Annotated in this window: 44 protein-coding genes and 3 tRNA genes; 7 read left to right on the forward strand and 40 right to left on the reverse strand. The window is 64.1% G+C overall.

Translation table 11 applies throughout. The annotated features are described in order from the left end of the window. The 3 genes from Q0G75_RS09340 to Q0G75_RS02720 form a co-directional block, all read right to left on the reverse strand. On the reverse strand, window positions 1–153 hold a 153-nt coding region (locus tag Q0G75_RS09340; RefSeq protein WP_365910603.1), incomplete at its 3' end, for a twin-arginine translocation signal domain-containing protein. Continuing rightward, window positions 153–845, reverse strand: coding sequence for a molecular chaperone TorD family protein (locus Q0G75_RS02715; protein WP_294416625.1), 693 nt, complete (start codon window positions 843–845; stop codon window positions 153–155). The genes Q0G75_RS02715 and Q0G75_RS09340, both read right to left, overlap by 1 nt. A gap of 109 nt (window positions 846–954) precedes the next feature. Beyond that, on the reverse strand, window positions 955–1,647 hold the full coding sequence (locus tag Q0G75_RS02720) for a ferredoxin-like protein (RefSeq protein ID WP_294381414.1): 693 nt from the start codon (window positions 1,645–1,647) through the stop codon (window positions 955–957). 385 nt (window positions 1,648–2,032) lie between these two features. Between Q0G75_RS02720 and Q0G75_RS02725 the strand changes: the two genes are divergently transcribed. Next, complete coding sequence (locus Q0G75_RS02725; RefSeq protein ID WP_294416626.1) at window positions 2,033–4,171, forward strand: aldehyde ferredoxin oxidoreductase; 2,139 nt, start codon at window positions 2,033–2,035, stop codon at window positions 4,169–4,171. A gap of 364 nt (window positions 4,172–4,535) precedes the next feature. Here Q0G75_RS02725 and Q0G75_RS02730 read toward each other — a convergent pair whose 3' ends face one another. Beyond that, window positions 4,536–5,789 carry a hypothetical protein gene (locus Q0G75_RS02730; protein WP_294416628.1) on the reverse strand — a complete coding sequence of 418 codons (1,254 nt, stop codon included), beginning with the start codon at window positions 5,787–5,789 and terminating at the stop codon, window positions 4,536–4,538. Continuing rightward, complete coding sequence (locus Q0G75_RS02735; protein WP_294416630.1) at window positions 5,786–6,445, reverse strand: iron-sulfur cluster assembly scaffold protein; 660 nt, start codon at window positions 6,443–6,445, stop codon at window positions 5,786–5,788. The genes Q0G75_RS02730 and Q0G75_RS02735 overlap by 4 nt, the downstream gene beginning before the upstream one ends. A gap of 177 nt (window positions 6,446–6,622) precedes the next feature. Between Q0G75_RS02735 and Q0G75_RS02740 the strand changes: the two genes are divergently transcribed. Further along, window positions 6,623–8,530: a LuxR C-terminal-related transcriptional regulator gene (locus Q0G75_RS02740; RefSeq protein WP_294416632.1), complete on the forward strand. Its 1,908-nt coding sequence runs from the start codon at window positions 6,623–6,625 to the stop codon at window positions 8,528–8,530. Between the two features lie 177 nt (window positions 8,531–8,707). On the opposite strand, the gene Q0G75_RS02745 is transcribed toward Q0G75_RS02740, so the two are convergent. From Q0G75_RS02745 to Q0G75_RS02775, 7 genes are all read right to left on the reverse strand, one after another. After that, window positions 8,708–9,343 carry a YigZ family protein gene (locus tag Q0G75_RS02745; RefSeq protein ID WP_294161577.1) on the reverse strand — a complete coding sequence of 212 codons (636 nt, stop codon included), beginning with the start codon at window positions 9,341–9,343 and terminating at the stop codon, window positions 8,708–8,710. Between the two features lie 7 nt (window positions 9,344–9,350). After that, entirely contained in the window at window positions 9,351–11,447 is a 2,097-nt protein-coding gene (locus Q0G75_RS02750; RefSeq protein ID WP_294416634.1) for a Na+/H+ antiporter, read from the reverse strand. Window positions 11,448–11,660: 213 nt separating this feature from the next. Beyond that, window positions 11,661–11,747 (reverse strand) — tRNA-Leu (locus tag Q0G75_RS02755). A gap of 344 nt (window positions 11,748–12,091) precedes the next feature. Then, window positions 12,092–12,178, reverse strand: a tRNA-Leu gene (locus tag Q0G75_RS02760). 65 nt (window positions 12,179–12,243) lie between these two features. Beyond that, complete coding sequence (locus Q0G75_RS02765; RefSeq protein ID WP_294416636.1) at window positions 12,244–13,152, reverse strand: CPBP family intramembrane glutamic endopeptidase; 909 nt, start codon at window positions 13,150–13,152, stop codon at window positions 12,244–12,246. Between the two features lie 194 nt (window positions 13,153–13,346). Next, window positions 13,347–14,060, reverse strand: a complete 714-nt coding sequence (locus Q0G75_RS02770) for a LytTR family DNA-binding domain-containing protein (RefSeq protein WP_294164949.1) — start codon at window positions 14,058–14,060, stop codon at window positions 13,347–13,349. Between the two features lie 220 nt (window positions 14,061–14,280). Further along, window positions 14,281–15,792: a Sapep family Mn(2+)-dependent dipeptidase gene (locus Q0G75_RS02775; protein ID WP_294416638.1), complete on the reverse strand. Its 1,512-nt coding sequence runs from the start codon at window positions 15,790–15,792 to the stop codon at window positions 14,281–14,283. A 62-nt stretch (window positions 15,793–15,854) separates the two neighbouring features. Between Q0G75_RS02775 and Q0G75_RS02780 the strand changes: the two genes are divergently transcribed. After that, window positions 15,855–15,938: transfer RNA gene (locus tag Q0G75_RS02780), tRNA-Leu, on the forward strand. Window positions 15,939–15,982: 44 nt separating this feature from the next. On the opposite strand, the gene Q0G75_RS02785 is transcribed toward Q0G75_RS02780, so the two are convergent. The 10 genes from Q0G75_RS02785 to Q0G75_RS02830 all read right to left on the reverse strand — a co-directional run bounded on the left by Q0G75_RS02785 (window position 15,983) and on the right by Q0G75_RS02830 (window position 26,601). Further along, on the reverse strand, window positions 15,983–17,299 hold the full coding sequence (locus Q0G75_RS02785; protein WP_294416639.1) for a histidine kinase: 1,317 nt from the start codon (window positions 17,297–17,299) through the stop codon (window positions 15,983–15,985). 58 nt (window positions 17,300–17,357) lie between these two features. Next, window positions 17,358–18,344 (reverse strand): sulfite exporter TauE/SafE family protein, encoded by a 987-nt coding sequence (locus tag Q0G75_RS02790; RefSeq protein WP_294416641.1) that lies wholly within the window; start codon window positions 18,342–18,344, stop codon window positions 17,358–17,360. 18 nt (window positions 18,345–18,362) lie between these two features. Further along, window positions 18,363–19,658: a hypothetical protein gene (locus Q0G75_RS02795; protein WP_294381382.1), complete on the reverse strand. Its 1,296-nt coding sequence runs from the start codon at window positions 19,656–19,658 to the stop codon at window positions 18,363–18,365. 317 nt (window positions 19,659–19,975) lie between these two features. Continuing rightward, window positions 19,976–20,986, reverse strand: coding sequence for a ribosome small subunit-dependent GTPase A (gene rsgA, locus Q0G75_RS02800; RefSeq protein ID WP_294381378.1), 1,011 nt, complete (start codon window positions 20,984–20,986; stop codon window positions 19,976–19,978). A gap of 18 nt (window positions 20,987–21,004) precedes the next feature. Then, window positions 21,005–21,586: a hypothetical protein gene (locus tag Q0G75_RS02805; protein ID WP_294416643.1), complete on the reverse strand. Its 582-nt coding sequence runs from the start codon at window positions 21,584–21,586 to the stop codon at window positions 21,005–21,007. Continuing rightward, on the reverse strand, window positions 21,583–23,118 hold the full coding sequence (locus tag Q0G75_RS02810) for a potassium transporter TrkG (RefSeq protein WP_294416645.1): 1,536 nt from the start codon (window positions 23,116–23,118) through the stop codon (window positions 21,583–21,585). The genes Q0G75_RS02805 and Q0G75_RS02810 overlap by 4 nt, the downstream gene beginning before the upstream one ends. Before the next feature lie 49 nt (window positions 23,119–23,167). Next, window positions 23,168–23,305, reverse strand: a complete 138-nt coding sequence (locus Q0G75_RS02815) for a hypothetical protein (RefSeq protein ID WP_199669273.1) — start codon at window positions 23,303–23,305, stop codon at window positions 23,168–23,170. Between the two features lie 245 nt (window positions 23,306–23,550). Continuing rightward, the gene (htpG, locus tag Q0G75_RS02820; protein ID WP_294416650.1) at window positions 23,551–25,506 is read right to left on the reverse strand and encodes a molecular chaperone HtpG; all 1,956 of its coding nucleotides are present in this window, start codon (window positions 25,504–25,506) and stop codon (window positions 23,551–23,553) included. Between the two features lie 260 nt (window positions 25,507–25,766). Then, entirely contained in the window at window positions 25,767–26,231 is a 465-nt protein-coding gene (locus Q0G75_RS02825; protein ID WP_294416651.1) for a PIN domain-containing protein, read from the reverse strand. A gap of 1 nt (window position 26,232) precedes the next feature. After that, on the reverse strand, window positions 26,233–26,601 hold the full coding sequence (locus Q0G75_RS02830) for a hypothetical protein (RefSeq protein WP_294416653.1): 369 nt from the start codon (window positions 26,599–26,601) through the stop codon (window positions 26,233–26,235). 405 nt (window positions 26,602–27,006) lie between these two features. Between Q0G75_RS02830 and Q0G75_RS02835 the strand changes: the two genes are divergently transcribed. Then, on the forward strand, window positions 27,007–27,960 hold the full coding sequence (locus Q0G75_RS02835; protein ID WP_294416655.1) for an SGNH/GDSL hydrolase family protein: 954 nt from the start codon (window positions 27,007–27,009) through the stop codon (window positions 27,958–27,960). 102 nt (window positions 27,961–28,062) lie between these two features. On the opposite strand, the gene yhbY is transcribed toward Q0G75_RS02835, so the two are convergent. The 7 genes from yhbY to Q0G75_RS02870 form a co-directional block, all read right to left on the reverse strand. Further along, a complete protein-coding gene (gene yhbY, locus Q0G75_RS02840; RefSeq protein ID WP_042432390.1) occupies window positions 28,063–28,365 on the reverse strand; it encodes a ribosome assembly RNA-binding protein YhbY in 303 nt (100 codons plus the stop codon). 82 nt (window positions 28,366–28,447) lie between these two features. After that, window positions 28,448–29,848 (reverse strand): MFS transporter, encoded by a 1,401-nt coding sequence (locus Q0G75_RS02845; RefSeq protein WP_294416656.1) that lies wholly within the window; start codon window positions 29,846–29,848, stop codon window positions 28,448–28,450. 603 nt (window positions 29,849–30,451) lie between these two features. Beyond that, window positions 30,452–31,381, reverse strand: coding sequence for a 4Fe-4S binding protein (locus Q0G75_RS02850; protein WP_294416658.1), 930 nt, complete (start codon window positions 31,379–31,381; stop codon window positions 30,452–30,454). A gap of 10 nt (window positions 31,382–31,391) precedes the next feature. Continuing rightward, a complete protein-coding gene (locus Q0G75_RS02855; protein ID WP_294416659.1) occupies window positions 31,392–32,153 on the reverse strand; it encodes a 4Fe-4S dicluster domain-containing protein in 762 nt (253 codons plus the stop codon). Between the two features lie 217 nt (window positions 32,154–32,370). Next, window positions 32,371–33,288 (reverse strand): DmsC/YnfH family molybdoenzyme membrane anchor subunit, encoded by a 918-nt coding sequence (locus tag Q0G75_RS02860; protein WP_294416661.1) that lies wholly within the window; start codon window positions 33,286–33,288, stop codon window positions 32,371–32,373. Between the two features lie 4 nt (window positions 33,289–33,292). Next, the gene (locus Q0G75_RS02865) at window positions 33,293–33,952 is read right to left on the reverse strand and encodes a 4Fe-4S dicluster domain-containing protein (RefSeq protein WP_294381341.1); all 660 of its coding nucleotides are present in this window, start codon (window positions 33,950–33,952) and stop codon (window positions 33,293–33,295) included. Between the two features lie 19 nt (window positions 33,953–33,971). Continuing rightward, on the reverse strand, window positions 33,972–37,616 hold the full coding sequence (locus Q0G75_RS02870; protein ID WP_294416663.1) for a molybdopterin dinucleotide binding domain-containing protein: 3,645 nt from the start codon (window positions 37,614–37,616) through the stop codon (window positions 33,972–33,974). A gap of 385 nt (window positions 37,617–38,001) precedes the next feature. Between Q0G75_RS02870 and Q0G75_RS02875 the strand changes: the two genes are divergently transcribed. The 3 genes from Q0G75_RS02875 (at window position 38,002) to Q0G75_RS02885 (ending at window position 42,174) form a co-directional block, all read left to right on the forward strand. Then, window positions 38,002–38,823 carry a hypothetical protein gene (locus tag Q0G75_RS02875; protein ID WP_294416245.1) on the forward strand — a complete coding sequence of 274 codons (822 nt, stop codon included), beginning with the start codon at window positions 38,002–38,004 and terminating at the stop codon, window positions 38,821–38,823. 163 nt (window positions 38,824–38,986) lie between these two features. Next, entirely contained in the window at window positions 38,987–40,951 is a 1,965-nt protein-coding gene (locus tag Q0G75_RS02880; RefSeq protein WP_294416243.1) for a UvrD-helicase domain-containing protein, read from the forward strand. A 416-nt stretch (window positions 40,952–41,367) separates the two neighbouring features. Beyond that, on the forward strand, window positions 41,368–42,174 hold the full coding sequence (locus tag Q0G75_RS02885) for an amidohydrolase family protein (protein ID WP_294416242.1): 807 nt from the start codon (window positions 41,368–41,370) through the stop codon (window positions 42,172–42,174). Window positions 42,175–42,344: 170 nt separating this feature from the next. Here Q0G75_RS02885 and Q0G75_RS02890 read toward each other — a convergent pair whose 3' ends face one another. The 11 genes from Q0G75_RS02890 to Q0G75_RS02940 all read right to left on the reverse strand — a co-directional run bounded on the left by Q0G75_RS02890 (window position 42,345) and on the right by Q0G75_RS02940 (window position 57,493). Then, complete coding sequence (locus Q0G75_RS02890) at window positions 42,345–43,667, reverse strand: hemolysin family protein (RefSeq protein WP_294416238.1); 1,323 nt, start codon at window positions 43,665–43,667, stop codon at window positions 42,345–42,347. A 180-nt stretch (window positions 43,668–43,847) separates the two neighbouring features. Continuing rightward, the gene (locus Q0G75_RS02895) at window positions 43,848–44,006 is read right to left on the reverse strand and encodes a hypothetical protein (protein ID WP_294416236.1); all 159 of its coding nucleotides are present in this window, start codon (window positions 44,004–44,006) and stop codon (window positions 43,848–43,850) included. Continuing rightward, window positions 44,003–44,581 carry a xanthine phosphoribosyltransferase gene (locus tag Q0G75_RS02900; RefSeq protein ID WP_294416234.1) on the reverse strand — a complete coding sequence of 193 codons (579 nt, stop codon included), beginning with the start codon at window positions 44,579–44,581 and terminating at the stop codon, window positions 44,003–44,005. The genes Q0G75_RS02895 and Q0G75_RS02900 overlap by 4 nt, the downstream gene beginning before the upstream one ends. A 45-nt stretch (window positions 44,582–44,626) precedes the next feature. Continuing rightward, window positions 44,627–46,147: a basic amino acid/polyamine antiporter gene (locus tag Q0G75_RS02905; RefSeq protein ID WP_294416232.1), complete on the reverse strand. Its 1,521-nt coding sequence runs from the start codon at window positions 46,145–46,147 to the stop codon at window positions 44,627–44,629. Between the two features lie 328 nt (window positions 46,148–46,475). Beyond that, window positions 46,476–49,325 carry an o-succinylbenzoate synthase gene (gene menC, locus Q0G75_RS02910; protein WP_294416230.1) on the reverse strand — a complete coding sequence of 950 codons (2,850 nt, stop codon included), beginning with the start codon at window positions 49,323–49,325 and terminating at the stop codon, window positions 46,476–46,478. 42 nt (window positions 49,326–49,367) lie between these two features. Continuing rightward, on the reverse strand, window positions 49,368–50,207 hold the full coding sequence (gene menB, locus Q0G75_RS02915) for a 1,4-dihydroxy-2-naphthoyl-CoA synthase (RefSeq protein WP_294416228.1): 840 nt from the start codon (window positions 50,205–50,207) through the stop codon (window positions 49,368–49,370). Window positions 50,208–50,378: 171 nt separating this feature from the next. Continuing rightward, window positions 50,379–50,735: an Hpt domain-containing protein gene (locus Q0G75_RS02920; RefSeq protein ID WP_294416226.1), complete on the reverse strand. Its 357-nt coding sequence runs from the start codon at window positions 50,733–50,735 to the stop codon at window positions 50,379–50,381. Between the two features lie 85 nt (window positions 50,736–50,820). Beyond that, the gene (locus Q0G75_RS02925) at window positions 50,821–52,728 is read right to left on the reverse strand and encodes a diguanylate cyclase (protein WP_294417711.1); all 1,908 of its coding nucleotides are present in this window, start codon (window positions 52,726–52,728) and stop codon (window positions 50,821–50,823) included. 233 nt (window positions 52,729–52,961) lie between these two features. Then, complete coding sequence (locus Q0G75_RS02930; protein WP_294416223.1) at window positions 52,962–53,846, reverse strand: alpha/beta fold hydrolase; 885 nt, start codon at window positions 53,844–53,846, stop codon at window positions 52,962–52,964. Window positions 53,847–53,993: 147 nt separating this feature from the next. Next, a complete protein-coding gene (locus Q0G75_RS02935; protein WP_294416221.1) occupies window positions 53,994–56,030 on the reverse strand; it encodes a thiamine pyrophosphate-binding protein in 2,037 nt (678 codons plus the stop codon). Beyond that, window positions 56,027–57,493: an isochorismate synthase MenF gene (locus Q0G75_RS02940; protein WP_294416220.1), complete on the reverse strand. Its 1,467-nt coding sequence runs from the start codon at window positions 57,491–57,493 to the stop codon at window positions 56,027–56,029. Before Q0G75_RS02940 ends, Q0G75_RS02935 begins: the two co-directional genes overlap by 4 nt. Window positions 57,494–57,671: the final 178 nt, after the last annotated feature.

Below are 57,671 nucleotides of genomic sequence, written 5' to 3' on the forward strand. Positions count from 1 at the left end.
GCCGAAGCTCATGAAGCCCGCGCCGGCCGCTACTGCTGCGACCCCGGCGCTGCCGGCCAGAAAGCTTCGCCTGGTAATAGCGTTTTCTGACATTGCTGATTCCTCTCTATATGCATCCTGCGTCATCGTTTCATCCATGATGCGAACCGCCATCAAGCCATCTGGGCCGACTCGGACTCCGCGCGCTGTTCCGCGCAGATGCCCAAGATCACGTCGACCAGGCTGATGTAGAACCGCGCGTCATCGTCAAGCTTGAGCAGCTTCAACCGGTAGTCGGTCAGCCAATCGAAGCGCTCGGCCACGAACCGTCGAGCTTCGGCGTCCATGCCGCTTCGCAGCAGAACTGCCACCAGATCGAGCTCCAACGCCAGGTGATCGGGGCAGTCGGCGTATTCCGCCGGCACCTCAAGGCCCAGCTGTTCGATCAACGCCCGCATGTAGCGCGCCGAAGCGCCCAGATACAGGCCCTTCTGCTTGCCGATAAGCGGATTCACGTTGCCGGGGGTGTTCCAATCCGTGTACAGCGACTCCACGGGAATCGCCGACTGGGGAAGCCCGCCGGTGAAGTGACGCGCCGCAAAACCCTGCTTCTCCTCGAAAAGCGGAGGGCAGAACAGCTCGTCCACCTCGTTGCTGGAAAGGAATTCCTGCATGGGCACGCGCACATGCATACGCTCGATGGGGCTTGCCTGCTTGCCGAAACGCGTATCGTCTTGCAGAAGACGGCGAACGCCGTCCGTGAACTCGGCCCAGGTCGCGCTGCGCGTCAGGCGCCTCCATTCGTCCTTCTCAACGGAACCGAAGCACTTCGAAAGCACCGAGAACACCGCTGCGTCGTCCATCATCTCGCGCTCACTCCTTTCCTTGGTCGCGGTTATAAGGTATGCAACCTTGCACATCCTGCGCTTGCCGCGCGGGCGTTCGCATCATGCGGGGTGTATCGCCCCGAAACGATTACGCGGTGACCGCGGTCGTCGTGCGAACGATGCCCTCGTCGATGATCTTCTGCGCGATATCCTGCCAATCGATGAACTGGATGGCGCCGTTGGGGCACTGCTCGGCGCAGCGGCCGCAGGAGATGCACTTCGTGGACACGCCGGTCTCGGTGTCGACGCGGGGCATGTTCCAGGGGCACGCCTGGCTGCACATGCCGCAGCCGATGCACTTCTTGGTGTCGACCGTGCGGGCGCCGGTCTTCTCGTCGGCGTAGATGGCGTGGACCGGGCAGTACTTCACGCACTGCGGGTCGGCGCACTGCTTGCAGTGCTCGACGGTGAACTCGCAAGCGCCGTGCTTGCCCTCACCGAAGGAGCCCTCGCCGGTGTCGGCGGAAGTGCCCCAATAATAGTTATCCCACACACGCACGCGGGCGATGTGCTGGCACACGCGACCGTCGTTCTTCAGCGTGCACATCATCTCGCAGCGCTGGCAGCCCGAGCAGCGGGCGCGGTCGGTGACGATCATCTTGGTGGGCGTGGTGCGCAGCTCGATGCGGCCGGACGCGATGGACTCCTGGGTGACGCCCCAGCTGGCCAGCGCGCCGCCGACGACCAGGCCTGCAACGCCGCAGCCGGCCATGGCCAGCACGTCGCGGCGGGTGATGTTCTTCTTGACCGGGGCGCTGCCGCTTGTATTCGTATCTGACATTCTCAGTACTCCCCCTCACATATATTGGTGAGTCGCTACCTTGCGCCGGTTCCTCCCTCAGCCGAGGCCTCGTCCGCCTCGTCCCTTCTGATTTCCGGCGCACACTCTTCGCCCTTTCCGGGTCACGCAACAGTAAGTAGTATGCGGCTCATCAGTTTTTCGGTATCCCCTCTTTGGGGGTCAATGCCGCCGCTTTTATCCCCTCATTCGCCGAAAATTCGCTTCCGTTCGCCGTTTACCAGGCCATTTCCATAAATTACCCTCAAAGAGGGGATGCCCGTTTCACAAGGTGCGCAACACTGCCCAGTGACGAATTGTCGTCTGCACCCGAATCGCCCGACATGTCACGCAACGCATGTATCGAGAAGAGATTTGGAGATGCAACATGGCTGACGAGAAGTCATACGGCTGGGCCGGCAAGATCCTGCGCGTCAATCTGACGACGGGCAGCATCACCACCGAGTCCACCGCACCTTATAAGGAATACATCGGCGGCATGGGCCTTGCTAACAAGATCATGTACGACGAGGTGCCCGCTGGCACCGATCCTCTGTCCGAGGAATCCAAGATCGTCTACGCCGTCGGCCCGCTGACCGCCTCCGGCGTGCCGCTGGCTGGCCGTACTACCATCAGCTTCCTGTCCACGTTCAGCAAGGACCATCTGGTCGTCGACGCCCACTGCGGCGGCATGATCGGCGCCCGCATCAAGCTGGCCGGCTACGACGCCATCATCGTCGAGGGCAAGTCCGACAAGCCGGTGTACCTGCATATCAAGGATGATCAGGTCGAGATCAAGGACGCATCCTTCGTCTGGGGCATGGGCACCCGTTCCACCACCGAGGCCCTGAACCGCCTCGAGGGCAACCGCGCCTGCGTGGCCACCATCGGCCCTGCTGGCGAGAACCTGCTGCCCTACGCCGTCATGATGAACTCCCGTAACCACTCCGCCGGCGCCGGCCTGGGCTGTGTCATGGGCTCCAAGAAGCTCAAGGCCCTGGTCGTCGAGGGCAACGGCAGCGTGAACGTCAAGGACCCGAAGGCCCTGGCCGAGCTGTCCGACTACATGCTGCGCGAGATCGTCGGCTCCAACAACAACCATGTCGTGCCGTCCACCCAGCAGGAATGGGCCGAGTACTACGACAAGGGCACCCGTTGGACCGCCAAGAAGGGCCTGTACTGGGCCGACGCCGAGGGCGAGCCGATCGAGACCGGCGAGCCGAAGCCTGGCGAGATCAACACCGTCGGCTACCGCTGCATGAAGACCACCAAGGACGAGGGTCCCGAGGCCGAGAAGTACACCATCAAGATGAACGGCTGCCACAGCTGCCCGATCCACTGCTACTCCGACATGCGCGTGCCGAACGCCAAGAAGAACGGCGGCTTCGAGATCACCGGCAACACCTGCGTGCCGAACTTCCCGTTCTCCATCTACATGGTGAAGATCCTGGGCGACCACACCCCTGTCAAGGCTTCCACCGAGGACGGCCTGATCTGGGACCAGGTCGTCGGCGGCACGATGGACGACCTGGGCATGTGGTGCAACTACGCTCAGATCTACCGCGACATCGCCCACTGCGTGTCCAAGGGCATCTTCAAGAAGGTGCTGCCCGAGGCCGAGTACAACATGTTCGACTGGGAGAAGTTCGAGAAGAACGACCCGACCATCATGGTCGAGCTGCTCAAGCACATCGCCCAGAACGATAACGAGATGTCCTACCTTGGCCACGGCCCGCTCGTGTGGTGCCCGCGCTGGGACGACATGGAGTGGTTCGACACCACCGCTAGCTGCCTGATCAACTACCGCGGCTGGCCGGTGCACCACGCAATCGAGTCCTATGGCCAGGTCGGCGGCCTGCTGAACATGGTGTTCAACCGCGACCCCATGATCCACTCGCATCAGAACATGCTGCAGTGCGGCCTTCCGCACGAGCTGAAGCAGCAGATCGCTGCCGAGCTGTGGGGCGGCGAGGATGCTCTGGACGACGCCAAGGATTACAAGCCGATGAACGAGCACAAGGCCAACTTCTGCTGGTGGTCCATCGTCACCGACGTGCTGCATGACTCGCTGACGCTGTGCAACTGGGTGTGGCCGATGGCCCAGTCCCCGTCGAAAAGCCGCAACTACCGCGGCGACCTCGACCTGGAGGCCAAGTTCTACAAGGCCGTCACCGGCGAGGATGTCACCACCGACGAGCTGTACAAGCGCGCCGCCAAGATCATGACGCTGCAGCGCGCCAACACCGTGCGCGGCATGACCGACAAGGACGGCAAGATCGGCTGCAACGACTGCCGCACCATCCACGACGTCATCACCCAGTGGCCGTTCACGAAGGATCCGGACAAGGAGCCGTTCACCAAGGGCACCGACAAGATGGAGAAGGAAGACTTCCAGAAGGGCCTGACCATGCTGTACGAGAAGTTTGGTTGGGATTCCGAGAAGGGCTGCCCGACGGCCGACTGCCTGGACTACTACGGCATGGACGACGTCAAGGCCGAGCTGCAGGGCCTGAACCTGCTGCCGTAAACGCTAAGCTGGCAAGCTAGACCGGCAAAGCAAGCCTGAATCGCAAACGCCCCCCGTTGCGCAGACAGCGGGGGGCGTTTTTTGCGCTCTAGGGATAAGCCGAACACGCAGAGTTCCGCGGTTACAGGACAGAGAGCGCGTCCGCATCCCATTGTTTTCCAAGGTCGATTGCTATGAGCCAGAAGAAGCGGCGATCGTCCCAAAGGCTGGCATGAACTCCAAGGGACGCCTTGCGGGGTTGCAAGAAAAGGTGGAACGAGACGGGCGCCAGCACCCCTTCGCGAAAAAAAATGCGCCCCGAGCGGTTTCGCTCGGGGCGCATTGCGTTATGTATGGCTGCTGCGCGTTAGGCCCTCATCGGGCGTTACACGTCGGCGGGACGCTCCACCGCGTCGTATTCGGCCAACGATGCCGCATAGCCGGACTCGAGGTACTGCGTGGAATAGTAGTACACATCACCGTTAGAAGCCTCGGTGCGCTCGATGTCCGGATAGTTGCCGGAATCGCGAACCGCCTGCCACGTTTCCTCGATCTGCTCGTCGGTCATACGGAACGGCGGGTTCTTCAGGCACTCAGCGGCATAAGGGCGCGGGTACACGCGCGAATCCTCGCGCACGCACTCGACGAACGTGACCACCGGGTTGTCTTCGGCGGCCAGGAACGCCCAACGCGCATAGCTGGCGGTCATGAGCGTTTCGTCGTACAGATAGTAACTGTGCATGCCCATGAGCACCTTGATGCGGTTGCACTTGATCTCCTTGCGCACGGGTACCGCGTTCTCTTCCTCCACGAGCACCCATTCGCCTTCGATCTGCTCGAGGCGATAGCCTTCGGGAATGCGCAGGCCGGCGAAGGGGCTCCTATCGTCCTCGACGGGTTGCTCGTCGTTGGCTTCTGCTTCGTCGGGAGAAGCTGGGGCGGGCTCGGAGGCTGCGGGCGCTGCGGCGACGGCGGTTTCGGCAGCCTGCGCGGCGTTGCCGGCATCGACGACCTGCGTAGAGGCATCGGCTGCGGCGGTTTCGGCCTCAGCGGAGCCCTGGTCAGCAGCAGCCGAAGCCTTATCGGCGGTTTCGCCAGCTCCAGCGACATCAGCCGCTTTCTCCTCGTTGTCGGCCTCGATCTGCGCCAAGCGGCGGTTCGGGATCTTCGGGGGCACGCCCACCGCTCGGGTGGCCGAACGCACCGCGGCGGCCTTCTCGCGCTCGGCGGCACGCTCCGCTTCGATCTCGTCCTTGTGCTCCGCCTGGTAATCCTCGAGCCATTCGTACACGAACATCTCGAAGTCCTCGGCCGTCATATGGTCAGGCACCAGGCCGATCTCGGGCCAGCGCTCGGGCGTGACCAGATGGCTGTCGGCCGACTGCTTGCGCACGTCGTCGAACACGTCGGCGAGCGCGTTGTTCTCGGCCAACTCGCGTGCTGCCGCAAGCTCCTCCTCCGTGGGCTCGTCGGCCGCTTCCCCCTCGGGCGCCTCGTCAGCACCAGCGGCGGCGGCTTCCGCATCAGCGGTGTTTGCGGCGCCTTGCTCGGCAGCCGTCTCCCCCGCATCCGATTCCACGGCTTCTGAAACGACTTCCTGGCCCACTGCCTCCTCGACGGTATTCATCTGCTCGCTCATTTCGCCTCGCCGGCCTTCTGCTTCGCGATGGCCTCGTTGACCCTCATCTCGACGCGCGTGTCGCGCAGGCTGCAGTGCTCGCACATTAGGCATGCCACCGACATCTCGTCGCACGGCAGCTTCTCGTCCATCTCCGCAAGCGACATGCCGCAACGATACATCCAGTCGCCCACCAAACCACGCACGGCCTCGATTGCGAACAGGGTGGTGTGCCCCTTGCCCTTCGGCACGCCGTCGACCGCGGCTTCCACGTCCTTAGGCGTCAGCTCGAGCGCCTGCGAGAACGTCTTGCCCTCGATCATGGAGCAGATGGCGCTTGCGCAGCCGGTCATGGCCAGGCATCCGCGGCTTTTGAAGCCCACCTTCACGAACACCGGGTCGGCAACGGAGTCGTCGACCACCGCGAACAGGCGCAACGCCACTTCGCCGCGCTTGGACTTGCCCACCATGCTCTGCACGTTGAAGCCTTCGGGCTTACCCGCGTTCTTGAAGTTCGCCACGATGGCGAGCATCGTTTCCGAGTAGCCTTCCACGCCGTTGTCCAGCTCGGTCTGATACACGTCCTTCGTGCGGATGAGCGCACGATCGTCCGGCTCGTGATAGATGTCACGACCCTCATCCGGCTCATCGAACGTGATTTCGTGCTCGTTCGCCATTTCGATACCCCCTACTGTTAACGATGCTGTTACGATGCATTATTTCCCATATGGTATGATGGCGAACATGGCGTTTCGCGCATACCCTCTTTGAGGGAATTTGCGGACAAGTAAGCCGGCTTTTTGGGGAAAGGGCCGGTCACCTGGCAAAACGCGCCGCATACACCAGGAGGATCAGTGAGGACCAACGAAGCGGGCGATTCCATCGCCCAGCGCTCACAAAGGCAGGAAGGGATATCGGCCTCAGGACAACCGGCAAGCGCTTCAAGCGCCGCCGGTGCGAAGCCGAGCGCTCGAACGCGCACGAACCACCTTGCGCCCGATGACGCCGCCCATCCCATGCCAACCGGCACGAAGCTGCTTAGCCTGTACATCCCGCTCATCCCCTCCATCTTGGGCCTGTGCTTCGCGCGTGCGGGGCTTATCGTTGCCGGCTACGGCAGCTATACCCACACCGATGAGGGCATATTCACCGATGGCGCCATGCTCGTGGCGCTTTCTATCATGGCCGTTATCCTGCTGGTCATCGGAACGCGAAAGATCCGCCTGAAGAAACGCACCACCAACCGCATCATGCGCACGTGCATCGTGCTGGAAGCGGCATGCGTCCTCGCCTTGCCCCTGGTCCACCTTGCAGGAGTCTTCTCGCCGAACGCGCACTACTGGCTTTGCGTTGCCGTCACGCTCTTCGGATCGTTCGCCATCTTCTACTGGCTGCGCCGCGCCCGCGGATGCGGCAGCACCACCGCCGTGCTGTACGTGTTCAGCGCCCTTGCCATCAGCGAGGTCGAAATCTACATCTGCTCGCTCATCGGCACGTACGGCTTCTACGTTGCCGCCGCGCTTACGCTTTTGCAGTTCCCCTGTATGCTGGGTGCGCGCAAAAACAAGCTGGCGAACGATATCGAATCGTTCACGCCCAACGACGACTTCTTCGGATTCGCCACCACGCTGCTGTCGAGCAAGCGCTTCCTCACGGCAACGGCCACGAGCATCGGCGTGCTCTCAATCGTGGACGGCTTTTTGCGGGGCTACCCCGACGGCATGCCAATCGCGTTCCAACCCGCCACCCGAGTTGCGTACGGCCTGCTCACCATAGCCATCTGCATCATCACCATCGCCCTGATGATGCGCAAGCGCAGACGCGTGATGACCGTTGACATGTTCATCCTCATGGAATTGCTGGCATGCATCGCGCTGGTGATGTACGCAGCCTTCCCCGGCATGCCGGATATCGGCGCCGTGTTCACCACAACGCTCAACGCGCTGCTGGTGGCGTTCGCCTGGTACATCATCATCGCGTTCATGAGCTTCGGCTGGCGCGACCCGTACTACTACGCGCTGGGCGGCTGGATCGTATGGCTCGGCTGCCGCGCCATCGCACGCGTCACGCTGATCAACGTGCAATCGCTTTCCACAAACGACCTGCTCATCAACGCCGTCATGGGCACCTGCGTGGTTATCTCCACACAGGTTGCGCTCGGACAGTTCCTTAAGGTTTCCCAGATGGAGGCAGAGGAGCGTCATGACTTGCACGTACGCCGCATGGAGCGCCTGGAGAAGCAGCTCACGCGGGCGCAGGCGAATGTGGAAGCGCTCACGATCTTGAAAAACAACGCTGGCGAATACAGCGAGTGCGCCGCTTGCGCAAATGCGGCGTCTATGGGCGCGGGTGCCGCCGGTACAGTCGGTGCCCCGAACCCCTTGCAATGCGCAGGGATAACGCCCGTTGAAAGCGTCGACCAAGACGATGCCGCGGACGAGAGCCGCGACGTGCAGCCCGGTTCCACGCATGGGATGCGACTGGTGCGCCTGATGGGCCTTGATGAGGGCGATTCCATAGCCGACATCCGCAAGGCCACCATGCGGAACAATGCCGAGCAGATGGGCAAGCAGTTCCTGCTCTCCGACCGCGAGATCGAGGTGCTTGCGCTGTACGCGCTAGGTTGGACGCAGAAGCGCGTCGCCGAGGAGCTTTACATCAGCCCCAGCACCGCGCACGCCCACATCAAGCGAATCTACGCGAAAACGGGTCTGCATTCCCGTCAAGAGATTCTGGACTTCATGGACCAGTACACATCTTAAAGAACCGCAATGCCCGCCTGATGGCGGGCATTGCGCTGACAGGGACTGCAACGCCCGCCCTACTGGGAAGCGTTGCGCCAAAAGACGGCATGCCAAATGACCTCATCAGGAGCCCCATGCTGAAAAGCATCACATCTAAAGGAACGCGCCGAAAGCGCCGCACCTGAAGGCGACAAACTAGAACGCGGCGTCGATGGGGTCGCTGACCTCCACATCCTCCTGACCTCGCTCTAGCGCCGTCAGCGCATCAAGCAGGGGCTGCTGCGTGCCGTCGAGCATGCGCAGGTTCATGGTGACCGCATCGGCGAAATCGGTGGACAGCACCTTGGCGCCGTGGTCTTCCGCCAGGCGCATCAGCTGCTCGTAACGCGGATACGCTATGCGGATGCGCAGATCCACGCAACGCGACACCACCACCAGCTGCGCGGCGTCGATACCCGCCTGGGTTGACTGCGTATATGCGCGCACCAAGCCGCCCGTGCCCAGCAGCACGCCGCCGAAATAGCGCGTGACCACGCACACCACATCGGTCAGGCCCGCATGCTGCAGCACCTCGAGGGTAGGCAGGCCCGCGGTCTTCTGAGGTTCGCCATCGTCGGAATAGCGAACGCGCCCCGCGGCGCCCGCTCCGCCCTGGCGCAGGATGTACGCATACACGTTATGGCGTGCCATGCGGTTCGCCGCACGGATCTCCTCGAGGAACGCCAGCGCCTCTTCCTCGGTCTCCACATGGGCCAAGCTGGCGATGAAGCGGCTTTTCTTCTCCTCGATCTCGGCGACGGCACGCCCCTCGATGGTGGTGTACGAGCTCATTCGATTCCTATTCTCCGATGGCCATTTGAAGCAAGTATACTTCTTCGCGTAGATTGCGCGCAGTCTCGCGGCTGATGGCGCCTTCGTCGCGCATCGCCTGGATCTCCTCGAGCTCGATGCGCAGGGCCTCGGCCTCAACGTCGGACACACGCGCCTTGATCACCTGGATCTTCTGCGTGTCCATGCCCTCAAGCGCGCCGCGCATGCCGCCGGCGTCCACGCCCACCACGCTGCCCGCCACGTTGGCGCTCGCCAGCTTCTCCGGCTCGTTTACCGCACGCAGGAACGCCAGCGTGGAGCGACACTCAGCCGCAAGCACGCCTGCGCCGTCAGCGATCTCGAGGTTCTCGTCTTTCATGCGAAGCTCGTAATACGCAAGCGCGCACTCCTCCAGCTCGATGCGCAGCCGACGATGCTGCTCGATCTGGGCTTCATCGTCCACCACATGACGAACCGCGCGATCGATGCGGCGCGCCGTGTGCACAGTGCCCACCTTTAAGCGACTCCACACCTCGCCCAGAGCCTGTCGACGCGTATGCGCACGCAGAAGCGTGCGGCGAGAGCTCTCCAAGCGTTCGATTTCGCGCTCACCCTCGGCACGGGAAATGCGCCCTTCGCGGATATAGTTGTCGACCTGGGCCTTCTGTTGCTCAATCGCCGTTGCGCGCAGCTCGAGCAAGCACGGAGCCGAGGTGTTCTTGCGGCGCAACCGCTTGATGCGCTCGCTGTACTGCCGGACAACGATCTGCGTGGAGGCCTCGTTGGTCGGCGTCTTCTGCTCGCGCATTTGGCGGATGACGCGCTTGAGGATCTCGATGTGGGCCGCATTCACCGCTTGCTCGTCCTGCTCGTCAGCCTGCTCCTTCGGCGCAAGCAGCGGCACCACGAAGTTCGCCAACAGCAGCGTGCATAGGATGACGCCCGATGCCAGGAAGATCAGGTTGTCGCGCTGGGGAAACACCTCGCCCGTTGAGAGGGTGAACGGAATGGTCATGATAATGGACAGCGTGATGGCGCCCTTCGGACCCGAAAGCGTGGTAACCAGGGCGTCGCGCACCAACTGCCCGCCGGTGCGCGGCTTGGAGCTGCGGTGCACGCGCTCCATGATAAGCACCCACAGGAAGCGCACGCCTACCACCAGCGCCGTGACGAGCAGCACCAAAGCGCACAGCAGAAGCGAGCTGGTTTCGCTGCTGTGCCACGACGGCATAACGGCCCTTGGCAGCTGCATGCCAAGCATGACGAACACCACGCCGTTGATGACGAACACGAGCGCTTCCCACACGCTATTGGAGGCGATTTTCAGACGCGCGGCGGCGGGCGTGGGCTTGTGCGGCATCAGCGCGATGAGCAGGCCGGCGGCTACCACGGCCAGGATGCCGCTTGTGCCGAAATGCTCGGCCGTCAGGAACGTGATGAAGGGCGTGAACACCTCGAACACCACGTGCACCGTGATGCTCTCGTAGCCGTAGCTACGGATGGCACCGAGTGCAAGCACTGCCAGCAGGCCCACCACCAAGCCGACCGCAATACCCCCGAAGAAGCTGATAGCGAAGCTTTGCGCGGCGTTTACCAGGGAGAACGAGCCCGTGATAGCCGCGGCTATGGCGAACTGAAACGACACGACGCCCGATGCGTCGTTGATGAGCGCCTCGCCGGAGAGCAGGGATTTTTGACGGCCGGACAGATGGATGTCCTTGCCAAGGGCCGAGACAGCCACGGCATCGGTGGGCCCCAACGCCGCGCCCAGGGCGAACGCCGCCGCAAGCGGGATGGAGGGCTCTAGCCAGTTCAGCACGAAGCCGACCACCAAAACCGTGGCGAGCACCAGACCGACAGCAAGGGACACGATGGCCCCCTTGTTATCCCAAAGCCCACGTTTACTTGCATGCCGCGATTCGTCGAACAGCAAAGGAGCGATGAACAGCACAAGGAACAGCTCAGGATCGATTGCCACGTCGACAGGCGTGCCCACCAACAAGATGATGACGGCGCCTAGCGCGATCTGCACCAGCGGCAGCGACACGCGCGGGGTGACCTGGTCGAGCACGGCGGAGACAAGCACCGCCGCCAATAACAGCAACACGAACTCGAGCATTTCCATAAGCATACTTCCTTCGGGATGATCGCCACGGTATTAAGGTTTCCGCACTATAGTAGCAAGCGAAACAGGCCCGAAGAGAGCAACGCTGCGTCAACAAGAATGAAGCACAGCGTTTCACACCAAAATGGGTAGGTTTGCGGAATGAATGGCAGGGCGCTGCAATTGTCCTCGCATATGAAAAAGACCCGCCGAAGCGGGTCTTTCGATTTCGAATGGTGCGGGCGAGAGGACTTGAACCTCCATGGGGTTGCCCCCATACGGACCTGAACCGTACGCGTCTGCCAATTCCGCCACGCCCGCAAATTGGCGCCTTAACAAGGCAAGAAGGTATGTTACGTCATTTTCCCGGTCCGCGCAAGAGTGAATTTCCAAAAACATCTTGCACCCTCTTACGAAACGGAAAGGCAGGCTTTACCAAATTGGATTGCGCGGGGCGCTCAGGCGACACGCAAAGCGGGACGTGAAACATTTAAGCTATTGCGTAAAACAAAGCTCGAGGCTTCGGCTGAAACGCAGACAGAGTTCGGAGCATTCAAATCCAGACATAAGCCGGAATCCCCTACCTTCAGCCATGCTGCTGATGGAGAGCAGCACATCTCACAAGATACAAAAAGACCCGCCGAAGCGGGTCTTTCGATTTCGAATGGTGCGGGCGAGAGGACTTGAACCTCCATGGGGTTGCCCCCATACGGACCTGAACCGTACGCGTCTGCCAATTCCGCCACGCCCGCGAATTGGCGCCTGATTTCTCAAAGCGGATATATATGTTACACGCTTTCATCCGCGCATGCAAGTGCTAACGCGCAATTTCTTTCCGGATTTTTATAACAATGCCTGCGAGCATAAGCACCGTCACCGCAAGCAGCACGGTGTCGCCTGCTGCCCCTGATGCGTACGTTCCAGGCATTGCGCCTGTTAGGAGCACGTTTGGCGCCAGATACAGCACATCGAAGCCGGCGTGGATGAGCGCACAAGGCCACAGTCGACGCGTTTGCGCGTACAACACGCCCAAAATCACGCTGAACAGCAGAGCCTGCACAAACTTCAACGCCGTCTGCATAAACACCAGTTGGCCAACCGATATATCGGGCACGCCAACGTGCAGCAACGCGAACAACGCCGCCGATGCCAAGATGGCGCGCTTTGACGCGATATCGAGAGCGACAGACGGCCTTGCAACACCATGCTCAACATCGCTGGAAACGTCAACGGATTTGCCAGCAGTTTGTTCGCAAGCAGCACGTCTAGGAGCGGCTCCGCCTTCCCCCATCGCGCTCTCAAACGCCTCTATGCCCAGCACGCGCATGAACGCTTCCTCGTACACGCCGGTAAGGAGGCAAATCCCTAACAAGAGCAGCAGGTTTTCCATAAGGTCGGCAGCCGACGACAACACAGCGGATACAAAGCCCGCTCCGTTGCCGCTATTAGCGAAATACCAGGTCAAAAGGGTTATCGCCCCACCGACAAGACCCGTTAAGAGTAAGGCGATCATTGCAAAACGCACCGCGTTCCGTCGTTGCACGGTTTGCGTACAACGCTTAAGCGTATCAGGAGCGGCGAACCTCACGGCCACAAGTGCGACCAGCGCCAACACCGCTTCCTGTAGCAACGCGGCCAGCAGCGTATCGGAAGGCATGGCGTTCATAGCCGCAAATGATGCGACGAGCAGCACGGCAAATGCCGCAACGAGCTTTCCGTTTCGCACCTTACGCACCTCCTCCGCGCATACGCCTCTAACCCCGCCTCGTCGCTTCAGCAGGTTCGCCCGCAAGTTCCCCTCGCAAATCTGCAAGTACGCGCCAAACGACCGAGCGCCTTCCGTACCTGATGGCAAAAAGGCCGGCGCCTTTCGGCACCGGCCTGAAACTTGCTCATATTCCCGAGCCCAGCCAGCTGCGATTACAGGCCCAGGGCCTTCTTCAGCGCGGAGACGCGACGGCGGCTGACGGGGATCTTCTCGTCCACGCCGTTGAGCGTGAGCAGCAGGGTGCCGCCGGCGACGGGCTCGATCTCCTCGACCATGGACAGGTTCACCAGGTAGCCGCGGTGCACGCGGAAGAACCCGTGACCGTCCAGGCGCTTCTCCAGCTGCGCCAGGCTGACGGTGCTGAAGTAGCGGTCCGTGTCGGTTTGCAGGTACGCGTAGTCGTCGCGCGCCATGACGAAGCGGATCTTGTCGATGCTGATGAGGATCTTCTTGCCGGCCTTCTCAACCGGGATGCGCTCGGACTTCTGGGCCTGCGCATGCAGCTGCACGTGCTCGCGGACGCGGGTAATGGCTTGGGACAGGCGGTCGGTTTCGACCGGCTTCACCAGGTAATCGATGGCGTTGACCTTGAAGGCATCGAGCGCGAACTCGCTGTAGGCGGTGACGAACACCACCGCGGGCGGGAACTTCAGGTGCTGCAGTGCCTCGGCAAGCTGCAGGCCGGTTGCCTCGGGCATGTTCACGTCAAGGAACATGACATCGCAGGGATATTCCTTCAGCTTCTCGATGGCCTCGCGCACGCTTGCCGCCTCGGCGACGACCTCCGTTTGACCCAGTTCGTCGAGCAGGAACTTCAGTTCGGAGCGCGCAGGGGCCTCGTCGTCGACGATCATCGCTTTCAACATAAGTAGGGCCTCCTTGCTTTCCTTTTATCAGATGGCGAATCTGAGAATCATTTCTTCCTGCAGTGTAGCATACGGCGATGCGCTGGGGCGTTCCCTTGCGCAAAGCAGACCATTTTTCCCAACAATTTGCGCTGCGAACGGTCGAGTTGAGGGTTTGAACGGTCGATTTCAGCGGTAAACGGTGGTTTTCACGCGCATGCTTGACAAGACCGCGCTTGCCCTACAAGTCGAGCTGCATGAGCTTGCCGATGGTAAGCGCGTAGATGCGGAACGCCTCTTTCAGCAGCTGCTCGCCTACGCCCTCGTCGGGACCGTGCATGCCGCCCACCCACTCGGGCGCCTGCTCCCACGGCTTCTCGGGGCCGAAGCTTGCCGCGCAGGAGAACTCGCGTGCATACGTGCCGCCGCCCATGGTGAACGGCTTGGCGTCCTCGCCCGTAGCCTGGTTGTACGAAGCCAGCAGCGCCTGGATGGCCGGACCCTGCGGGTCGAGCAAAAACGGCGCGTCGTCGCGCGTCTTCTCGCACGTGCCACCCGCCTCCTTCGCCAACGCCTCTAGTTTCGCGTGCACTTCGTCGCCCGTGATGGCAGTGGGATAGCGGACGTCGATGGTCTGCGTGAAGCGGCCGTCCTGCATGGCTGCGTGGCCCGCCACGATGGTGAGTTCGCCGAAATCGGCGTCTGAGCAGGCAAGATCGACCGTGCTGCCGTCCGTTGCGGCGGCGATGCGCGCAACCGTCTGGAAGTAGGCGCGCTCCCCTTCGCCGACCAAGCTGTTGTCCAGCAGGTAGCCGATCAGCAGCCCGATGGCGCTCACGCCGCCCTGCGGCAGGCTCGCGTGCGCGCTGCGGCCCGTGGCCGCGATGCGCGCCAAGCGGCACTCGGCAGCGTCCGCCTGCGCACCGGCGGCCGCCAGGGCCTCCACGGCGTCGCGTTCGTCAAGCAGCTCCACCTCGATGCCCTGCGCCGTCGGAAGCTCGCACACCCCCGCGCGCACTACCGCCTGCGCATGGCCCGGCACCGCGTTCACCGCCGTGCCGCCTTCGAACGAGAGCACCGTACGCTGCTCGACAGGCACATCAGCGCTGGTCATAAGGCTGTGGTAGATGCCTTTCTCGCCGTAGCACACAGGGAACTCGGCGTCGGGCGTGAACAGGAATGCCGGGTCGTCGTGATGGGCGCGGTAGTAATGGACGTCATCCATGCGCGTTTCCTCGTTCACGCCGAAGATGAAGCGCAGCGTGTAGGGAAGCTGCGGCGCCTGGCCGTCGAGCTGCATGCGACGCCACAGGTTCATGGCGTGCAGCGCCACCACGCTCGGGCCCTTGTCGTCGATGACGCCGCGGCCCAGCAAATAGCCGTCCTTGCGCGTGACCTGGTACGGCTCGAAATGCCAACCCGGGCCCGCCGGCACCACGTCGATGTGGCCGATGATGCCCAGCTGCTCCTCGGATGTTCCGACAAGATCGACGTAGCCGACGTGGCCGGCATCATCGTGGACTTGAAAGCCCATATCGGATGCCATGGCGAGCGCGGCGTCAAGCGCCTTGCGCGGGCCAGGGCCGTACGGAGCGCCCTCGGCAGCTGCGCCAAGATCTTCGAAGCTGGGAATGCGCACGAGCTTGTCGATGTCGGCGACGATATCCTCCCAATGCTCGTCAAGGTAGCGATCGATGTTCTGCTCGAGCAGCTCATCCGACGGCATCTCCGTCAATGCGTCGTTCTCAACCATGAAGTCATCTCCATTTCCTGTTGTGCGGACCAGAATCATCCGGTACAATGGTAAAGCTCAATGCCCGAGTGGCGGAATGGCAGACGCGGCGGTCTCAAAAACCGTTGTCGAAAGACGTGCGAGTTCGACTCTCGCCTCGGGCACCATTCGTAATCAACGGCCCCGCATCCGCGGGGCCGTTTTTCTTTTTCTAATATTGTCTCAAAGCGCCTTCGATCAGAACCAGACGCACCGTGGTGCCCTGACCCAGCTCGCTTTCCACTTCCAAGTGCGTGCCCGCGCCGAAATACCCGCAGATGCGGTCGTGCACGTTGCCCACGGCTATGCCGCAACCCGTGGTGGAACCGGGATGGAGGATGTTGTTGCAAGCCTCCTGCGTCATACCGTTGCCGTCGTCGATGACGGAGACGATGACGTCGTCGCCCTGACGCACGCCCTCCACGCGGATGGTCAGCTTGCCCTCGGAGGGCATGGCGTGGCGCACCGCGTTCTCCACCAAGGGCTGGATTAAGAACGGCGGCACCATCATGTCCTCGACCTCGGGCTCCACGTTGCAGATCAGCTCCAAGCGATCATCGCCGAAGCGCGCCAGCTCGAACATAAAGTAACGCTGCGTCTGCTCGAGCTCGCGACGAAACTCGATCAGGTCGCCGGAATCCTCGAGCGTGCTGCGGTAGAACTTCGCGAACTCGCGCAGCAGCGTGCGGGCGCGCGCGGGGTCGGTGCGCGTGAACGACGCGATGGTGTTGATGGTGTTGAACAGGAAGTGCGGGTTGATCTGGCTTTGGAGCATCTTGAGCTCCATCTTGGTGGCCAGGGCCGTCTGCTCCTCGAGCGCCGATGCCGCCATCTGCGTGGACAGCAGCTGGCCGAAGCCGGTAGCGATGGATTTCTGGGTTTCGCTGATGTGGTTGGCACGGCGATAGTAGAACTTCAGCGTGCCCTTCACGTCCTTGCCCACGGTCAACGGCACGATGATGGCGGCGTTGATGCCATGGGTGCCCTTGGGAAAGCCGATCTCCTCGGGAGTGAACAGCACGCGCGTCTTGCCGTCCGCCAGCGTGGAGTACGTGGCATGCGTGCGGATGACGCTGCCGGAAAGGTTGTGCGATTCCTCGTAGCCGGCGTAACCCAGGATGAAACGGTCATCGGTGATGGCCACGGCGATTGCCGCGGTGGAGGGCAGAAGCAGGCTGCAGATGCGCTGGGCGGATTTGCTGTCCAGGCCTTCCTCGCCCATGGCCTCAAGGGTTTGGCTTGCCAGCTGCAGCACGTTGCTGGATTGACGCGCGCGCACGGAGTCTGGGTCCATGAGCAGGCGGATGAGCACGGTGATGGACAGAGTGAACACCATACCCGCGATGAACAGCGCCAACACGCTGACGACGGGCGATACCAGGTTCCAGATGAGCACCAGACCCGACAGCGCCACCATCACCGACATGAGCATCTCCAGCGTGAAATAACGCGGAAGCCTTGCGCGGTTATCCTCCATATCGACGTTCATGCGCCGACTCCTTCCTTATCGGGCACGACGGGCAAGCCGAAAAGGCCCGCGTGCGGCGTCAGCCCAGTATACCGAATTCGTTGAGCATGAGCATAACGGCCGCCACCAGCAAAAAGCCGCCGAAGATGAACCGCAGCTGCCGCTCGGGCACCACGCGCACCAGCCGCGCGCCCACCAGGGCGCCGGGGATGCTGCCCACCACGATGGCGATGCCCGCCAGGTAATCGATGTTGCCGAGCAGGCCCTGCTCGATGACGCCGGGGATGGCCAGGATCATGATGGCGATGAGCGACGTCCCCGAGGCCAGGCTCATGGGGATATCCAGGATGGCCAGCATGAGCGGCACCATGATGAAGCCGCCGCCCACGCCCACGTAGCCCGAGGCCAGGCCGGCCACCAGGCCGATGCAGACGCCCTGCAGGTACTGCTTATGGGAGAGAACGGGCTGGTCGGGAACGGGTTTGGGGGTTGTGGAACGGGCGGAGGCGGCACCCGTGCATGCTGCCTGCGATGCCGCGGCGCTCGAGCTTGCGGGCGCAGCGTTGCTCGCGCATGCTGCCGGCGCGGCGCCCGGGTTCGCGGATTCGGCGCTCGAACCCGCGGATGCGACGTTGCTCGAACCCGCTGCCTTCGCGCTGCCGCCCGCCTGCCCCGCGCGAGGCGCGGGCGCGCACTTCACGGCCTTCTTGAACATCTTGAACGCGCTGAACCCGATGACTAGCGCCGCCACGCAGATGACCAGCCAGCCGGGCGAGACGCTTGCCAGCCACACGCCCACCGGCGACATGATAGCGCCGCCCACGCCGAGCGCCAGGCCGAGTTTGGGTACGCAGGTTTTCGCACGGGTATGCGCGACCACGCCCGAGATGGACGTGGGGATGATGGCGAACAGGCTGGTAGCCGTGCTGGCCAGCGGGCTCATACCGAACGCCAGGCGGAAGATGGGCACCATGATGGTGCCGCCGCCCACGCCGAGAAGCCCCGACATCACGCCGACGAACACGCCCGCAAAAGCGGGCGCGATGAAGGCCGCGAACACGTCCATTGCGCCGCGTCACCTTCCCTATTCGGCTATGTTCAGGCGGATCTCGCTGGTCACGCCCGGATCGACGCCCGCGCCGGCTCCCGCCACGGGGAACGCCGCCGCCATGTTCGCCGCCGCCTGGCGACGTGCCACAGACTGCACGATGGCCGTGTGCAGGATCTGGTCGCTGTCCATGCGCGCCATGAGCTCGGGCCACACGAACTGGAACTCGAAGTACTTCGAGCAGTTGCGCTGCGCGTACATGACGGCCTCGGTGCGCGCGGCCTTGGCGGCCTGGCGGTACGCCTTCTTGTCCTTGCGGGCAAGGCTGCGCAGGATGGCCGTGATACGGATGCGCTTCGTGATGCCCGGCTCCAGGAACGGGCCCGGATAAGGCTCAAGGGACTGCGGCTTGACCTGCATCAAGTCAATCTGCGTGCGGCTGTACTCCATCTTGCGATACTCGTAGAGCCAGCGGTAGATATCCTGGCGAAAGCGCGTGCCCTCGCTGGTGGACGCCGGCGGCAGGTGGCGCAGGCTCCACTGGTTGTCGAACCAGATGTCGCTGCCGTACATGCGCAGGTTCAGCATGTAGTCCAGGTCCTCGCCGCGAGCGACCCACGGGTCGAACGACAGGCGCTTAAACGCCTCCTTGTGAATGGCCAGGCAGCCGCCGCACACATGGTTGCTGCGCGACAGGCGCGGGCCGCGCATGGCCTTCGTGATCCACTTGTTGAACGCTTTGCCCTGCTGCCAGAAATGGTTGTACCACCTGTCCTGACTCTTCGACAGGTACGAGCCCTCGGAGTTCAGGTAGTAGCCGGTCTTCGCCAGGATGGGCACGCCCTTGCGCGTGAGCTTGCCCAGGCCGTAGACGCCCTTCTGCAGGAAGTCGGCGTCGTCGATGACCTCGTCGTCGTCGAGGAACACGATGGAGTCGAAGCCCATGACGTTGGCGAGCACCAATCCCAAGTTGCGGATGGCACCGTAGCCGGCAAGGCCGATCTCCTTCGACAGCTTGCCCAGGCCCAGCTGCTCCATGCGCTGCTGCACCAGGCTGCACTCGTCGGCGCCGATGATGGCGATGTTGAGGCTGGGGAAGCGCGAGACGATGTCTTGCACCTTCTCGGCGGCTTGATCGGAGATGGCGGGCTCGGCGGCGACCAACACGATGATCTGCCCGATGCCGCGAACCTTCTGCAAAGACGTGAGCAGACGCGGCAGCTCGCCGGGATTGCTCAGCGGGGTGGTGTGGTCGTACGTGGCGATCACGCTGCCGGAATCCTTTCGGCGGCGCGGCGACACGAACGTCGGGATTACGATGACCGGATTCATGCACGTCCTTTGTTTCGGGTCCGTTTACGCCGAATGCGGGTTGCCGGGCCGCGGCCATGGACCGGGCGCGGAACCCGCACGCCGACGTGCGCGTTGCTTTCGGTTAACCCTTATATTGTAGCGTTTTTGGCAAGCGAACGCGAAACGGCCCGGCAACCGGATGGAGACGCTATGCGCGGCGCAAGGGCGCAGGGGAGCGAAATAGGCCCGTGAGCTGGGAGAGGACGGCGTTGCGGTTGCGGCGCAAGGACGAGCGCCCCTCGCCCGCCGTCAATCGCGCACGGCGGAGATGCCCGCCCCACGCTTGCCCGCAGGCGCTAGCGGCGGCGCTTGCCGCGGCCCGCGCGGCCTCTTTGGCCGCCGCGCTTCTTGTCGCTGGCCTTCTCGCCGCGCATGCGGCGGGCCTCCTCGCGACGATCGCGCAACGTGGCCGTCTCCTGCTTCAGGGCCTGGTAGCTGGCGAAACGCTCGGGGGCTATCTCGCCGGACTCGACGGCGGCGCGCACGGCGCACCCCGGTTCGTTTTCGTGCTTGCAGTCGCGGAAGCGGCACTGCTGCGCCGCTTGCTCGATGTCGGCGAACGCCGCGCCGATGCCCGTATCGGCGTCCCACAGCCCCAGGCCGCGCACGCCGGGCATATCCACCACGTACCCGCCGCCGGGGATGGCCACCATCTCGCGGCTGACCGTGGTGTGACGGCCCTTGCCGTCGCCCTCGCGGACCGTGCCCGTTTCCTGCACCTCTTCGCCAACAAGCATGTTGACCAGGCTGGACTTCCCCACGCCCGACTTCCCCACCAGCACCGTGGTGGTGCCGGGGGCCATGAGGGCGCGCACTGCCTCCACGCTCTCGGCGTTGCCGTCCGACACCACCAGCGTGCGCACGTCCGGGCCCGCCAGCGCGCGGACGCGGTCGGCCACCTGCTCCACCTGCGCCTCGCTTTCTGCCAGGTCGGCCTTCGTGAGCACCACCGTGACGGCGGCACCGGTCTCGTAGGCCAGCACCAGCTCGCGCTCCAGGCGGCGCAGGTTCACCTCAGCCAGCGGCTGGGCCAGGATGACGCGGTCGAAGTTCGCCGCCAGCACCTGAGGGACGGCACGCTCGGTGGGGTCTTTGCGCACGAAGGCGCGCTCGCGCGGGCAGATGGACTCGATGATGCCCTTGTCGTGGCCCTCCGGCGCGTTCACCTCGACGTAATCGCCGATGACGGCGCGCACCTTCTCCCCTTTGACCAGGGCCGTTGCGTGTTCGCAGCGCACAAGGCGCCCATCCTCGCATCGCACGAGCGGATACCCGCGGTCCAGTTTCACAACCTGCGCTCTCTGCAAGCTCTCCTCCTTGTAGCCTTATCGCTGGCGTTCGCGCAGCAGATAGAACACCACCATCATGGCCAGGCCGATCATGACGGTCACCATACCCGGGATGAACGCGTTGATGTCGAACTCGTCGGGGGTGGCCTTGCCCTTCTCCGTGACCGTCACCACCTGCGCGTGCAGGTCGGATGCGCCGTCGTGGTCAGAGCACGCCAAGTTGAACGTGCCGCGCACCTGCAGCGTGGTGCCCTTGCGGTCGTAGGCGCCATACGTGTCCACCTTGTCGGCGGATTCGTTGGTAAGGTAGACCGACACCGTGGACGAATCGGAGGGCGATGCCAGCTGCAGCCAGCAGTGGCGGCCGTCGCCTGCGTTGATGCGGTCGCCCACCACTTCGCCGGTGACCTGCACCGTTTGCTTGTCGTAATAGGTGTCCGCCGTGCTCAGGTCCGTGATGGACGTGTCGTAGATGAACGAGCTGTCGGGCAGCTGCGCGACGTTGACGGCGTTGTCACCTTCGGCGGGCTCGTCGGCGAACGCGGCCTGCGGACACGCGAACGCAGGAAGCGCCAACGCGAACGCCAGCGCAGCAGCGGCCATTCCCTTTCGCATCATGAGCGCCTCACCAGCCTGTTCCTTACCACCCTGCGGGGATCGAGCGTCACCACGACCTCGACGATGAGCGCGATCAACGTGAGGAACTCCAGACGGCCGGCCCACATCTCCAGCATGTAGAACAGCTCGAGCGACGCGGGCATGCCCTGGGAGCACACGCCCGACGAGATGCCGCCGTTGGAGGCCATGGCCACCGATTCGAAGATGGACTGCGTGGCGTCGTAGCCGTGCGCGATGCCCACGAGCGCGCCCACGGCGTAGGTGACCACGTACAGCACGAACACGGTCATGGCCTGTTTGACCACCTCGGGCGACAGGATGCGCCTTCCCAAATGGTAATACGAGACCACCACGCGCGCCGAGTCGGGCGCCAACGTCTCCTTCACCGTGGCCACGAGCGATTTGATAATCAGGCCCATGCGGTTGAACTTGATGCCGCCCGACGTGGATCCGGCGCCGCCGCCCACGCACATGAGCGCGGCGATGACCAAAAACGCGCCGGAGGTCAGCGACGTGGTCAGCTGGTTGGTGGTGACGTTTTGGAAGCCCGTGGTGGAGAACGCCGACACGATCAGGAACACGCCGCGGCGCATCATGGTGGCCAGGTTCGAGAAATCCGAGCTTGCCGATACCGACGCGGCGAACACCAAGGTCATCACGGCGATCCAGATGAACATGGTGCGGATCTCCATGTCGCGGAAGTACACGTTCAGGTGCCCCTTCCACAGCTCGGAGTGCAGCACGAAGTTCACCGATCCGATGATCATGAGGAGCATGAGCACCACTTCGATGGGGAACGAATGGTAGTACAGGATGGACGTGCTCATGGGGGTGAAGCCGCCGGTGCAGAAGCTGGAGATGGCCAGCCACAAGCCGTTGAGGAACGCGCGCGGCGCCTCCATGCCGGCGAACGCGCACATGACGGCCAGCACGGCGGTGGCCACGCAGATGAAGCCCAGCGACAGCTTTGCGATGAACTGGGCGGTTTGCACGATGTTGGGGACCACGTGCTCGCTGCGGCCCTCGGACATGTACAGGCTTGCGCCCGAGCGCTTGCCGAACAAGCCGAACGACAACGCCACCACTACCAGGCCCAAGCCGCCCAGCAAGATCATGATGAAGCGCCACATGCTGTCAGCGTAGGACAGGTGGTCAAGGTCGGAGATGATGCTGGCTCCCGTGGTGGTGATGCCCGAGACGCCGTCGAACATGGCGTCCAAAAACGTGTTGTAGTGGCCCGAAAGGTACAGCGGGATGGTGGCCATGAACGCCAGGACCACCCACGCCAGGCCCGTGACCACCAACGCCTGCTGGCGGTTCAGGCGCCCGGGTTCGATGCGCAAGAAGCGCAACGCCGACCCGACGATGAGCGATAACCCTATGGATAGAAGGTAATGGCTTGCAGGGACCCATTCGCGGAACACGATGGCGGTGACCAGCGGCACGATAAGCGCCACGGACGAGAAAAGCACCAGCATGCCAAGATAATGGCCGATGACCCTGACGTCATACCATGTGAAGCGCTGCCACATAGCGGTGCCTACCCCCGCCGCCCGGCGCGCAAGATGTGCCGTTGCAAGCTCATCCCACCACGAGCCTAACCAAGATCATGATGATCCACAGCGACAGCAGGAAGCACACGCAGCTCAGCACCACCACCGTGAAGCTGATAAGCGGCGTTTCGATCATCTGCAATATGTCGTGGATGCTCTTCTGCATAGTGGGAACATCATAATACAAAAAGCCTGCCGGCCCTGTTGAGGGCCGGCAGGCTTCACATTCGGAATGGGTTTCGGCAGGTGACAGGCGGACGCGGGCTGCTGGCGAGGCGGCGCGGGACGACGAGCCTGCGAGCCTCCGGGCGGCGCTGGCGCGCTGCTCGGAACGGCGAACCCGCAGGCCGCCGGGTTGCGCAGGCGCTCCCGGGCCGCGACCGCCGGGCAATGCGGGCGCTAGGCGGCCGCTTAGGCCATCAGCTTCGTGACCGCGTTCGCGTAGGCCACCGGGTCAGCGATGGGCATGCCCTCGACGATGAGCGCCTGGTCGTACAGGATTTCCGTGTAGAGCTCCACCTTCTCGGCGTCGCCGGCGGACTGGGCGTCCTTGAGCACCTGGAACACCGGATGCTTCGCGTTCAACTCGAGCACGCGCTGCGACTTCACCTCGCCCATGCCGTCGGGCATCTGCGACATGAGGCGCTCCATCTCAAGCGACACGGGGCCTTCGGTGGTGACGGCCGACGGGGCGTCGGTCAGGCGCGTGGACACGGCCACCTTCGTGACCGCGTCGCCGAGCTGCTCCTTCATGGTGGCGAGCAGGGCCTCGTTGTCCTTCTCGGCTTCCTCGGCCTCCTTCTTCTCCTCCTCGGAGGCGAAGTCCAGGTCGCCCGATGCCACGTTCTTGAGCTCCTTGGGGCCGGTTCCCTCGATATCCTTGCCCTCGGCGTCCTTTTCGGCCTCGGGGCCGTAGGTCATCATGGCCTGGAAGCAGAACTCGTCGACGTCCTTCGTGCACAGCAGCACGTCGTAGCCCTTGCCGAGCACCGTGTTCACGATGGGCAGCTTGGCCAGACGGTCGATGCTGTCGCCGGCGGCGTAGTAGATGGACTTCTGGTCGGCGGGCATGGCTTCCAGGTACTCGGCCAGCGTGACCATCTTCTGCTCCTTGGCGCTGTAGAACAGCAGCAGGTCGGCCAGCTCGTCCTTCAGCATGCCATAGCTGGTGTAGATGCCGTACTCCAGGCCGCGACCGAAGTCCTCGAAGAACTTCTCGTAGGCGGCGCGATCGTTCTTCAGCATCTTCTTCAGCTCGCTGGTGACCTTCTTCTCCACCTTGCGGGCGATGGCGTGCAGCTGGTTGTTCTGCTGCAGCGTCTCACGCGAGATGTTGAGCGTGAGGTCCTGGCTGTCCACGACGCCGCGGACGAAGTTGAAGTGGTCGGGCAGCAGGTCCTCGCACTTCTCCATGATCAGCACGTTGGAGCTGTACAGCTCCAGGCCCTTCTTGTAGTCCTTGCTGTACAGGTCGTACGGCGCGCGGCCGGGGATGAACAGCAGCGCGTCGTAGGACAGCGCGCCCTCGGCGTGGATGGAGAACGTGGCGGCCGGGTCGGTGAAGTCGTGGAAGGTCTGCTTGTAGAACTCGTTGTACTCTTCCTGTTGTACATCGGACTTGCTGCGCTTCCAGATCGGCACCATGGAGTTGATGGTCTCGACCTCGGTGTACTGCTCGTACTCGGGCTTGTAGTCGTCGCCGGCGTCCTCGGGCTTGGGCTTCTGGCGGGACTTCGAAACCTCCATGCGCACGGGGTAGCGCACGTAGTTGCTGTAGCGCTTGATGAGGTCCTTCAGGCCGTACTCGCTGAGGAACTGGTCGAAGTTCTCCTCGTCGGTGTTGTCCTTGAGCGTGAGGATGATGTCGGTGCCGTTGCCCTCGCGCTGGGCCTCCTCGATGGTGTAGCCCTCGATGCCGTCGGATTCCCAGGCCCAGGCCTGGTCGCTGCCGTAGGCCTTCGACACCACGCGCACGGACTTGGCCACCATGAACGCGCTGTAGAAGCCCACGCCGAACTGACCGATGATGTCGACGTCGTCGCCCTGCTGCTCGGCGTTCTCCTGCTTGAAGGCCATGGAGTCGGAATGGGCGATGGTGCCCAGGTTGCGGTCCAGGTCCTCCTGCGTCATGCCGATGCCGTTGTCGGACACGGTGATGGTGCGGGCGTCCTTATCGAAGGCGACGTCGATGCCGAGCTGGTCCTTCGTCAGCTGGATGCTGGAGTCGGTGAGGCTTTTGAAGTACAGCTTGTCGACGGCGTCCGACGCGTTGGAGATGAGCTCGCGCAGGAAGATCTCGCGGTTGGTGTAGATGGAGTTGATCATCAGGTCGAGCAGCTTCTTGCTCTCTGTCTTGAACTTGCGCATAGGTGCGGCGCTTCCTTTCCGTTCGTGCTTCGGTGCTGCGGGACCGGCCGCGCAGCGCGGAGGCGCTTCGCTCACCTGCGGCGATGCCGGCTCGCAGCGCCCGCCCGCAGGCGGAGCGCCGGGCCGTGCATGCCCCGGCGAATGAAACGCCCCGCAGGTGCGGGGCGCGTTAGCAGTCTCACAGCTTGAGTGCTAATTTCGATTGTAGTCTGGCGCTTGGGAGTGTCAAGTGACAGGAAGGTGACAGCGGGAAGGCTTCGCTAAATCTCGATTTGAGTGTAGTCCAGATCGCGGTTCTCGCACAGCCACTCGAACATACCCGGCACGTTCGTGACCTTGACCAGGCCGTTTTCCAAACTGTCGGGATCATGCGTGAGCAGGAAGTCCGCCCGCAGATCGATGGCGGCGTTGACCATGAGCTGGCCTTCGGGGTTTTGCCCCGACGAGGCCAGCATGCGGTCGACGTTGGCCGCGGTGAGGTCCGCCACCTGCACGAAGGTGCGCAGACCGCGGATGCGTTCCATGGCGCGCGGCAGCAGCTCGGGCTTGCCGCCTTCGGAGAGCAGGTAGACGAGGTCGACCACCTGCGGGGCGGTGACCCACAGGTCGAACTCGCCGACGCGGCCGGCGACCATGAGCATACGCGTTTGCTGGTAGAACGGTTGGCGCTCGTTCATGAAGTCCATGACGACTTCGGTACCAAGCAGGACACGGGCCTGAGGCATGCTAGATCACCCCCCGCGAGGAGAATCGCGCAGCGCGGGCGATGGCCGCAAGGTCCGGGCCGTCGGCCGGCAGGTCGCCGTGCTCGAAGGCGCGGTCGACCAGCGCCGAGGACGCTTCATCGGCGGCGTCGGATGCGCCGTCGGATACGGGTTCGGAGAGGGAATCGACGAACTCCACGGCGTTATCCCAGGCCGCTTCGTCCTCCGCCGCCACGATGCCCGTGAGAAACGACGCGTCGCCGTTCTCGATGAGCTTGTCGTACATGCGGTTGATGGCCTGGGAGGCCGTGAGGCCTTCCCGCTGCAGCACAAGGCCGCCGCGGCGCTTCTTGCCGGGCGCCATGCGGCCGGTGACCATTGCCTCGCCCATCGCAACCTCCGATCGTCCCGCTTCGCTGCACGGGGAAACGGGCGGACGGCCGCTTGGCCGGCCATTGTTTCCCGCAGCGTTTACCAGCGTTACGCCGGGCTCCGCCGGCGCAACTTGTGTGAGTGCGTGGTTCATATTATTGTACAACGTTTTGCGTACAACGTCAATGGGACAATCTCCGGCATTCACTGGTTTCACACAAGTTATTATGCGGTTTACCTGGGGTTATTCCGAGAGCGAAGGCGGCATGGGCGAAAGGCCGAAGGAGCCAGTCTAAGATTCGATCCTACACAGACTGTTAACAGACCGCACGCGAGGTTTTGCTACCATGTGCTACTGGACAAAAGCGGCCCCGACGCACGACGCCAGGGCGCAAAACGGATAACGCAAGGAAGGCGGTCGGGCATGCCCGCGAAAACGTTCTCCATCATGGGCGATTCCATCAGCACCTTCGAGGGGTGCGTGCCCGATGGCTACACACTGTTCTATAACGACGAGCGCTTGGAGCGATCCGGCGTGCTGCGCCCCGAGGATACCTGGTGGTCGCACGCGGTGCGCGCGCTCGGCGGCACCGTACTTGCCGATAGCGCCTGGTCAGGCAGCATGGTCGAGGGCGCGGGCTTCCCCGCCGCCAGCAGCCCCGAACGCGCAGCGGCCCTGCTGGGCCCCTACGGCCAAGTGCCCGATGCGGTGCTCGTGTTCATCGGCATCAACGACTACGGCTGGGGCGGCGCCGAGGCGCAGGCCGCCGGCCACAGCCACGCCATGCCGCGCTGCATCGACCCGGCAAGCGTTCCCGAGCAGGTAGCCGGTGCCGCGCCCGCCGACGCCGTGGAGCGTTTCGGCGCGGCGTACCGCACCATGCTGCGCAACATCCGCACGGCGGCGCCTAAAACTGCGGTGTATTGCATCACGCTGCTGCCCGGACGCACGCACGGCGTCGACCATCCCGAGTTCTGCTACCGTCTGCGCGGCCATCACCTGGACGAATACAACGCCGCCATCCGCGAAGCGGCCGTAGCCGAAGGCTGCCGCGTCGCCGACGTGCGCGCGTTCGGTCGCGACTACGACTCGCTCGAGGGCACGCACCCCACAAATCTGGGCATGCGCCAGTTCGCCAGCATGGTGGTGCGCGCAATGCAGCTGGCGGACGCGGGAGCGGGAGAGAACGAAGCGAAAGAGGGCGCGCCGGAAGGCATCACCATCGGGGCGCAACCCGAGGTCGCCAACCCCGCGCTTGACCTGCAAGATTTCTGCGGCGCGCCCGAAAGCGCGCAGCTATGCGATGAGCCCACCTGTATCGGCTGCCCCCACGCCGCCAACACCGGCAACCAATGGCTCTGCAGGTGCCTGAAGTAGGCAGCCGCACCCCCTGAACGCAATCGGGCCCCGGCGTTTGCCGGGGCCCGATCTGCTTCACGCGGCCTTAAGCCGCGCAACTATGCTGGGAAGCTCGCTTGCTTACTTGACCAGCTGGATCTTCTCGATGTCGTCGCGGGTGGTCTCGCGATAGAGCACCACGCGCTTGCCGATGACCTGCACCAGCTCGGCCTCGGCCTGATCGGCGATCTCGCGGCCGGCCTCGGCGGCCTGGCTGCCCGTTTCGCACAGCACGCTGACCTTGATGAGCTCGTGGGCCTCAAGACCCTCGTTGACCTGCTTGAGGATGTTGGCGGTGACGCCTTCCTTGCCGACGATAACGGTGGGCTTCAAGTTGTTCGCCATGCTGCGCAGCTGACGGACCTGCTTGCCGGTGATAGCCATGGGTTGCGCTCGTTTCTCTTCGTGTGTTAACGCTAAAGCGGCGCGCCCGTGAAGGCGCGCCGCAGATTCGCTTACGTCTATTTTACATGCTTCGTGCGCGTTTCGCATCGCGTTTCACCGCGGCACGCGAATAAACCAGCGCGAGTGCACAACCTGCCGCGGCGATGCACGCGGCAACCACCATGGCGATCGAGAAGCCTTGCGCGGTCGCAAGCGCCTCATCGACGCCCGCCGCCAAGGCGCCCGCCTGGGCGGTGGACATGATGCCCGTGTACAGCGAAGGGCCGATACAGGCCGCGATCTGCACGAACGTGGTGGAGATGGCGACTCCGAATGGATTCATTTCCTGAGACAGGGTGCGCAAGCCCGCCGTCTGCGAGGGCGAGAAGATGAAGCCGGTGCCGCCCATGATCAGCAACGCCGCGACAAACGCCGCCGGCAGCGACAACGTGGGGGCCAACGCCGCCATCACGACGAAGCCCACGGCGATGGCCGCAAAACCCGCCGGAAGCAGCGGCCACTCGCCGCGCGCGTCCATGATGCGGCCGCCCAATAGCGTAGTGCCCGCGTTCGCCAACACCGGGACCAGCATCAGCAAACCGGCCGCGAACGCCGTCAGGCCCGTGCCGCCTTCCAGGTACAGCGGCAGCAGCACGCTCATGCTGAAGCTGCCCATCATGGCGATGGTGGTCAGCACCACCGATGGCCAGAACGCGCGGCTCTTCATGGGCGTCAGGTCGATGAGCGGGTGCTCGCAGCGCAGTTGGCGCAGCACGAACAGCACCGCCGTGACCACCGCCACCGCAAGCGATCCGACCGCAAGCGCGACGTCGATGGTCAGCTCGACAAGGCCCAGGCTCAGCGCGCACAGGAACACCGCCGAGAGCACCGTCGACGGAATGTCCAGGTGAGCAGGGGAGAAGCCCATGTTCTTGACCGCGAACAGAGCCGCCAAGGCAAGCACCGCCATAGCGGCAAGGGGCACCGCGAACACGCTATGCCAGCCGAACGAGGTGACAAGCGCGCCGCACACCGTCGGAGCCAGAGCGGGGCCGAACGTGATCATGCAGCCGCCGATGGACAGGAACGTCCCCAGCTTGTGCTTCGGCGCGACCACCAGCACCGTGTTCATCATAAGCGGGATGAAGATGCCCGAGCCCGCGGCCTGCACCAGACGCGCCGCCATGAGCAGCTCGAAGCTTGTGGCGAACAAGCCCATGATCGAGCCGACCAGCGTGAACGCCGCGGCGGCGAAATACAGGGGGCGCAGCTTGAAGCGGCGGTACATGAACGCCATGCACATGACCACGATGGTCGCCACGATCATATAGCCCGTGACCAGCCATTGCGCCGCAACCGAGTCGACGCCGTACTCGCCCATGATGGACATGAGCGCCATATTCACCAGATTCTCGTTGAACCCCGCCAAAAACGCGCTGGCGTATAGAACGACCAGCAGCGCAACCAATGCTTTTCCTTGCATCCCGCATCCTTTCGCACTCGTTGACCGGACAATCGACGCAAAGGGCGTAAGGCGCAGCCGGCGCTGCCCGCTTGCGCGGGAAGCGGGCTGCGAAGGCGGGCGGCGGCAAACGAAACCCCCGCCCGGAGCGCGCGCAAAACCCAAAGGCCCGCGCGGGCAAAACCCCTGCTTATCGATTGTGTTCTGGAACCCCCGGCAAACTGGCGCGTGCGGCGCGGAAGCGCGAATGCACGGCTTGAGCACGCTTACCCGTGGTACGCAACGTATTCTAGCCACATCCCCGCTTCGCCGCGGGCTTTCCCCACAAAGAAAACCGCCCCGGCGCCAGCGAGGGCCCGGGGCGGATGGCGCGCGGCGGAGCGGGGGCTCCCAACACGCAGCCAGACAAAACCGCCCCGGGCCGATGGGGAGAGTCCGGGGCGGATGGCGCGTACCGGGGAAAGGGACCCGAAACACGATCTATGAGAACCGCCCCGGGCCGATGGGAAAGCCCGGGGCGGGTATCACCGCAGGTTGGAGGGAGGGGCGCCCAACGCGCGGCGATCGGCAGAGCGCCCCTTGGCGCGAAGAGGATGCACAAGGGACGCTTGCCTTTCGGAATGGTTATCTCTCGTTCGGGGCCAGCTTCACGGCCTGCCCGCGCTTGGCGACCACCGGCATGGCGATGGCGTTTGCCGGGCAAGCGTCCACGCAGGCGTTGCAGCGCGTGCAGTCCGCTAGCGTGCGCTCGCCGTAGTCAGGATGGCGCAGGTTGATGTCGGCCTCGCACACCATGGCGCAGCGGCTGCACGGCGTGCCCTTCGACGTCTCCAGGCACTTCGCGTCGTCGATGACGGGCTTGAACGTGCGGCTGAAGCGACCCATCAGGTTCATGAGGCCGGCCATGGGACAGAAGCGCGTGCACCATTTGCGCAGGAACACCAGCTCGATGATCAGCATCAACGGGATGAGGACCACGGCCACGGTCATGTCCGCGTTGGCGAACAGGCGCCAGAACACCAGCACCGTGGCGAAGGTCAGGCCGATGGGGCACACCAGGCAAAACACCGGGAAGCCGAAGATGGCCGTGGACAGCAGCGCGCCGCCGAGCACGTAATGGCGCGAATCCAGCTTGGCGCGCTGCTGCTTGCAGGCGCTGCAGCTTTCGCAGCCGCCCTTCCCGCCGCAGCCCAGCTCGAACTTGGCGATATCGAGCGCCTCGTCGCGTTTCGCCTGCTCAAGCTCGCGGCGCTTCTTCGGCGAACGGAAGAACGCGCGCAGCTTGCCCAGCACGGGTACGGGGCAGATCCAGCCGCAGAACGCGCGGCCGAACAGGAACACCAGCAGCGCCATGATGACGATGCTGAACACGGCGCGCGGGACCAAGGTCTTGGTCGCCAGCATGGTGGTGATCGCGCCAAGCGGGCACAACGCGCCGAACGAGCCCGGGCCGAAACCGGACAACGTGCCCATGTTGATGCCCGCGATCAGGCACACAGCCAGGATGCAGAATACGGCGGCCGCCACGATGGTGCGGATCTTGCTCAATTTCATGACAACCCCCTTACAGCGAGGACGCAGGACGGACGACGATGGCGCGCTCGGTGGCTCCCGCGACGATGGAGCCTTGCTGCAGCGACACGCACACGCTCTCGCAGGCGCCGCAGCCGACGCACTTGTCCTCGATCACGTACGGGCGCGGGCTGTAGCCGTTGCCATCGAGCTGAATGGCGTCGTACCCGGCATCGCGGCAGGCGTCGAAGCAGAAATGGCAACCCGTGTCGCGGAACGCCAGGCACGTCTTGGGATCGATCTCGGCCAGGCCGATGATGGTGTTGTTCGCATCGGCGCCGGCGGGAAGCTGCAGTGCCTCGGTGGGGCACGATGCCACGCACAGCGGCACCCCGCCGTTCTCCTCGGCGCAGAAGTCGCAGTAATCGGCGCTGAAGTCCAGCTGCGGGCTGCGCATCCCCAGAAGGCCGTCCTCGATCTTGGCCGGCTTGATGACGTGACGCGGGCACGCCTCGTAGCATTTCTCGCAGCGGATGCAGGCGCTGACCAAGTGCGCCTCGTCCTGACCTCCCGGCGGACGGTTCAGCGGCACGTGGCCGGCATAGCGCAGGGCGCCCAAACCAAGCAGCGCAGCCGTGCTGCCCACGCCGATGAGCAGCGAGCGGCGCGAAACGTTCATCGGCTCCTTCGCCCTCTTCGCAGCAGGCTGCGCGGGCGCCGCATCGGTCGCGGCAGGTTGCGCGGGCACCGCATCGGCCGCGCCGACGTCCTTCGCCACGGCGGGCTGCGCGCCCTCCTTCTTCTCTTCGCTCATGAAGACCCCTCTCCGTGTCTTTCCGTTTCCTCTTCCTATGCGTGAAAGCCCCGGTCGGGGCTTTGCGAAAACGCGTATATGAGGGGGCTTCCGTTGCCGAAAGCGGGGCGTTCAGGTAAGCCCCCTCCAACACGCCTTTTCAGCTTGCGAGCTGGCGTTTTCCCGCCAACTCGCCCGCAAGGCCGGCCGACCAGAACCGGCCTTGCGCCTTCGTTTCCTAGAACAGGGCGAAGATGTGCATCGCTGCCGAGTACAGGAGCACGCGCCAGATGATGCCGCCGATGATGCAGCACACGCCTGCACCGCCGGCGTAGATGGCCAGCTGCTTGCCTTCCTGCGCCTTGCCGAACCACAGGATGGCGGCCGGGGCGACGATGCCGACGATGACGGCGCCCAGCCAGAACATCACGGCGTTGGAGCCTGCCAGCAGGCTGCCGACGACGGCGGCGCGGTCGACCATGGGCACGTCGGGCAGCGTCGGGTCGAAGTAGTACGCGATGTCGGCTGAGTACGTGCCGGCGGAGCCGTTGATCATGATCGCGTACACCAGCACGACGACCAGCTGCGCCACGGCGCCGACCAGGGCGGTCTTGACCATGAAGTCGCGGGCCTCGACGTCGCCGGTGGCGCCGGCGATCACGAGTGCGGCCAGGCCGCCCATGAAGACCGTGTTCGTCAGGTAGTACACGATCAGGAGCGGGTTATCCCAGGTGGGCAGCGACGGCATCAGGTAGGAGTCGCCGGTGACCATGGGAAGCGCCAGGCCCACGACGATGGCCAGGACGCCGGCCCACTTCGGGGCGGTGCCGTCCTCGGAGCGGCGGGCGAACAGGAAGAACAGCACGATGGCGATGAACTCCACGACGCAGCCCCACAGCTCAAGGGTGATGCCGGACACGCCGTAGCCGTTACCGGCGAGCAGCGCGCCGAACGCGTTGAAGATGCGCTCCCAATGCTGCAGGTGCATGAACACGCAGATGCCGCCGATGACGAGCGTCGCCAGCGCGGCGATGAGCGCCGCGTTCTGCATCTTCTTGCCCTTGCCGAGCACGGTGAGCAGGCCCTGTGCGCCCAAGATGCCGCCGGACAGGCACAGGAAGAAGGTGAAGAGGATTAGAGGCCATTCCGGATTCATGAGTCTACTCCCTCCACTTTCGGCCCTCGCGGAGCAGGTACATCAGCTTGGGCTTGTTGCCTGCGTCCTTGAGATGATGGATATCGCTTTCCTTGTACGCCTCGACGTAGTCCTTGAGCTTGACGCGGGTCTTGGTCATCTCGTCGTACTGGCAGCCGGGGCTGTCAGGATGCGCCGGGCCCTCGAAGTTGTCGACGCCCTTGTCAAGGTCGCCGAAGAAGCGGGCGCGGGCGCCGCACTGGGCCACGCACTGCGGCAGCTCGCCTTGGCTGATGCGCTGCTCGCACATGGTGCACTTCTCGACGACGCGCTCCTCCTCGTTGAGGTAACGCACGCCGTACGGGCAGGCCAGGGCGCAGAAGCGGCAGCCGATGCACTTGGACTTGTCGATCTGCACGGTGCCGTCCTCGCGAATGTGGGATGCGCCGGTCGGGCACACGCGCACGCACTCGGGGTTCTTGCAGTGCTGGCACTGGACTGGAAGGAAGTACATCTCCACGTCCGGGTAATCACCCGAGCCGCCCTCGATGGGGTGCGGACCGATGCGCAGCGTCTTGATCCAGAAGTTGCCGACGTCGACGCCGTTGATCGCCTTGCAGGCGACCGTGCAGGCCAGGCAGCCGGTGCAACGGTTCAGGTCGGTGATAATCGCGTAATTTGCCATGGGTTGTTACCTCCTTTCCTTATTTGTAGGAACCGAGCTTGTCGCTCAGCTGGCCTTTGTTGCTGTACTGGCCGAGGACATCGCTTCCGCGCTCGCCCTTGGGCAGCTTGCCGGTGGCCAGAGCCTCCGGGGACTGGATGGACGGGTTGCAGCCCTTCGCATCCATGTTGGCGAACGTCAGCTCCACCTTGGCGTCGGCCAGACGCGGGTCGTTGGACAGCCATTCCTTCAGACGCGGGTCGTTGGCGTTCGTGATGGCGGGGTTGCCCTGCGGGTCGCACGGCACCGGGTTCTTGAACGGGGAGTTCTCCGCCGTCGCCTTATAGATCAGCGCAGGGATGCCGCGCAGCTGCGAGGCGCCGCACACCCAGCACTGGGCGTACTTGTCCATGCAGCAGTTGATGCCGACCAGCTCGAAGCCGTGGCTTGCGGTGTCCATCTCGGGGTACCACCAGGCGTGGTTCGCGTTGATGGTGCCTTCCTTGATGCCGTAGTACAGGTCGGCAACCTCGCGGACAGCGCCCCACGGAGTGCGGATCCAGACCCAATCGCCCTGCTCGATGTTCATGCGAGCAGCGTCCTTCGGGTTGATCTCAACACGCGGGGACGGCCACAGCTCGCGGCACCACGGCAGCTGACGATGCTCGGAGTGGAAGTACACAGGCTGGCGGGAACCAGTGGTCATGATGAACGCGTGGTCGTCGCCGTACTTCTGCAGGTTCTCCCTGTACTCTTCCATCAAATGATCGCCCTTGTAGTTGTCATTGATGTAGGAGTCACTCGTCTTGATCTGGTCGGCCTGGTCCTTGTGGTAGTAGCGCGGAGCTTCCACCTTGGAGTTCTTCGGCTCGAACCAGTGCGGGAACTTGTCGATATCCGGGATCTTGCCGTCGTAGGCGGCGCGGTCCGGGCTGCAGGTTTCCGCGAAGGTCTTCGTGCTGTCGGGGATGTACGTCTCGGCGATGGTGGACCAGATCTCGACCTTGGCGGTCGGGGTCATGAACGCGCACTTCTCGTCGACGGCGGCGTACAGGTTGTAACCACCCTGCTGACGACGGTAGCCCATCTCCCAGCGGCGATACGTGCCCCAACGCTCGGGATGCCACTTGCGGCAGTCGAACCAGCCTTCCTTCTGGAACTTCGCAGCGTACTGCGGGAAGTCGGGGCCGTCCGGGAACTCTTCGGTCTTCCACCAGTCGGTGGCGTCCTTGAGCACGCGGTACTCCTGCTCTTCGTACGTGACGTTGCCGCCCATTTGCACGAAGTTGTTGTAGTCCAGGTTGTTCCACTCGTCGTACTCGGGGTCGCGGTTGTTCCACACCACGCCCATAGCCTTGTACAGGCAGATAACGGCAACCGGGTCGTAGATGCAGTCGCCCATAGGCTCGACAGCACGCTGACCAGCACCGAACAGACCGCCGGCGCCCTGGGACACGCGGCCGGTGTTGACCTCGAGCCAGTGCAGGACGGGGATGACGATGTCGGCGCAGCCGTTGTTCGGGCAGCTCCACAGGTTGAAGTCCAGCCAGAAGTCCAGGCGAGTCAGTGCTTCCCAAGCCTCAAGCAGGTTGGACTCGTTCATGAAGTCGCCGGACATGCACACGCCGCCGTGAATCTGGTACGGGGTGTCGATGCCGTTGATGGAGTCCCAAATGGTTGCGGAGTCAGCCCAGCGGTTCCAGTAGCGCAGCAGCGGGAAGCGCTCAGCGGAAATCTGCTTCTCGTTGCTCTGGAACGAGGTCTTCAGACCAGGCCAGGAACGCGAGCTCTTGTACGCGCCGCCCTTGCGCTCTGCAATCCAGTGCGCCTCGTCGTGCGTGGGCACATGGTTACCGTAGCGCTCGGCCAGCGGGGACTTCTCGTCGATGAGGTACTGCACAAAGTTCTGGATCAGCGGGATCTGGTCCTCGATGGACAGGTCGCGCGGGGTGTTGCCCAGCTCCATGGTGCCAATACCGTCGCGGATGCCCCAGTCGCGCGGCTCGTGGTCGGTGACCAGCATGTTCGCGCGGCCGCAGCAGCCGTCGACCTCGGCCTTGGAAGAACCGCGGTTGCCGGCGGGCTCGTCGGAGTTGCCGGTGATGCAGGCGATGATCTGCAGGGCGCGGGAGTTCTGCACCGCGTGGCCCGTTTGGTCGGGAGCCAGCTGATAGTGGATGCCGCCGTTGCCATGCAGCGGGTTCAGGCGCGTGGTGTAGATCTTCACGGCCTCGACAACCTTCTCAGCCGGAACCTCGGTCACGCTCTCGCAGTACTCGGGCGTGTACTCGGAAAGGCTGTCGGAGAAAGCTTCCCAAACGGTGCCGGCCTTGATGGTGGTGCCGTTCTTCAGCTTGATGTCAACGCCGCCGGGGAACAGCGCGGGGTTCTTCGGCAGACCCATGGGGTTGGACTTCTTGCCGCCCTCGTTGCCCTCGTTCCAGTACGCGTCGTACGTGGGGTCGGCCGGGTCGGCGAAGTGCGACGGGTCGGGCAGCCACGCGTCGGCGATGATGGGCTTGTAGGGGTGCTCGATCCACGTACCGGTGGTCGGGATCTTGTGCTTCTCGCCCTCCCACTGGCAGGCCTCGGCGTCCCAGTAGGTCGGCTTGTTGTTGTTCTCATCCCAGCAGATAAAGCGGCGGTAGCTGTACTGCTCCGGCGCCGGCTCCCACCACTGGCTGATCCATTCGCGGTCAACGTCGGCCTCGGTCAGGATACGGGACTCCATGTCGATGCCGCCGTTCATCTCCTGGAACCAGCCCTTCTTCGTGCGGCCGTCCTTCTCAGGATTCCACAGGAACGGGGCGTTGGTCCAACGGCGAACGAACAGATCGTCGTAAGCTTCGTTGTCCAGAATCCACTTGAGCCACGTCAGCGACAAGCACAGGTCGGTACCAACACGCAGCGGCAGCCACAGGTCGGCTTCCTTTCCCAGCGGCGTCATGCGCGGGTCAACCAATATATGCTTGTAAGCGCGCTGGCTGCAGTCTACAACGGTACGGTTCGTGGAGTCGTAGTTGGAATACTCAGCTGCGGTGCCCCACTGCACGTACACGAGCGGACCCTGCTCGACTTCCATCCAGGGCGAACCGATTTCGTCGGTCAGGATACCGGCAAAGTGGCGCGGGCCCTTGCAGATCTCGTACGCCAGGTGGGCGTTCGGGGTCGGGAAGATGGACTTCAGGGTGCCGTACGGGGGCTGCGCCCACACGCGGGACGTGCCGCCCATGGCGAAGTTGGCTTCGCCGCCGTACTTGGAGACGATCTCGTTGAACTTGGCGCCAGCCTCGTCAAAGGCGTCGGCCAGGGAAATGCGGACCCAACCGGGATCGTCCTCGCCCTTGGGTTTCGTGCGCTTCAAGCAGTAGCGCAAACGATCGGGATGGTACAGTGCGAGCATCGACGATTGAGACTTCGCGCAGCAGTGGCCGCGGCTGTGAGCGTTGGATTCGTCGCCCTCAACCTTGATCACCTTGTTGTCCTGGACGGTAACCCACGTACCGCACTCAACTTTACCGCAAGCGCGGCAGCAAGAACGGATGCGCTTCACTTCACCGGCCGTCGGATCAGCACCCTCGGCCAGAGCCGCGGACGGCGCTGCTGCGAACCCCACGGTTGCGGCAGCACCCGCCATAGCGGACGCCTTCAGGAAGCTGCGGCGAGTCAAAGAAAGTTTCGCCATATGCCCCTCCTCTCCTTTTCTGATTCGTTTCTCCTTCGTCTCCCGCATTGGGAACGCGGCGCCGTGCCGGCACCCTGCCTCCGCCTGCAAGGGGGAAGGGAGGGAGGAGGTGGCGGCCGGGCCGGATGCGGCTACGGCGCGGCGTTCCCAATGCGATGATCCGATGGTACGGCGGTGCGCCGGACGGGAATCATAAGGGTGGGATTGTATGAGCGCGCGCATATCATCCTTGCGGGATGATTTTGCGCTGAACAGGGCATTTATACTTTGCTTAGCGAAGAGGACACAGGCGGATGACCTGGGGCGGGCCCGATTCGGGTAGCCCGCCGGGCATTCGCCGAACGAAGAGTTAGGGGTACAGGACATGGCAAAACCAAGGCCTTCGATGACGCTGATATTGGACCTGGACGAGCGCGTGGATTCCGAGGATCTGCGCCTGGAGATCGGCCGCAGCTACGCCTACGTGGGGTCGACGCTGGTGCGCACGCACGCCGCCGCGGGCGAGGACGCCCCGGTGGAGAACACCATGCGCATGTTGGTGAAGCTGGGCACGCGCCAGTACCTGGCGGCCGGCGAGGAAGGCTCCAACGAGCTGTGGAACGACGTGATGCGCGATTGGTTCCGCAACCAGTTCCGCAAGCTTGGCAACCAGGCGCTCATCTACAACAAGCGCCAGAAGGAAATGGAAGACGGGAGCGAGCTTGCGTTCACGTGGCTTGAGGTGGACCTGCAGAACGGCACGCTGCCCGTGCGCCTGCATATGGACGACGTGAGCGGCATCGCCGAGGACGCCGCCGACATGCTCTCGCTCGTGCGCGACGCCTACAATGAGGGCAAGCTGGGCGATGCCGGCTCGATCGCCCGCGTGAGCATGCCCTCCGACGAGGATTGGGCCGCGCAGGTGGAAGCCGGCGCCGTCGCATTCGCCGAGCGCAAGGCCGCCGAGGAGGCAGCCGCCGCCGAGGCCGAGGCAGCTGCCGAAGCCGAACGCGTCGCCGCCGAAAAGGCCGCGGCCGAGGCGTTCCTGGAGTCGCCCGAGCTAGTGGAGGCCGACGCGCGCGCCGCTGCGGGCGAAGGCGCCGTCGACGGCGGCGGCATGGAGCCGCCGGAGCTTGTGTTCGAACTTGATGAGCCTACGTTCACGCCGACGTACCGCACGTGGACCGTGGAGTATACTGACGGCACGAGCAAGGTGTTCCAGGCCTAAGGGCCTTGCGGGGCCCGCGAGCGCGCCCCAGCGCCGAACCGCCGCGCTCCCCTGAAGGCGCCGCGTGCGCGGCAACGCCTTCGCCACCTTTTGAAAACCGCCCCGCCGCGTGCTACGCGCAGGCGACGGGGCCCCAGATAGCCGCTACCGAAGGGAGTTTCACATGATAGATACCATCGCCGCATTCGATGGGCGCCTCGCCAAGGTCGAGGGCGCCGAGCGCAGCGGCAAGACGCAGGCGCTCGTGGCGCGCTGCGCGCACCTTATCCAGAACGGGGAAGCTCCCGCATCCATCTTGGTAGCGGTCACTAACAACTTCGCCGCGCAGGCCTTCCGCAAGCGTCTGCGCCGCGCCCTTCCCGCAAACCTCGTCGGCGCCGCCCTGTCGGTGCGCGTGAGCACCGCACTCGACGCCGCCGTGTCGGTGCTCGACGAGCCCGCCGCCCGCGAGGCCACCGGCCGCGTGCCGCGCATCCTGAACAGCGCGGAGTACAACTTCTTCCTGGAGGATTTGAAGACCATCGGCGAGCATCCGCGCAAGCTGCGCAGCATGCTGGGCTTCCTGGACCGCAAGATGGCCGGCTACGAGCCGCGCGAGGAATGGAACGCCGGCACCGCCGCGGACAATCTGCTCGCCTACGCCACGCGCATTCTGAAGCTGCGCGGCGCCATGCTGGCCGGCGAGGTCCCCATGCTGGCCGCCGACTTCCTGAAAAGCGATGCCGGCGAGGGTGCTCGCGGCAGCTTCGCCTATGTGCTGGCCGACGACTTCCAGAACTTCTCCCACGCCGAGCAGACGGTGCTGTGCCTACTGGCCGACAAGCAGATCATGGTGACGGGCAACCCCAACCAGATGATGTCCAAGCGCGGCAACCACCCCTACGTAGAGGGATTCCTGAAGTTCGAGGCCGTGCGCCGCGACGTGGAGGTGTTCCACCTGCAGGGCGCGTTCGGAAACCCGCAGGTCATCGCGCTGGCCGATGCGCTGTGCACCGAGGGCGACATGGATAGCGCCTACATCGCCGGCAGCGTCACGCCCATCGAGCGCGGCGCCGGGGCCGAGGGCCTGCCGCAAGGCGTCCAGTCCATCAAGTGGAACACGCCCGAGGACGAGCTCAACGGCCTGACGAAGTACCTGCGCAAGCTGCTGGACGGCCAGGAGGACGCGCGCGAGGCCAACACCTGCGTGGTCGTTCCCAACCGCCGCTGGGCCGTGATGGTGGAGAAGATGCTGCGCCGCCGCGGCTTCAACGTGTCGGCCGCCGGCGCCGCCGGCACGCTTGCGGGCGACCCGCGCGACTCCACGCGCTCCCGCGCGCTCGTGGCGTACACGAAGCTGGGGCTGCTGGCCGACCCCACCGACATGATCGCGTGGCGCAGCTGGTGCGGCTTCGACAACGCGCTGACGAACTCCGACGCCTGGATGGGCCTGCAGGACTTCGCCGAGGCCGAGGGCCTTACGCTGTACCAGGCGCTCCAGCAGGTGGGCAATGCCGGTTTCGGCGCGAAGGAGCCGTTCCTGCGCGCCCGCACGCTGGCCGAGAAATGGCGCTCCGGCCAGGACTTCCTTGAGAAGAACGCCACGCGCCGCGGCTTCGGCCTCATGAAGGCCATCGGCGCCGAGGGCATCAGCGAGTTCGAGGCCGTCGCCGCCGACATGGCGGGCGACGAGACGGCGAAGACCCTGCTCGAGCTCGAGCAGGCCGCCATCTCCGACCCGGTGTGGACCGAGGACCCGCACGTCGTGCACATCTGCCTGCCGCAGAACCTGTGCGGCACCGAGTACGACAACATGTTCGTGGTCGGCTGCATCGACGGCTTCTTCCCGCAGCGCAACGCCTTCGAGGTGATCAGCACCGACGGCGAGCGCAACCGCATCATGGACTCCGAGCGCCGCGACTTCATGGGCGGCGTGGCGAAGGCCAAGCACCTGCTGGTGCTGTCGCACTTCAGCAAGGCCGAGCTGGAGCTGGCCGAGCGCACGAAGATGCAGGTGATGCGCGTGAAGAGCGAGAACGGCAAGCGCATGGCCATCGTGCGCCCGTCCTGCTTCCTGAGCGAGGCCGGCGACGCCGCCCCCACCACCATAGGCGGCCAGGCGCTTCTGGCAGAGTACGGCCTGAACTAGGCCGCAATCGGACATGAGCGGGCTTTGCACAGGAGCGCGGCCCGCAAGCGCAGGGGGCGCGGCACCAGCCGCGCCCCCTGCGTGCGTTCAGGGTTGCACCTTCCAAACTTCTGGGCGGTTTTGCAGGCGATTTCGCGGAAATCTGGTTTTCGGCGTGATTGCGACCTGGGGTTTTACGTCTTGCGGAGCAAAACAGCCCTTTCAAACCGCCCAGAAGTCCGAGAGAGACGAGCAAATCCGACCCTTCTTTCTGCAAAACCGCCCAGAAGATCTACTTATATGACAGCGTCCATATGATGCGCAGTAGACTTGCAGCAAAAGCATGATTCCCCACCAGCAGATTTCCCGAAATGTCCGGGGAACGTGGCTTTGCGCTGCCGTACAATCGGGGAAGTTTTCAGATGAGGAGTTGCATTATGGCCGTTATCGATGCGCATGCGCATATCTACCCCGACAAAATCGCCCCGAAGGCCGTGGAGGCCGTCGGAGATTTCTACAACGTTGACATGTTCGGCGATGGCACCGCCGACGGTCTACTTGCGGCGAAGGACCGCGCACCCATCACGCACTTCATCGTGCACTCCGTGGCAACCACCGCGCACGCCGTCACCGCCATCAACGACTTCATCGCGAAGCAATGCCAAGCGCACCCCGAATTCATCGGCTTCGCCGCCATGCAGCAGGACTTCGAGGACCCCGCAGCCGAGCTGCAGCGCGCCGTCGATCTGGGCCTGCGCGGCATCAAGCTGCACCCCGACACGCAGAAGGTGGACATGGACGACCCGCGCCTTATGGAGGTGTACGCCATCTGCGAGCAGCTGGGGCTTCCCGTGGTCATCCACACGGGCGACTACCGTTACGATTACTCGCACCCGCGCCGCCTGGTGAACATCCTGCGCACGTTCCCCGACCTGGTGGTAGATGCGGCGCATTTCGGCTGCTGGTCGCGCTACGAAGTGGGCTACGACATCCTGCACGAGGTGGCCATGAACGACCGCGTGTTCCTGGACGAGTCCAGCTCGCAGTACTTCCTGGGGCAGCGCCGCACGGTGGAGCTCACGCGCATGTGGGGCACCGACCGCATCATGTTCGGCAGCGACTTCCCCATGTGGGACCCCGCCGAGGAGTACCGCACGCTTACCACCGCCGGGTTCACCGAGGACGAGCTGGAGAACATCCTATGGCACAACGCCGAGCGCTTCGCCGGCGTGAAGGTCGAGTAGCAGGGCGAACGCGCGGTTGAAGCCGCGGATGCGCAGCTGCCAGGTCGGCTCGCCGGGTTCCGGCCCTCCGCGAACGCGCTCAGCAACCTGCGTCGGAAGGCGACGGCAAAAGCGCCGGACGGAATACATCGCACGAAGCAAGAAGGCCTCCCGGTTGGGAGGCCTTCTTGTTATTCGTCTTCCTCTTGCTTGGGCTTCGGGGTGAGCACCAGCTTCACGCGATCGATGCGGTGGCGGTCCATGCGCACCACCGTCAGCTTCGCCGTTGCCTCCTTGCCCTCGAGCGTCAGGCTCTCGCCCTCGGAGGGGATACGGTCGAGCACGTCCATGATCAGGCCGCCGAGCGTCTCGCAGTCCTCGGCGTCCTCGGGCGCGAAGCCGATAAGCTCCTCGAAGTCGCCCACGGCCATGCCGCCGTCGATCATCATGGTGTCGTCGGTGAGCTTCTTCACCAGCTCGCTGTCAGAGTGGCGGTACTCATCGTCGACGTGGCCCACGATCTGCTCCATGATGTCGGTCATGGTGACGATGCCGGCCGTGCCACCGTGCTCGTCGACCACCACGGCGATCTTCGTGGCGCCTTCCTGCAGCACCTGCAGCAGCTTCGCCACGGGGATGCTCTCGGGCACGGCCTCGATGGTGCGCACGGGCAGGTCATCGATGGTGGAGCCCTTCTGCATGAGGTACAGGTCCTTCACGTGCACGAAGCCCACGATGCGGTCCTTGGTCTCGCGGCACACGGGGTAGCGCGTGTACTTGTAACGCGTGACCAGCGCCATGTTCTCCTCCAGGGAGTCCTCGAGGTCGATGCACACCAGGTCGGTTCGCGGGGTCATGATGGCCTCGGCGTCCTTGTCGCCCAGGTCGAAGATGTTGTCCACGAACTCGTTCTGCTCGGGGTCGATCAGGCCGCTTTCCGTGGACTCGTCGATGAGCAGCTTGATCTCATCGCCCGTGTACACCTCGCGCTCGTTGGCCGGGTCGTGGCCGGTCAGGCGCACCACGCCGTTGGTGATGCCGTTGAACAGGATCATGATGGGATAGGTGATCTTGTAGAACGCCATAAGCGGGCCGGCCGTGAACAGCGCGTAGCGCTCGGTGGCGAAGATGGCGAACGACTTGGGGATCAGCTCGCCCACCACCACGTGCAGCGTGGTCATGATGAAGTAGCCGATGGCCACGGCCACCACGCTGACCAAGGCCTCAGGCAGATGCAGCATCTCGAACAGCGGGCGGATGAGAGCGGAGAACGCGGGCTCGCCCAACCAGCCCAATGCCAGCGACGCCAACGTGATGCCCAGCTGACAGGCGGACAGATACTGGTTAACGTTCTCGGCAATGTGCATGGCGCTTTTCGCACCCTTCTTGCCTTGCTCGACGGCCAGCTCGAGCTGGGACTTTCGAACGCGCACCAAAGCGAATTCGGCGATAACGAAAAACGCGTTCATAGCCAGGAACAAAACGACAAGAATCAGGCTTAAGCCTATGTGCATAAAAGCGGGTCTCCTTATGTCGGGTGCATATCAAAGAAGCGGGCACTTGGCCCGCCTCCCAGCCCTCCGGCGCGCCGGAGGCTTGCTAATCAGGTAGCTCTTCTATTTTGGCATGCGAACACGCATACACGGGGTTCCTTTACGCTATATCCAAAAGTTAGGCCGCGTTTTACGGAACCGTTACTTTTCGGAGCCGTCCTGCGGTTCCGGGGAAGCCGCGGCATTGACCTCCATATCCCGGGTATGCTGGATGCCGTACGGCACGGAACGGACGAACGGGACGTCGCCGTCAAGTTTGAGCAGCTCGTCGTGATCGAAGGGCTTCATATGCAGGTTCATCGACGGAATTCGATCTCACCGGTTTCGGGGTTCATGGACTGCACGATGGCCAGCGACTCCAGGTGGTAGCCGCGACGGCGCAGATCGTCGCCGCCGGGCTGGAAGCCCTTCTCCACGGCGATGCCGATGCCCTCGACCGTAGCGCCAGCTTCCTCGACCAGGTCGATAAGGCCGTTCAGGGCGCAACCGTTGGCCAGGAAGTCGTCGATGAGCAGCACGTGATCGTCGGCGTTCAGGAACTTCTTCGACACGATGACGTCGTAGATGCGCTGATGCGTGAACGACTGGATCTTCGTGGAGTACACGTCGCCATCAAGGTTGATGGACTGGCTTTTCTTCGCGAACACCACCGGCACATCGAAGTGCTGCGCCACCACGGCGGCGATGCCGATGCCCGACGCCTCGATGGTGAGGATCTTGTTGATGGGCGCGTCGGCGAACAGGCGCTTGAGCTCCTTGCCCATCTCGTTGAACAGGTTGATGTCCATCTGGTGGTTCAGAAAACCGTCCACCTTCAGAACGCCTTCCGACTTCACCACACCGTCGCGCCTGATGCGCTCTTCAAGCAGTTCCACTGTCTTATCCCTCTTCCGATTCCTACCTATACCATGCGGCTTGCGCTAAATGGAAACCGTTCCCGTGACCAGCAGGCCGATCGACACGATGGCCGCGATGAGGATGACGGCGGCCACCACGCGATCGAGCGTGTTGTCCAAGAACGGCTGGCTACGCTCCCTCTTGCCCTTGATATATAGCAAGATGCCAGGAGCATACAGGATAGACATGAGTGTAACGCCGACGGCGCCGCTTGCCCATGCAAGGAACACGCTGTAGATGACGCCGAGGACGGCGAACACGCGCCAAACGGGCACGGGAGCGCCCAGCTTACCTTTGAAGGAATCGGCCTCGGTAAAGGCGACCTTCGCGAAATACGCGGCCGAAAGCAGGTACGGCAGCAAGATCATGCCGGCGGACAGCGCGTAGAAGAACTGGTACGTGCTCTCCGAGAATAGCATGATGACGAGGAACACCTCGATGATCAGGTTCGTGACGACCAGCGTGACGATGGGCGCGCCCTTCTTGTTCACACGGGCGAACGCCTTCACGAAACCGCCCTGAGCGGCCGCCTCGTAGGGGCACTCGGCGGAGAGCACGGTGTAGCCGAGCATGGCGCCGACCAGGGACAGCACCACGCCGCCATTGATGAGCGTGGCGCCCCACGGGCCGACGGCGCGCTCCATGACGCCGGCGAGCGCCGGGTTGGACAGCTCGGACAGCTCGGAGAGCGGCATGACGCCCATGGACAGGGTGGAGACCAGCAGATAGATGGTGAGCACGCAGATGAAGGCGATGACGGTGGCCTTGCCCACGTCGCTGTCCTTCTTGGCGCGGCCGGAGATGGCCACGGCGCCCTCGATGCCGAGGAACACCCAGATGGTGACCATCATGGTGCCGCTGACCTGCTCGAAGAACGTCATGCCCTCCACCGAACCGTGCGCCATGTTCTCCATGAAGATGTTCACGTCGAACTTCTGGAAGAAGATGATGGCAGTGAGCGCGACGAAAATGGGGACGAACTTGCTGATGGTGATGATCAGGTTGACGCCCGCCGCCTCCTTCACGCCGCGGCTGACCAGGAACGCGTAGAACCAGATGATGCAGCTGGCCGCGATGACGGAGGCCAGGTTGTTGCCCGTGCCGAAGACGGGGAAGAAGTAAGACAAGGCGCCGCACAGGAGCGCGGAGAAGCTGACGGTGCACAGGATGGCCGAGATCCAGTAGCCCCAGGCGCTGTTGAAGCCCAGGAAGTCGCCGAAACCGGCGGCCGCGTAGCTGTAGATGCCGCCCTTGAGCTGGGGCTTAAGGCGAGACAGCGCGAAAAACGTCATAACCAGGCACAGCACGCCCACAGCCGAGATGCCCCAAGCCGTGAGGATAGCGGCGCCGCTGGCGCCATGGGCCGCCTGATCGCCGGACAGCGTGAACACGCCGGCGCCGAGGATCAGCGTGATGACCGACGCTACTAGACGGAAAATGCCCAGCTTGCCGTGATGTTCCATATCATGCAGCGCGCCGGACCCGGTTGCCACCGTGCCGGAAGCGGCCATAGAAGCGCCTGCCGCTTCGTTAGCGTTGTTCATCGAACCCTCCTCGTCAGAGTAAATAGTTCTCACCACTATACCCCACACGAGGCTATATAAAGGATTCGTAAAGGATATTTTCCGATGCAAATGAATAATGCCTGGGGTGTATGCGCGGTTTTGCGTGAGGCGATTCACACGGCGGGGCACGCGCGAAGCCGGGCCGGAGACGCAGGGCGACGCGCGCCAAGGTCGCGGCCGCGTGGGAAGCGGCTCTGCGCGTCAAGGACGCAGCGGCCCGAAAAGGCGAGCACCGTTCGCCGGAACGGCGACGACCCGAGGGGAACGATGCCTCGGGCCGCCATGACGCCGCCGGGGACGGCGAGCGCTATTCGTATGTCTGCTGGTCGATGAGCACGCGCGACAAGGCGGAGCGATCGAGCGCGCAGCCCAAACCGTGCTCATGGCCTCGGCGCTCGAGCGTGACCGTCCCGCGCTCCACCGTGTACGGCGGGTCGGTAACGTCGACGTCGAAGTAGCGCGAGGTGGCGCCGATGTCGCCCGCGTCGACCACGCCGGGCAGCATCTGGAACGCCGCATGCACGCGCCGCGAGATGCCGGTGTCGTACATACCGCCCATCCACACGCTCATGCCGCGCGCGTTCGCCATGCGGACGAACTGCAGCGCAGGCTGGATGCCGCCGAATTTCCCGATCTTGAGCGCGTAGCACTTCAGCTCCTGATGCTTGAGCGCCTTCGCCAGATCGTTTGCGGTGAAGATGGACTCGTCCAGGCACACCGCCGTTTGGATGCGCCGCTGCAGCTGTGCCAAGCGCGCGAACAGGTCGTGCGGACCGTTTGCCGGCGCGCGCCGCGGATCGAGGGGTTCCTCGATCCAGGCGATGCCCAGCGCATCGAGGCCGCGCAGCACGTCAAGGTCCCGCTCGGTGAAGCTTTGGTTCGCGTCCAGCGATATGACCAGGTCGGGGAACGCCTCGCGCACCGCCTGCACGCAAAATGGCGCAGTACCCGGCGTCACCTTCAGCTTCACGCGCGCGTACCCGTCATCCACGCAGCGCTGAACGGCGGCCAGCGTGTCCGACACCGAGCCTACGGGCACGGCGGCCCCTGCCAACGCCGATGCGGGGCGACCATCTTCGGGCGCCTGCCCGCCGATGAGCCGCCACAGCGGCTGTCCTACGATCTTCCCGTACAGGTCCCATAGCGCCGGCTCGATGGCCCCGCGCGCCATAGGCAGCGCATCGGCGCCCGGGCACGCCGCCAGCAGGCCGTCGGCCTCGGAGGGGTGCAGGAACACCGTGTTCAGCACCAGGGGGATGAGCTGCTCCTGCAGGATGCGCAGGTCCTGGTCGAGCGTTTCGGGCAGATACCAGTCGGTGGGGAAGGCCGCGCACTCGCCCAGGCCCGTGCGACCGGCATGGTCGACCACCTCCACCAGCAGCGATTCGCGGAACGACAGCGTCCCCTTCGCCGTGGCGAAGGGCTTGCGGAACGGCAGGCGGATGCGGTACAGGTTCACGCGCTTGACCTCGATGCGCTGCTCGTAGAGCTTGCGCAGGGCCGAGCGGTCCACCTTGCCGATGCCCGTGCGCGGGAAGGAATCCAGCACGAACAGGTGCTTGGGCTGGTACACGCGCGACAGCTGGGACGCCACGCTGCGCGCCGCCTCCTGGGCGAATATTCGGTCGGAAACGGTGCGGCCGCGCTGCCCCGCGACGCTCGTGCCGACGGAGGCCGACAGGGGCCTGGGCAGGTCGTACGCCGCATCGCGCTCGATGAAGCCGACCGGGCGGCGGCCCCACTTCTCGTCGGGCGCGCCGAAGATGTACGCGTCGGCCACGCCGGGCACGCGCAGCAGCTTCTCGCGGATCTCGGCGGGGTAGACGTTCTCCCCGCCCGAGATGAACATGTCGTCGGTGCGCTCCTTCACGTACAGCTTGCCGTCGGGCGCGATGGCCGCCGTGTCGCCGGTGAGGAAGAACCCGTCGGCCGTGTAGGCGGCCCGCGCGTTCAGGTAGCCGGAGAACAGCCCGGGGCCGCGCACGGCAAGGCGGCCGAACCCGTCGGGGCCGGCGTCCACGATGCGCGCCTCATAGCCGGGAAGCAGCTGCATGCCGCCCGTGAAACCGGGCAGCACCAGGGAGTTCGCGATGTTGCTGGACGTCTCGGTCATGCCGTAGCTGGCGTACACGCGGGCACGCGCGGCCAGGGCGCTGCCGAGCGTCTGCGCGTTCAACGGGCCCCCGCCCAGCAGGATGCACACATAGCGGCGCAGCTGATCGGCGTTCGGCGCCGCCAGCATGTCCTGCAGCATCTTGTCGACCACCGAGATGTGGGTGGCGCCACGACGGGCGGCGTCGGCCAGCACGCGGCGGGCGTCGAAGCGCTCGTAGAGGATGAACGGGTTCGCGTTCAGGAAGCTGCGCACCACCATCTGCAGGCCGCCCACGTGGTACAGGGGCAGCGCTGCCTGCCACAGGCCCTCGCCGCGGCGGTTGAGCGCGGCGTTCGAAACCGCCGCCGAGCCGCACAGGTTGTCCCAGGTCAGGGGAACGGCCTTCGAGCGGCCAGTGGTGCCGGAGGTGAACATGACCACCGCCACGGCACCGTGGTCGAACACGTGCGCGCCGCGTTCGGCGAAATGGATGACGCTTTCCACGGCGTCCTGGCGGGCAACGTCCTCGCGGCGGCGCGCCGCCGCCTGGCGGCCGTGGCCCGCGCGGCCGAGCGCGCGGGTGGTGCGGGCCTCGGCGGTGGCGATGTTGGTGCGAGCGGCGAAGGCCGTGCGCTGCGCATGGCCGCGACCGTGCGCAGCCGTCTCGGCGGTGCCGGTGGCCTCGTCGGCCACGGTCTGCAGCAGGTGCCCCGCGTTCGACATGTCCACGGTATAGGAGACGGTCACGGCACGGGAACGCTGCAGATCGAGCAAGCGCGCCTGCTTCTCAGCGTCGGTCAGGCGCGTGTTCATGGTGATGAGCGAGAACCCGCCGTAGGCGGCCGCGAGCAGCATGATGACGAAAGCCGGGTTGTTCGGCAGGTCGATCACCACGGCGTCGCCCGGCTCGACGCCCCTTCGACGCAACAGGCTGGCCAGGCCCGCCGCCATCATGCGGGCTTCCCTATACGAGAACGCTTCCACGTTCCCTTCCTTGTCGACAAACGTGAAGCATGTGCGCTGCGGGTTCTGCCGCACCATGCCTTCGAATACGCCGATCATGAGGGTTCTGTGCCTACCTTTGCCTTGAACTGCTGAAACGACTTACGGGAACTTCGGGTACTTGGAGAAGTCGGGCTTGCGCTTCTCCTTGAACGCGTCGCGGCCCTCCTTCGCCTCGTCGGTGGTGTAGTACAGCAACGTGGCGTCGCCGGCGAACTGCTGCAAACCGGCCAAGCCGTCGGTGGCGGCGTTGAAGGACGCCTTCATGAAGCGCAGCGCCGTGGGGCTGAACTGCAGCATCTCGCGCGCCCACTGCACGGTCTCCTCCTCGAGCTGCTCGAAGGGCACCACCTTGTTGACCATGCCCATGTCGAGCGCCTCCTGCGCCGTGTACTGGCGGCACAGGTACCAGATCTCGCGCGCCTTCTTCTGGCCGACCATGGCCGCCAGGTAGCCCGCGCCGTAGCCGGCGTCGAAGCTGCCCACCTTCGGTCCCGTTTGGCCGAACTTCGCCGTTTCCGCGGCGATGGACAGGTCGCACAGGATGTGCAGCACGTGGCCGCCGCCGATGGCGTAACCGTTGACCATGGCGATGACGGGCTTGGGCACCACGCGGATCAGGCGCTGCAGGTCGAGCACGTTCAGGCGGGGGATGTTGTCCTCGCCGACGTAGCCGCCGTTGCCGCGGATCTTCTGGTCGCCGCCGCTGCAGAACGCCTCGTCCTCATGACGGCCGCCGTGGTTGGCGCCCGTGAGGATGATGACGCCGACGGAGGCGTCGTCGCGCGCCACGGAGAACGCGTCGTACATCTCGTTGACCGTCAGGGGCGTGAAGGCGTTGCGCCTGGCGGGACGGTTGATGGTGATCTTCGCGATGCCCTCGTACGTTTCGTAGACGATCTCGCGGTATTGCTTTCCAGGTTGCCACTGGATGTCGCTCATGTGATTCCTTCCGCTGCTACGCGAAAACGCAAGGGTTTGCGCGAAGTTTTACGTGTACGAAACAATGGTAGCGAATTCGCCCGACATAAGCACGCTCCGCACGATATCCGCATCGTACGGAGCGTCTCAACGGGTTCCCTATTCCGATGCGCGGCCAGGCCGCGCGGCTTGCTACAGGGCGGCGCGCAGGGCCTCCGCCGTTTTGCCGTACTCGGCTTCCACAGGCGCGAACAGCTCCTTTGCCCGCGTAAGGTCTGCCGGCTTGGCGCGCAGCTCGTCGGTCAGCGCGTTCGACGGCTCGTACAGGCCGGTGAATCCCATGTTCTGCGCGATGCCCTTCAGCGTGTGGGAGGCAAGGAACGCGGCATCCGCGTTGCCGTCCCGCAGCGCTTCGCCCAGCTGCTCGAAGCTGGGGTCCTCCAGGAACTTCTCGGAGAAGCGCACGATGAGCGCCTCGCTGGTGAAACGACGCATCACGTCGTTGAAATCGGCTCCTACCTGGTTATATGCGTTCTCGATCGTGCTCATGGCCTATCTCGCCTTTCCTTGATGGACTGTTTTCGTCATCGGGGCGCCCGCCTTCGATCAAGCTCCCGCGCTTTCCCGCCCCTCGTCATTCACTGAAATAGGGGGGGGGTGGATCTTCCTCGTCCTTCTCGGCGACGATGCGGTCCTGCAGATCGATGAGGCAATCGATGAGCAGCGGGTTGAACGCGCCGCATTCTCCGTTCAAGATCATGTGCATGGCCTTCTCATGCGGGAAGGCCTTTTTGTACACGCGGTCGCTGGTGAGGGCATCGTACACGTCGACCAACGAGACGACCTGCGCCGATATGGGAATCTCCTCGCCCTTCAGCCCGTCGGGGTATCCGCTGCCGTCGTAGCGCTCGTGGTGCCAACGGCAGATGTCGCGCGCCGCGCGCACCAGGGCGCTGTCGCGGTACTGCACCATATCCTCGAGCATGTCGCCGCCGATGGTGGTGTGCGTCTTCATGATCTCGAACTCCTCGGACGTCAACCTGCCCGGCTTGTTCAAGATGCTATCGGGGATAGCAAGCTTCCCCAGGTCATGCAGCGTCGAGGCCGCGGCGATGGTTGCGCGCTCGCTCGAGCTGATGTGGTAGCGGTCCGTTTTGCGCATCAGGTGCTCCAGCATCATCTCGGTGAGTTTGCGCACATGCTGCACGTGCGGTCCGCTTTCGCCGTTGCGCAGTTCCATGGCCCCGCCCATGATATCGACGAGCATGCGGCTTTCGCGCTCGCGCTCGTAGAACTGCTGCGCGAGCATGGTGGAAAGGCGCCGCTGCTTGATGTACAGGCGCATGATGTTGCTGACGCGCTGGCGCACGATACGCTTATCGAAGGGACGGCTGATGTAGTCGGAAGCGCCCAGCTCGTAGGCGCGCAGCACCGAGTCGTCGGAATCGTCGCTGGAGATCATGATGACGGGGATGTCGTCGATCCAGCCGTTGCGCGACATGCAGGAGAGCACGTCGAAGCCGTCCGCGCCGGGCATGACGATGTCGAGCAGCACGATGGAGATGCCGCTTCCGTGCTGTTCCAGGCACGCGATGCCCGCTTCGCCGCAATCCGCCTCGAGGATCTCGTACTGATCCTTGAGCATCTCGCTCAAGATGACGCGGTTCATCTCGGAATCGTCCACCACCAGCAGCAACGGCTTATGGAACTCGTAAGGATCGAGATCGTCGGAATCGGTGATGACGAGGTTCTTGCGGCCCTTCGCCTTATACATGAGGCCGTCCGCCTGGCGTACCGCCTCCTCGACGGTGCGCCCCTCGGACAGCACGCCGCCGATACTGACGGTGAGGTTGACGTTCTCGTATCCGGGAACGGGCGTTTCGGCCAGCTTATCCGCCATATCGTGCAGCTTGCGCGCGAAGACGTCGGCGGAGATACCGGGGATGACCAAGACGAACTCGTCGCCGCCGTAGCGCACGAGCATATCGGTCGATCGGATGCAGCTCCTGAGCACGCTCACGGCCGTTTTGATGGCGACATCGCCCGCGTGATGGCCCAGCGTGTCGTTGACCAGCTTGAAATCGTCCAAGTCCAAAACCGCCACGCCGGCGAACACGTGCTGATTGCGCAGGTTGTCCTCGTAGAAGCGCCGGTTGTAAGCGCCCGACAGCGCATCGTGATAGAGCAGCTCCTCGGTAAGCATGCCGCTAGCGACCGCGTCGACAGGCTGAGCGCACATGAGCACACCCGGCTTGCCATCGACGTTCACGTACCGAGCCGATGCGCGATGGACCTGATCGCCCATGAGCACCCTATGCGTTCGGGAACCTCTATTGCGCAGGATGTCCTTGCACACCCCGCGCATGCAAACACACGCGCCGCCGTACAGCAGGCAGGATTCCTCTTCCTCGATGTCGTCTTCGTCAAGGAAGCGCACAACAGGGTAGACGCCGAGCAAGCGGCCCATTTCCGCTTCCAGTTCGTCCCTCGACATATCGGGCTGCCGATCTTGCTGCTCGGTACCTTGCGTTTTATCGTCCATAGCCGGTGAGCCTCTGTTTCGAGTTGATTCGAGCGTGTGTGCATGCTGTTTCCAACGAGTTCATTGTAGCAAAGGCGTACCACGTCAACGCACGAATCGGGCAAGGCCCGGAAAGATAGCCCGGAGCGATTGGGGAGCGCCGGGCGCCTGGTGGGATGATCGGGGGCAGAATCCCGCCAGGCGGCCGTCGCGCAGTTGGGAGGGGCCTACCGAAATAGACAGCGAATGCCCTGCTAGCGCGTTGCCACGCTGTGCACACAGGCGGCGAACACCTCGGGGGCTTCCAGGTGGACGTTATGCCCCACCTTCGGCGCGATACGCGTCCTGATGATGCCCTCCTCATGCAGGTTGGCTGCAAGCTTGCTGTACTTCACGTCCTTTTCGCCAGCCAGGTAGAGGGCCGGGTAGCCGCGCAAGCCAAGCTCGCGCAACGCCGCCGTGGTCTCGCGATAGGATGGCATGCGGTGCTGACCGGCGCATTCCACGCATTTGGCCAGCGCCTCGGGATCGTTGGCAAGCCGGTTGGCGCGCACCGCGGCGCGAACCTTCCTCGGCAGCGCCTTCTGCGATTCGAACAGCGGGAGGTTCTCCCAATAGGTCATGAAGTCCTTCAGCGGCGTCTCGCGCAGACGGCGCGCCATATCGGCATCGCGCTCGATGGCGGCATCGCGCTCCGCCTGCGTTTTCGGCCCCATGCCCACGCTTTCGAGCAGCAGGCCGCTCGTTTGCTTTGCGAAGGCCGCAGGGCCGACCTCGAGCAACGCGGAAAGCGCCACGCGACCGCCCATCGAATAAGCAACGACCAGGGGTTTTCCCGGAATCAGCTTGATAAGGGCAAGGAGCGCCTCGCCCATGGCCGGCAGGCTGTACGGCGCCGGATGGACCGGGGCCGATGACCCGCCGTGGCCGACAAGGTCGATGCCGTACACGTCGCGCTCAAGGAAGATGGTGCGGCTTGTGGGGAACCAGGACATCGCGTTCTGCGCGAACCCATGCACGAACAGCACCGGGGTGCGGCGGCGGCCGCGGGCGGGATCCTCCTTCATATACAGGTAACGATATCGGACTCCATCAACGTCGAAGCAGGCGGTTTCCGACTGCTCGTTCATCATCTCCATGAGCGCCTCCTCGATCCCTTGTGTTAGTTGTTGTATGTGTTGCGTACAACACAGCGTGTTCGCAGAGCCGGGGCGCAAAACCCCGGCCCTGCGGCGATAATCGCGCGTCGATCGCCAACCTCGCAGCGACGGTTGCGCGGCGAGCTCCTACCAATACTTGGCGTAGCGCTCGCGCAGGCCCTGCAGGGGCACGGGCACCTCGATGAAGCTGATGCCCGGCACATCCAGCGATGCGCGATACGCCCGGTCGAACTCCGCCAACGTGGCCGTTTTACTATAGGGCACGCCGAATGCGGCGACCGCGGCCTGGAAGTCCACGTCCTGAGGCGTGAGGAACAGGCGCTCGAAATACGCTTCCTGCGACTTCTGCGGCAGCATGTCGAATATGGCACCGCCGTTGTTGTTCAGCAGCACGATGGTAATGCCCCGCTCGCCGGCGTTTGTTTCGCAGCTATTACGCTCGGCGTCCTGCTCCGGCGTGCGGCTTGCGCCGTCTGCGGCGTCGGCGAGCTGCCGCTGCACGCGCAGCTCGCGCTGCAACGCCAGGGCGTTCAGGTCGTGCTGCATGGTCAGATCGCCCGTGATCAGCGTGGTCCTGCCGAAGCAGCGCGAGGCGCCGATGGCCGTGGAAACCGTGCCATCGATGCCGTTCAAACCTCGGTTCGCAAGCACGGTCAACTGCTTGCCGCCCTTCAGGTAGAAGGTGTCCACGGCGCGCACGCTCATGGAGTTTGCCGCGAACAGGCACGAGCCTTCGGGGGCAAGCTCCAGCACGCGGCGGACATAGGCACCCTCGAAGCCGTCGGCACCGGGCTCTTCGCCGGCATCCACCGCAGCTATACGCTTGGCGGCGGCTTCCTCTACCCGCTGCCACGTGTTGGCGAACGACAGGTCGTTGGCGCCTGCCGCCGCAGGACCATCCTCCATGCGCAGCGCGCGCGTCATGCTTTGCGCGAAGTCGGCGGGTTTCATGCGGACGAACACCGTGGTGGCGGCGTTGGTGTCGCGCGTTTCCAGGGGATCGACCACAACCTGCAGCACGCCGGCATCTTCGCGCGCACGAGCCCACTGGGTCGCGCGCTTCGACACGGGATAGCGGCCGAAACGCACGATGACCTGCGGGTTCAAGCTTTCGTCAGGCGAGATTCCGCCAGGCTGGAACACGCTATCGTAGTTGCCGATCACCAGCGGGTCGTCGAAGGAGCGCAGCCCCGACAGAGGGTCGGCGAGCACCGGGATGGCGAAGGCGCAGGCGAAAGCCAGCACGCGCTGCGCCTCCTCGTGCGTGGCGCAGGAGCCTTCGCCTGCCAGCAGCAGCACGTTATTGGCGAGCAGCTCGCTGGCAAGCTTGGCGGCGGCAGCGCCCTCCATGCCCCCGCGCACCTGCGCGACGCCGATGGGAAGCAGCGGTTTGCGGGCGGGTCTTGCCGCAGGAGCCGCGCTGTCCGCAGCGGCCTGGTCGGCGCAGGGGATGCCGGCGTCGAACAGGTCGGGCAGCGTCACATCGGGCTTCAACGGCTCATCGAACGGGAAGTTCAGGTGCACCGGGCCGCCGAAGCAGGCTCCGGCGAGACGCCGGGATGTGCGCGCCGCTGCCGCTGAGGGTGCCGCAGAGGATGCCGTCGAGGATGCTGCCGAGGGGTTTTGCGCTCCCTGGTTTTGCGGGAGCTCGCACGACCCGAGCGCAGCGATGCACGCCTCGCGGGCGGCTTGACGGGCGAAACGCAGCGAGCCTTCGTCATCCGCGGGCAAAGGCATCCCGCGATAGGCGCGCACGTGCGTGCCGTACGCATGCGATTGGTCGCAGGTTTGCGGAGCACCAAGCCCCTGCAGCTGCGGCGGGCGGTCCGCCGTCAGCACGATCAAGGGCACGCGCGACGATTCCGCCTCGAGAATCGCCGGATAGTAGTTGGCTATGGCCGTGCCCGACGAGCACACCAACGCCGCCGGACGCCCGGACGCCTTCGCCATGCCCAGCGCCAGAAAGGCGGCGCCGCGCTCATCGATGTCCACATACATGCTCATACGCTGCGGGGCGCGGCACGACAGCTCGTAGGCGGTCATGGACAGCGGGGTGGAGCGCGACCCAGGGCTGATCACCACGTTCTGCACACCCCATTTCGCGAGCTCATCGAAGAACGCTCCCAGGAAGCGCGCGGTTGCGCGCGGATCAGCGACGGTCATCGAGCTTCCCCTTCCCCTGCGGTCGTGGTTTGCGAGCTGGTTTGATCCGCGGTTTGATCCGCAACTTGCGGGCTCGCCAGCGGGCTGACCTGCGGCGCAGCTTGCACCTTGGTCTGACCCGCCATTTGCGTGGTGGTTTGCTGGCTGGTTTGCGTAGCGGTTTGACCCGTGGTTTGCGAACTGGTTTGCGCGGCGCGAGATGAGGCAGCGCCGGCTTCGCCGTCGAACGCCGAGAGCACGGTTTTCAGCTTCAGCGCGATCTCGTCGTACTCGTCGGCCGCGCGGCTGCCATCGACGATGCCGCATCCAGCGTACACGTAGCCGATCTCGCCGTCGAACACGCCGGTGCGCAGCGCCACGCTGAACTCGCCGTCTCCGGCAGCATCCACGTAGCCGCATGCGCCGGCGAAGAAGCCGCGGTTGTAGGCTTCGATCTGGCGGATGAGCATCTTCGCCTCGCCGACCGGCGTGCCCGAAACCGCGGGCGTGGGGTGCAAATCGCCCATCATCGACCACAGATCGACGCCTTCGAGCAGCTTTGCGCACGCAGGCGTCATCAGATGCTGGATGCGCGTCAACGGCATGATGGTCGGCTCTTTCGGGACATCGACCGCATAGCAGGTGCGGCCCAGCACATCCCGGATGAAACGCACGACGTAGTCATGCTCGGCGCGGTTCTTCGCATCGTTCAGCAAACCCTGCGCAAGGCGCTCATTCTCAGCAGGGTCGGGCGACGCCGGGCACGTTCCGGCCAGGCACATGCTTTCCAGTTCGCAACCCGATTTCCTCACGAGCAGCTCGGGGGTGCAGCCGCAGAAGAACACGTCGGCGTAGCGGTAGAGCAGCACGGTTCCGTGCGCGGTGCCGTCGATCAGGTTCACCAACAGGTCCTTCGAAGAGAATGGCTCGTCGGCACGCAGTTTCAGACGGCGCGAAAGCACCACCTTCTCCACGCGGCCGCCCTTGATGGCGTCGAGCCCGCTTCCCACCGCCTGCTCCCAAGCGGACCGCGAATCGAGCTCCAGCTGGTACGAAACGGTGCGGCGCGTGCGATGCGGCGCCGTCAAGGCAAGGCGCGCGAAGCGCTCGACGCGACCGGCATACACCGGACCAAGGGAGTTCACCTGCAGGAAAGCGCCGCTCTCATTCTCGATGAGCACCACCTCGGGCAGCATGAAGTGCAAGTTGGGGAACGACTGGAACAGCTCATCGGCCGATGCGGGGTTGTGCGCGTCGAATCGGTTGAACGAGAAGAACACCGGCTGCTCTGCGGCCGGCCCCGTCAGCTCGCACTCGGCCTCGTCCAGGGTCGGCAGCGCGATGCAACGCCCCAGGCCCATGAAGCGAGTAGGACGGTCCTTGCGGTAATACACAAATTGATCGGTGAAGCCCTTCTGCATGAGGCAGAACGCGTCGACGATATCGGCATCGAGCGGCTGGGTGTACGAATAGATTCGGGTCATTCGACTTCTCCCTGATCGTCTGATGGGTCACGGTTTCCTATTATAGCGGTGCGCAAAAAGGCCCGGAGTCTCCGACTCCGGGCCGTCGTTCGGCGGCTTATATGCGCGCAGTCCGGCACATGCCCAAGATCGCAATAACGTTACCGAACGCCCGCCAAGCTTTCAAACCGTTCAAGGT

The sequence above is a fragment of the uncultured Senegalimassilia sp. genome, from assembly GCF_934636665.1.
GTDB lineage: Bacteria > Actinomycetota > Coriobacteriia > Coriobacteriales > Eggerthellaceae > Senegalimassilia.

Bases quoted from the DNA above. Each gene is read 5' to 3' on its own strand.
- Q0G75_RS02715 (WP_294416625.1), bottom strand. From the start codon at position 845: ATGATGGACGACGCAGCGGTGTTCTCGGTGCTTTCGAAGTGCTTCGGT.
- Q0G75_RS02720 (WP_294381414.1), bottom strand. From the start codon at position 1,647: ATGTCAGATACGAATACAAGCGGCAGCGCCCCGGTCAAGAAGAACATC.
- Q0G75_RS02725 (WP_294416626.1), top strand. From the start codon at position 2,033: ATGGCTGACGAGAAGTCATACGGCTGGGCCGGCAAGATCCTGCGCGTC.
- Q0G75_RS02730 (WP_294416628.1), bottom strand. From the start codon at position 5,789: ATGAGCGAGCAGATGAATACCGTCGAGGAGGCAGTGGGCCAGGAAGTC.
- Q0G75_RS02735 (WP_294416630.1), bottom strand. From the start codon at position 6,445: ATGGCGAACGAGCACGAAATCACGTTCGATGAGCCGGATGAGGGTCGT.
- Q0G75_RS02745 (WP_294161577.1), bottom strand. From the start codon at position 9,343: ATGAGCTCGTACACCACCATCGAGGGGCGTGCCGTCGCCGAGATCGAG.
- Q0G75_RS02750 (WP_294416634.1), bottom strand. From the start codon at position 11,447: ATGGAAATGCTCGAGTTCGTGTTGCTGTTATTGGCGGCGGTGCTTGTC.
- Q0G75_RS02770 (WP_294164949.1), bottom strand. From the start codon at position 14,060: ATGTTGAAAGCGATGATCGTCGACGACGAGGCCCCTGCGCGCTCCGAA.
- Q0G75_RS02775 (WP_294416638.1), bottom strand. From the start codon at position 15,792: ATGGTTGAGAACGACGCATTGACGGAGATGCCGTCGGATGAGCTGCTC.
- Q0G75_RS02785 (WP_294416639.1), bottom strand. From the start codon at position 17,299: ATGAACGTCGATATGGAGGATAACCGCGCAAGGCTTCCGCGTTATTTC.
- Q0G75_RS02790 (WP_294416641.1), bottom strand. From the start codon at position 18,344: ATGGACGTGTTCGCGGCCTTCATCGCGCCCGCTTTTGCGGGCGTGTTC.
- Q0G75_RS02795 (WP_294381382.1), bottom strand. From the start codon at position 19,658: ATGAATCCGGTCATCGTAATCCCGACGTTCGTGTCGCCGCGCCGCCGA.
- Q0G75_RS02805 (WP_294416643.1), bottom strand. From the start codon at position 21,586: ATGATGCGAAAGGGAATGGCCGCTGCTGCGCTGGCGTTCGCGTTGGCG.
- Q0G75_RS02810 (WP_294416645.1), bottom strand. From the start codon at position 23,118: ATGTGGCAGCGCTTCACATGGTATGACGTCAGGGTCATCGGCCATTAT.
- Q0G75_RS02815 (WP_199669273.1), bottom strand. From the start codon at position 23,305: ATGCAGAAGAGCATCCACGACATATTGCAGATGATCGAAACGCCGCTT.
- htpG (WP_294416650.1), bottom strand. From the start codon at position 25,506: ATGCGCAAGTTCAAGACAGAGAGCAAGAAGCTGCTCGACCTGATGATC.
- Q0G75_RS02825 (WP_294416651.1), bottom strand. From the start codon at position 26,231: ATGCCTCAGGCCCGTGTCCTGCTTGGTACCGAAGTCGTCATGGACTTC.
- Q0G75_RS02830 (WP_294416653.1), bottom strand. From the start codon at position 26,601: ATGGGCGAGGCAATGGTCACCGGCCGCATGGCGCCCGGCAAGAAGCGC.
- Q0G75_RS02835 (WP_294416655.1), top strand. From the start codon at position 27,007: ATGCCCGCGAAAACGTTCTCCATCATGGGCGATTCCATCAGCACCTTC.
- yhbY (WP_042432390.1), bottom strand. From the start codon at position 28,365: ATGGCTATCACCGGCAAGCAGGTCCGTCAGCTGCGCAGCATGGCGAAC.
- Q0G75_RS02845 (WP_294416656.1), bottom strand. From the start codon at position 29,848: ATGCAAGGAAAAGCATTGGTTGCGCTGCTGGTCGTTCTATACGCCAGC.
- Q0G75_RS02850 (WP_294416658.1), bottom strand. From the start codon at position 31,381: ATGAAATTGAGCAAGATCCGCACCATCGTGGCGGCCGCCGTATTCTGC.
- Q0G75_RS02855 (WP_294416659.1), bottom strand. From the start codon at position 32,153: ATGAGCGAAGAGAAGAAGGAGGGCGCGCAGCCCGCCGTGGCGAAGGAC.
- Q0G75_RS02860 (WP_294416661.1), bottom strand. From the start codon at position 33,288: ATGAATCCGGAATGGCCTCTAATCCTCTTCACCTTCTTCCTGTGCCTG.
- Q0G75_RS02865 (WP_294381341.1), bottom strand. From the start codon at position 33,952: ATGGCAAATTACGCGATTATCACCGACCTGAACCGTTGCACCGGCTGC.
- Q0G75_RS02870 (WP_294416663.1), bottom strand. From the start codon at position 37,616: ATGGCGAAACTTTCTTTGACTCGCCGCAGCTTCCTGAAGGCGTCCGCT.
- Q0G75_RS02875 (WP_294416245.1), top strand. From the start codon at position 38,002: ATGACGCTGATATTGGACCTGGACGAGCGCGTGGATTCCGAGGATCTG.
- Q0G75_RS02880 (WP_294416243.1), top strand. From the start codon at position 38,987: ATGATAGATACCATCGCCGCATTCGATGGGCGCCTCGCCAAGGTCGAG.
- Q0G75_RS02885 (WP_294416242.1), top strand. From the start codon at position 41,368: ATGGCCGTTATCGATGCGCATGCGCATATCTACCCCGACAAAATCGCC.
- Q0G75_RS02890 (WP_294416238.1), bottom strand. From the start codon at position 43,667: ATGCACATAGGCTTAAGCCTGATTCTTGTCGTTTTGTTCCTGGCTATG.
- Q0G75_RS02895 (WP_294416236.1), bottom strand. From the start codon at position 44,006: ATGAACCTGCATATGAAGCCCTTCGATCACGACGAGCTGCTCAAACTT.
- Q0G75_RS02905 (WP_294416232.1), bottom strand. From the start codon at position 46,147: ATGAACAACGCTAACGAAGCGGCAGGCGCTTCTATGGCCGCTTCCGGC.
- menC (WP_294416230.1), bottom strand. From the start codon at position 49,325: ATGATCGGCGTATTCGAAGGCATGGTGCGGCAGAACCCGCAGCGCACA.
- menB (WP_294416228.1), bottom strand. From the start codon at position 50,207: ATGAGCGACATCCAGTGGCAACCTGGAAAGCAATACCGCGAGATCGTC.
- Q0G75_RS02920 (WP_294416226.1), bottom strand. From the start codon at position 50,735: ATGAGCACGATCGAGAACGCATATAACCAGGTAGGAGCCGATTTCAAC.
- Q0G75_RS02925 (WP_294417711.1), bottom strand. From the start codon at position 52,728: ATGGACGATAAAACGCAAGGTACCGAGCAGCAAGATCGGCAGCCCGAT.
- Q0G75_RS02930 (WP_294416223.1), bottom strand. From the start codon at position 53,846: ATGGAGATGATGAACGAGCAGTCGGAAACCGCCTGCTTCGACGTTGAT.
- Q0G75_RS02935 (WP_294416221.1), bottom strand. From the start codon at position 56,030: ATGACCGTCGCTGATCCGCGCGCAACCGCGCGCTTCCTGGGAGCGTTC.
- Q0G75_RS02940 (WP_294416220.1), bottom strand. From the start codon at position 57,493: ATGACCCGAATCTATTCGTACACCCAGCCGCTCGATGCCGATATCGTC.